At 42.3% G+C, this 57,671-nt stretch carries 53 protein-coding genes and 3 pseudogenes (2 of these 56 cut by a window edge); 43 read left to right on the top strand and 13 right to left on the bottom strand.

What is annotated here, in order from left to right:
• The 5 genes from AACQ38_RS09705 to AACQ38_RS09685 all read left to right on the top strand — a co-directional run.
• On the top strand, positions 1 to 89 hold the 3' portion of the coding sequence (locus AACQ38_RS09705) for a hypothetical protein (protein WP_011147317.1). The gene continues 541 nt to the left of window position 1, outside the view; 89 of the gene's 630 nt are visible here — the last part of the coding sequence; its start codon lies beyond the left edge, outside the window; it ends in the stop codon at positions 87 to 89.
• A gap of 221 nt (positions 90 to 310) precedes the next feature.
• Positions 311 to 493 carry a hypothetical protein gene (locus AACQ38_RS09700; protein ID WP_165577989.1) on the top strand — a complete coding sequence of 61 codons (183 nt, stop codon included), beginning with the start codon at positions 311 to 313 and terminating at the stop codon, positions 491 to 493.
• Between the two features lie 402 nt (positions 494 to 895).
• Positions 896 to 1,540 carry a hypothetical protein gene (locus AACQ38_RS09695; protein ID WP_165577988.1) on the top strand — a complete coding sequence of 215 codons (645 nt, stop codon included), beginning with the start codon at positions 896 to 898 and terminating at the stop codon, positions 1,538 to 1,540.
• A gap of 434 nt (positions 1,541 to 1,974) precedes the next feature.
• Entirely contained in the window at positions 1,975 to 2,625 is a 651-nt protein-coding gene (locus AACQ38_RS09690) for a hypothetical protein (protein WP_165577987.1), read from the top strand.
• Positions 2,626 to 3,360: 735 nt separating this feature from the next.
• Positions 3,361 to 4,008, top strand: a complete 648-nt coding sequence (locus AACQ38_RS09685; RefSeq protein ID WP_165577986.1) for a hypothetical protein — start codon at positions 3,361 to 3,363, stop codon at positions 4,006 to 4,008.
• 100 nt (positions 4,009 to 4,108) lie between these two features.
• On the opposite strand, the gene AACQ38_RS09680 is transcribed toward AACQ38_RS09685, so the two are convergent.
• The 3 genes from AACQ38_RS09680 to ackA form a co-directional block, all read right to left on the bottom strand.
• Entirely contained in the window at positions 4,109 to 4,288 is a 180-nt protein-coding gene (locus AACQ38_RS09680; RefSeq protein ID WP_242685552.1) for a type II toxin-antitoxin system HicB family antitoxin, read from the bottom strand.
• Positions 4,289 to 4,312: 24 nt separating this feature from the next.
• On the bottom strand, positions 4,313 to 6,439 hold the full coding sequence (gene pta / locus AACQ38_RS09675; protein WP_165578009.1) for a phosphate acetyltransferase: 2,127 nt from the start codon (positions 6,437 to 6,439) through the stop codon (positions 4,313 to 4,315).
• Positions 6,440 to 6,525: 86 nt separating this feature from the next.
• Entirely contained in the window at positions 6,526 to 7,728 is a 1,203-nt protein-coding gene (gene ackA / locus AACQ38_RS09670) for an acetate kinase (protein ID WP_165577985.1), read from the bottom strand.
• A 389-nt stretch (positions 7,729 to 8,117) separates the two neighbouring features.
• On the opposite strand from ackA, the gene yfbV reads away from it, so the two are divergent.
• Together yfbV and AACQ38_RS09660 are read left to right on the top strand one after the other, a co-directional pair.
• Positions 8,118 to 8,573 carry a terminus macrodomain insulation protein YfbV gene (gene yfbV / locus AACQ38_RS09665; RefSeq protein WP_011147311.1) on the top strand — a complete coding sequence of 152 codons (456 nt, stop codon included), beginning with the start codon at positions 8,118 to 8,120 and terminating at the stop codon, positions 8,571 to 8,573.
• Positions 8,574 to 8,750: 177 nt separating this feature from the next.
• Positions 8,751 to 10,583, top strand: coding sequence for an SLC13 family permease (locus AACQ38_RS09660; RefSeq protein ID WP_165577984.1), 1,833 nt, complete (start codon positions 8,751 to 8,753; stop codon positions 10,581 to 10,583).
• On the opposite strand, the gene yfbR is transcribed toward AACQ38_RS09660, so the two are convergent.
• The 3 genes from yfbR to AACQ38_RS09645 all read right to left on the bottom strand — a co-directional run bounded on the left by yfbR (position 10,580) and on the right by AACQ38_RS09645 (position 13,301).
• The gene (gene yfbR / locus AACQ38_RS09655) at positions 10,580 to 11,173 is read right to left on the bottom strand and encodes a 5'-deoxynucleotidase (protein ID WP_041380177.1); all 594 of its coding nucleotides are present in this window, start codon (positions 11,171 to 11,173) and stop codon (positions 10,580 to 10,582) included. The two genes, AACQ38_RS09660 and yfbR, sit on opposite strands and share 4 nt — an antisense overlap.
• 690 nt (positions 11,174 to 11,863) lie before the next feature.
• Positions 11,864 to 12,001: a hypothetical protein gene (locus tag AACQ38_RS09650; protein ID WP_158538175.1), complete on the bottom strand. Its 138-nt coding sequence runs from the start codon at positions 11,999 to 12,001 to the stop codon at positions 11,864 to 11,866.
• Between the two features lie 85 nt (positions 12,002 to 12,086).
• A complete protein-coding gene (locus tag AACQ38_RS09645; RefSeq protein WP_011147308.1) occupies positions 12,087 to 13,301 on the bottom strand; it encodes a pyridoxal phosphate-dependent aminotransferase in 1,215 nt (404 codons plus the stop codon).
• Between the two features lie 808 nt (positions 13,302 to 14,109).
• Here AACQ38_RS09645 and hexA point away from each other — a divergent pair.
• From hexA to nuoN, 14 genes are all read left to right on the top strand, one after another.
• Positions 14,110 to 15,039 (top strand): transcriptional regulator HexA, encoded by a 930-nt coding sequence (gene hexA / locus AACQ38_RS09640; protein ID WP_011147307.1) that lies wholly within the window; start codon positions 14,110 to 14,112, stop codon positions 15,037 to 15,039.
• A gap of 704 nt (positions 15,040 to 15,743) precedes the next feature.
• Positions 15,744 to 16,193: an NADH-quinone oxidoreductase subunit A gene (locus AACQ38_RS09635; protein ID WP_011147306.1), complete on the top strand. Its 450-nt coding sequence runs from the start codon at positions 15,744 to 15,746 to the stop codon at positions 16,191 to 16,193.
• A gap of 17 nt (positions 16,194 to 16,210) precedes the next feature.
• Positions 16,211 to 16,885: a NuoB/complex I 20 kDa subunit family protein gene (locus tag AACQ38_RS09630; protein ID WP_011147305.1), complete on the top strand. Its 675-nt coding sequence runs from the start codon at positions 16,211 to 16,213 to the stop codon at positions 16,883 to 16,885.
• 118 nt (positions 16,886 to 17,003) lie between these two features.
• A complete protein-coding gene (gene nuoC / locus AACQ38_RS09625) occupies positions 17,004 to 18,803 on the top strand; it encodes an NADH-quinone oxidoreductase subunit C/D (protein ID WP_011147304.1) in 1,800 nt (599 codons plus the stop codon).
• A 2-nt stretch (positions 18,804 to 18,805) separates the two neighbouring features.
• Positions 18,806 to 19,354, top strand: a complete 549-nt coding sequence (nuoE, locus tag AACQ38_RS09620; RefSeq protein ID WP_011147303.1) for an NADH-quinone oxidoreductase subunit NuoE — start codon at positions 18,806 to 18,808, stop codon at positions 19,352 to 19,354.
• The gene (gene nuoF / locus AACQ38_RS09615) at positions 19,351 to 20,715 is read left to right on the top strand and encodes an NADH-quinone oxidoreductase subunit NuoF (protein ID WP_011147302.1); all 1,365 of its coding nucleotides are present in this window, start codon (positions 19,351 to 19,353) and stop codon (positions 20,713 to 20,715) included. Before nuoE ends, nuoF begins: the two co-directional genes overlap by 4 nt.
• Before the next feature lie 75 nt (positions 20,716 to 20,790).
• Positions 20,791 to 23,517, top strand: coding sequence for an NADH-quinone oxidoreductase subunit NuoG (nuoG, locus tag AACQ38_RS09610; protein WP_110826466.1), 2,727 nt, complete (start codon positions 20,791 to 20,793; stop codon positions 23,515 to 23,517).
• Positions 23,514 to 24,491, top strand: coding sequence for an NADH-quinone oxidoreductase subunit NuoH (gene nuoH, locus AACQ38_RS09605; RefSeq protein ID WP_040152056.1), 978 nt, complete (start codon positions 23,514 to 23,516; stop codon positions 24,489 to 24,491). The genes nuoG and nuoH overlap by 4 nt, the downstream gene beginning before the upstream one ends.
• A 14-nt stretch (positions 24,492 to 24,505) precedes the next feature.
• Positions 24,506 to 25,048, top strand: coding sequence for an NADH-quinone oxidoreductase subunit NuoI (gene nuoI, locus AACQ38_RS09600; RefSeq protein WP_058588749.1), 543 nt, complete (start codon positions 24,506 to 24,508; stop codon positions 25,046 to 25,048).
• A gap of 12 nt (positions 25,049 to 25,060) precedes the next feature.
• Positions 25,061 to 25,606: an NADH-quinone oxidoreductase subunit J gene (nuoJ, locus tag AACQ38_RS09595; RefSeq protein ID WP_058588748.1), complete on the top strand. Its 546-nt coding sequence runs from the start codon at positions 25,061 to 25,063 to the stop codon at positions 25,604 to 25,606.
• Positions 25,603 to 25,905: an NADH-quinone oxidoreductase subunit NuoK gene (gene nuoK / locus AACQ38_RS09590; protein ID WP_011147297.1), complete on the top strand. Its 303-nt coding sequence runs from the start codon at positions 25,603 to 25,605 to the stop codon at positions 25,903 to 25,905. The genes nuoJ and nuoK overlap by 4 nt, the downstream gene beginning before the upstream one ends.
• Complete coding sequence (gene nuoL, locus AACQ38_RS09585) at positions 25,902 to 27,749, top strand: NADH-quinone oxidoreductase subunit L (protein ID WP_058588746.1); 1,848 nt, start codon at positions 25,902 to 25,904, stop codon at positions 27,747 to 27,749. Before nuoK ends, nuoL begins: the two co-directional genes overlap by 4 nt.
• A gap of 20 nt (positions 27,750 to 27,769) precedes the next feature.
• Complete coding sequence (gene nuoM, locus AACQ38_RS09580) at positions 27,770 to 29,290, top strand: NADH-quinone oxidoreductase subunit M (protein WP_011147295.1); 1,521 nt, start codon at positions 27,770 to 27,772, stop codon at positions 29,288 to 29,290.
• A gap of 6 nt (positions 29,291 to 29,296) precedes the next feature.
• Positions 29,297 to 30,754: an NADH-quinone oxidoreductase subunit NuoN gene (gene nuoN / locus AACQ38_RS09575; RefSeq protein ID WP_165577983.1), complete on the top strand. Its 1,458-nt coding sequence runs from the start codon at positions 29,297 to 29,299 to the stop codon at positions 30,752 to 30,754.
• A gap of 182 nt (positions 30,755 to 30,936) precedes the next feature.
• Here nuoN and AACQ38_RS09570 read toward each other — a convergent pair whose 3' ends face one another.
• On the bottom strand, positions 30,937 to 31,998 hold the full coding sequence (locus AACQ38_RS09570; RefSeq protein WP_011147293.1) for an alpha-xenorhabdolysin family binary toxin subunit B: 1,062 nt from the start codon (positions 31,996 to 31,998) through the stop codon (positions 30,937 to 30,939).
• A 46-nt stretch (positions 31,999 to 32,044) separates the two neighbouring features.
• Positions 32,045 to 33,271 carry an alpha-xenorhabdolysin family binary toxin subunit A gene (locus tag AACQ38_RS09565; RefSeq protein ID WP_165577982.1) on the bottom strand — a complete coding sequence of 409 codons (1,227 nt, stop codon included), beginning with the start codon at positions 33,269 to 33,271 and terminating at the stop codon, positions 32,045 to 32,047.
• Positions 33,272 to 34,323: 1,052 nt separating this feature from the next.
• Here AACQ38_RS09565 and menF point away from each other — a divergent pair.
• The 6 genes from menF to menE all read left to right on the top strand — a co-directional run bounded on the left by menF (position 34,324) and on the right by menE (position 41,433).
• Positions 34,324 to 35,643: an isochorismate synthase MenF gene (menF, locus tag AACQ38_RS09560; RefSeq protein ID WP_165578008.1), complete on the top strand. Its 1,320-nt coding sequence runs from the start codon at positions 34,324 to 34,326 to the stop codon at positions 35,641 to 35,643.
• A 104-nt stretch (positions 35,644 to 35,747) separates the two neighbouring features.
• Positions 35,748 to 37,442 carry a 2-succinyl-5-enolpyruvyl-6-hydroxy-3-cyclohexene-1-carboxylic-acid synthase gene (gene menD / locus AACQ38_RS09555; RefSeq protein ID WP_165577981.1) on the top strand — a complete coding sequence of 565 codons (1,695 nt, stop codon included), beginning with the start codon at positions 35,748 to 35,750 and terminating at the stop codon, positions 37,440 to 37,442.
• The gene (menH, locus tag AACQ38_RS09550) at positions 37,439 to 38,275 is read left to right on the top strand and encodes a 2-succinyl-6-hydroxy-2,4-cyclohexadiene-1-carboxylate synthase (protein WP_165578007.1); all 837 of its coding nucleotides are present in this window, start codon (positions 37,439 to 37,441) and stop codon (positions 38,273 to 38,275) included. The genes menD and menH overlap by 4 nt, the downstream gene beginning before the upstream one ends.
• Positions 38,217 to 39,074 carry a 1,4-dihydroxy-2-naphthoyl-CoA synthase gene (gene menB, locus AACQ38_RS09545; protein ID WP_113026103.1) on the top strand — a complete coding sequence of 286 codons (858 nt, stop codon included), beginning with the start codon at positions 38,217 to 38,219 and terminating at the stop codon, positions 39,072 to 39,074. Before menH ends, menB begins: the two co-directional genes overlap by 59 nt.
• Positions 39,074 to 40,045, top strand: a complete 972-nt coding sequence (menC, locus tag AACQ38_RS09540; RefSeq protein WP_165577980.1) for an o-succinylbenzoate synthase — start codon at positions 39,074 to 39,076, stop codon at positions 40,043 to 40,045. Before menB ends, menC begins: the two co-directional genes overlap by 1 nt.
• A complete protein-coding gene (menE, locus tag AACQ38_RS09535; protein ID WP_165577979.1) occupies positions 40,033 to 41,433 on the top strand; it encodes an o-succinylbenzoate--CoA ligase in 1,401 nt (466 codons plus the stop codon). The genes menC and menE overlap by 13 nt, the downstream gene beginning before the upstream one ends.
• Before the next feature lie 83 nt (positions 41,434 to 41,516).
• Here menE and AACQ38_RS09530 read toward each other — a convergent pair whose 3' ends face one another.
• The gene (locus AACQ38_RS09530) at positions 41,517 to 42,959 is read right to left on the bottom strand and encodes a catalase (RefSeq protein ID WP_165577978.1); all 1,443 of its coding nucleotides are present in this window, start codon (positions 42,957 to 42,959) and stop codon (positions 41,517 to 41,519) included.
• Positions 42,960 to 43,244: 285 nt separating this feature from the next.
• Here AACQ38_RS09530 and AACQ38_RS09525 point away from each other — a divergent pair, with 285 nt between their 5' ends.
• On the top strand, positions 43,245 to 43,787 hold the full coding sequence (locus AACQ38_RS09525) for a YfaZ family outer membrane protein (RefSeq protein ID WP_011147284.1): 543 nt from the start codon (positions 43,245 to 43,247) through the stop codon (positions 43,785 to 43,787).
• 46 nt (positions 43,788 to 43,833) lie between these two features.
• Here the strand turns inward: AACQ38_RS09525 and tyrP are convergent, their stop codons facing one another.
• The gene (tyrP, locus tag AACQ38_RS09520) at positions 43,834 to 45,039 is read right to left on the bottom strand and encodes a tyrosine transporter TyrP (protein WP_011147283.1); all 1,206 of its coding nucleotides are present in this window, start codon (positions 45,037 to 45,039) and stop codon (positions 43,834 to 43,836) included.
• A 523-nt stretch (positions 45,040 to 45,562) separates the two neighbouring features.
• Here tyrP and AACQ38_RS09515 point away from each other — a divergent pair.
• The 11 genes and pseudogenes from AACQ38_RS09515 to AACQ38_RS09465 all read left to right on the top strand — a co-directional run bounded on the left by AACQ38_RS09515 (position 45,563) and on the right by AACQ38_RS09465 (position 53,377).
• Positions 45,563 to 45,913, top strand: coding sequence for a nuclear transport factor 2 family protein (locus AACQ38_RS09515; protein ID WP_165577977.1), 351 nt, complete (start codon positions 45,563 to 45,565; stop codon positions 45,911 to 45,913).
• A gap of 241 nt (positions 45,914 to 46,154) precedes the next feature.
• A pseudogene (locus AACQ38_RS09510) lies at positions 46,155 to 47,630 on the top strand (DUF637 domain-containing protein); the annotation flags it as partial.
• A gap of 554 nt (positions 47,631 to 48,184) precedes the next feature.
• Entirely contained in the window at positions 48,185 to 48,541 is a 357-nt protein-coding gene (locus AACQ38_RS09505) for a hypothetical protein (protein ID WP_065389817.1), read from the top strand.
• 157 nt (positions 48,542 to 48,698) lie between these two features.
• Positions 48,699 to 49,205, top strand: coding sequence for a contact-dependent growth inhibition system immunity protein (locus tag AACQ38_RS09500; RefSeq protein ID WP_165577976.1), 507 nt, complete (start codon positions 48,699 to 48,701; stop codon positions 49,203 to 49,205).
• Between the two features lie 162 nt (positions 49,206 to 49,367).
• Positions 49,368 to 49,874 (top strand): contact-dependent growth inhibition system immunity protein, encoded by a 507-nt coding sequence (locus tag AACQ38_RS09495; RefSeq protein ID WP_165577975.1) that lies wholly within the window; start codon positions 49,368 to 49,370, stop codon positions 49,872 to 49,874.
• A 63-nt stretch (positions 49,875 to 49,937) separates the two neighbouring features.
• A pseudogene (locus AACQ38_RS09490) lies at positions 49,938 to 50,264 on the top strand (zinc ABC transporter substrate-binding protein).
• Between the two features lie 165 nt (positions 50,265 to 50,429).
• A complete protein-coding gene (locus tag AACQ38_RS09485) occupies positions 50,430 to 50,960 on the top strand; it encodes a hypothetical protein (RefSeq protein WP_165577974.1) in 531 nt (176 codons plus the stop codon).
• A gap of 205 nt (positions 50,961 to 51,165) precedes the next feature.
• Positions 51,166 to 51,531, top strand: a pseudogene (locus AACQ38_RS09480) (endonuclease toxin domain-containing protein); the annotation flags it as partial.
• The gene (locus AACQ38_RS09475; RefSeq protein ID WP_165577972.1) at positions 51,531 to 52,037 is read left to right on the top strand and encodes a contact-dependent growth inhibition system immunity protein; all 507 of its coding nucleotides are present in this window, start codon (positions 51,531 to 51,533) and stop codon (positions 52,035 to 52,037) included. The pseudogene AACQ38_RS09480 and the gene AACQ38_RS09475, both read left to right, overlap by 1 nt.
• 163 nt (positions 52,038 to 52,200) lie before the next feature.
• Entirely contained in the window at positions 52,201 to 52,707 is a 507-nt protein-coding gene (locus AACQ38_RS09470) for a contact-dependent growth inhibition system immunity protein (protein WP_165577971.1), read from the top strand.
• Between the two features lie 163 nt (positions 52,708 to 52,870).
• The gene (locus AACQ38_RS09465; protein WP_165577970.1) at positions 52,871 to 53,377 is read left to right on the top strand and encodes a contact-dependent growth inhibition system immunity protein; all 507 of its coding nucleotides are present in this window, start codon (positions 52,871 to 52,873) and stop codon (positions 53,375 to 53,377) included.
• Positions 53,378 to 53,618: 241 nt separating this feature from the next.
• Here AACQ38_RS09465 and AACQ38_RS09460 read toward each other — a convergent pair whose 3' ends face one another.
• Positions 53,619 to 54,632: a Gfo/Idh/MocA family protein gene (locus tag AACQ38_RS09460; protein WP_041380173.1), complete on the bottom strand. Its 1,014-nt coding sequence runs from the start codon at positions 54,630 to 54,632 to the stop codon at positions 53,619 to 53,621.
• Positions 54,633 to 54,961: 329 nt separating this feature from the next.
• On the opposite strand from AACQ38_RS09460, the gene AACQ38_RS09455 reads away from it, so the two are divergent.
• From AACQ38_RS09455 to AACQ38_RS09440, 4 genes are all read left to right on the top strand, one after another.
• On the top strand, positions 54,962 to 55,201 hold the full coding sequence (locus AACQ38_RS09455) for a FitA-like ribbon-helix-helix domain-containing protein (RefSeq protein WP_011147275.1): 240 nt from the start codon (positions 54,962 to 54,964) through the stop codon (positions 55,199 to 55,201).
• Positions 55,198 to 55,617, top strand: a complete 420-nt coding sequence (locus AACQ38_RS09450; RefSeq protein WP_011147274.1) for a type II toxin-antitoxin system VapC family toxin — start codon at positions 55,198 to 55,200, stop codon at positions 55,615 to 55,617. The genes AACQ38_RS09455 and AACQ38_RS09450 overlap by 4 nt, the downstream gene beginning before the upstream one ends.
• 159 nt (positions 55,618 to 55,776) lie before the next feature.
• Entirely contained in the window at positions 55,777 to 56,397 is a 621-nt protein-coding gene (locus AACQ38_RS09445; protein WP_041380171.1) for a hypothetical protein, read from the top strand.
• Positions 56,397 to 56,777, top strand: coding sequence for a type II toxin-antitoxin system YafO family toxin (locus AACQ38_RS09440; RefSeq protein WP_011147272.1), 381 nt, complete (start codon positions 56,397 to 56,399; stop codon positions 56,775 to 56,777). Before AACQ38_RS09445 ends, AACQ38_RS09440 begins: the two co-directional genes overlap by 1 nt.
• Positions 56,778 to 56,898: 121 nt before the next feature.
• Here the strand turns inward: AACQ38_RS09440 and yfaE are convergent, their stop codons facing one another.
• Both yfaE and nrdB read right to left on the bottom strand, forming a co-directional pair.
• The gene (yfaE, locus tag AACQ38_RS09435; protein ID WP_011147271.1) at positions 56,899 to 57,165 is read right to left on the bottom strand and encodes a class I ribonucleotide reductase maintenance protein YfaE; all 267 of its coding nucleotides are present in this window, start codon (positions 57,163 to 57,165) and stop codon (positions 56,899 to 56,901) included.
• Positions 57,165 to 57,671 carry the 3' portion of a class Ia ribonucleoside-diphosphate reductase subunit beta gene (gene nrdB, locus AACQ38_RS09430; RefSeq protein WP_011147270.1) on the bottom strand. The gene runs 624 nt beyond the window's last position, so only the last 507 of its 1,131 coding nucleotides appear in the window; the start codon falls outside the window, past its right edge; the stop codon is at positions 57,165 to 57,167. Before nrdB ends, yfaE begins: the two co-directional genes overlap by 1 nt.

Here is a 57,671-nt window from a genome sequence, read left to right as displayed (position 1 = left end):
AACTTGTAATAGGGAATGTATTTAATAAATGGTTGGAAAAGCCAGCCAAAATAGATCCCATCATTTCTTATGTATTATTAGCAAAATAGATTTCAGCTATAAATAATTTTTGTTGAAATATATTGCACCGAATGTTTATAACTTCGGTGCTTTTTACTGGTAATGGATTTTAAGTGAACTTATACTTATCCGTGTTACTTGTAAATAAAATAGACATTGATAATATTTTTTATGTAAAAATATACTTTACAGGCAAGATATTATCATGTGGTAAAAGAAAATTATAATTAGTAGATATTCTACAATAAGTATGAATAAAGATTTTATCTTTTTAAACTGTTTTGATGACTATACTCTATGGATTTCAAGATGGATCGCGACGGCAAGGGAGCGAATCCCCGGGAGCATAGATAACGATGTGACCGGGGTGAGGGAGTGCAGCCAACAAAGAAGCAACTTGAAAGATGACGGGTATATAATTGTAATTAGATAATGTCATTTATATTGATTTTGAATGGTAAATAGGTATTTATTTTATTTACATGATATTGTAATAAATAAAAAAGTATCTATTTCAAATGTTATTGAAATGATCTTTTTTTGTGTTTATCCGGTTTTTTATTTAATTATTATAGGGCTTGTTTTTTTTGATTTCATAATCTACCTTTATTTAATAAGGCTAATAACAAGAGAAACTGATTAAATGATATGATTTATATTGTAAAGTTATTTTGTTGTTGGTTTCTTATTTGTAGTGGAGTTTTATTTATAGTGGCATTGTACGTTAGGTCATTATGTGTCGGTAAAGATGATGACTGGATTTATTAATAACGGCTATGAAATATATCTTCGTTCTTTTGGGTATCAATACCATCGATAAAGTAAGGAGAGAAGTATGAGTTTTAATAAAAAAGCCTTTCTGATTGCCACTTTATTAGTTGTGAGCCACTTTAGTATGGCATGTAATACTGATCCAATGGTGGAACATATAATAAAAAGTTATGGCCTACAAGAGACTAAAGTGATGTCTATGTATAAAAATTGTGAATTGGATGTGGTGAATACCGGAAATAGAATTATATTAACTAATAATAAATCCAAAAATAGGAATGAACGTGCAGAGATAGCGATGTACTGGTATCGAGGAATGGGAATAGAAGAATTTAAGTTATTTGATAGTAATAAGTTTAAGAGTATTCCTTGTGTTAACGTGCCAAATCGCTTTTGCGGAATTTCTCCTGAATATACTTACGCCAAGAGCTACCCGATGAGAGAAGATAAAAAATTCGTTATAGAGTTTAGTACCGTAGAACCTGGCTGGCTATATAATGAATTTACCACTAAACATAACTGCGAAATTGATGTTGAATCAAGAGGAGAATCATATGGGTTGGGTGGAATAGGTGCATTGAAAAAAGATAAGTCAAATTGTCAGCCTAAAGGTTATAAGGTAGGAGATGAGTTTAATAACTGGCTATCGGAAAAGCCAGTTAAAATAGAGGCGATAATTGCTTATATACAATTACCCATATCAGATTAATCCTTAATATCTGTTATATAATCATGTTATTATCGGCTTTAAACTCTCTTTTTAGCACCGAATGCCTAGTTGGCTTTGGTGTTTTTTTTGATTATAGGCGGAACTCTATTAGGTGGAAAAGAAAATTTTCATTGTGAAATGTTTTTCAAAAGGCATATTGTCATATAACTATTTGTTTTTTCTCTTATTTGGTTACTGTGTTTTTTCATATATTCTAATCAAATATTTTTTAATTTAATTATATTGGAATTTGTTTTTGTTTTTTACAGTTAAATAATCTACCTTATTTGCGACAGATAATAACAATGAAGATTAATATATTGGTTAATTTGTTATATATTGTCTGTAATAGTGTTTTTAAATCAACATATAATGATGAAATCTATTTTCATTTAATTAGATATCAAAAAAACAAATAAAGCAAGGATAAAAATATGAGTTTTAATAGAAAGGTTTTACTTATTTCCCCGCTTTTATTAGCGATGAGTAGTGTTAGTATGGCATGTATGAAAGATCCGGAGAACATTAGAAATCAGGTAAAAGATGCAATAACTGCAAATGGATTGGCAAAAACCAAAGTCATGTCTTTATACACAAATTGTGTTCTTAGAGTTAAAGACAACACACCAAATAAACTTACGCTAAAGAGTAGTAAAACCTCAAATAGTGATAATGAGGCAGAAAAATCGATGTACTGGTATCGAGGAATGGAGATAAAGGAATATCAAACATTTGATAAGAATAGGAACGAGAAAATTTCTTGCGTTCAAGAAAACAGTTTCTGTGGAATTGCGCCTCAATTCACTTACTCACAAAGTTATTTAACGAATAAAAAACCAGGTGTTGTTATTGAATTTAAGACGGAAAAGGCTGGTTGGTTATATAATGACTTTACAACTAAAAATGGATGTAAGACTAAAGCTGAAGGTGGAGGAACATACGGGCTTGGTGTAACAGGAACATCGGCAAGTTGTAATTCTGCATATAAGCAACGCGGAATAGGAAATATATTTAATGGGTGGTTATCAAAGAATCAAGTACAAGCCCAGGTCGCGTATGTATTATTACAGAAAAAGAAAAAATAGGCTTCTCTGTGCTGAAACTATACCCTATGGATTTCAAGATGCATCGCGGCGGCAAGGGAGCGAATCCCCGGGAGCATAGATAACGATGTGACCGGGGTGAGTGAGTGCAGCCAACAAAGAAGCAACTTGAAAGATGACGGGTATATGCAATTATCAATCTTGAATATACGCAGATAACTATAAAGGTGAGGTGCCGCAGATATGCGGCATGATTAAATTGTTTTTTTTATTTAATTGTGTTCAGTTAGATAGCAGAAAAACTTTCATTGAAAAATATTTTACAATAGTGATAAATAATTATTTGATTTTTATGTATTTTATAATCGAGAATAATTGCAATCTTGTGAAAGTTATTTAGATTGTTATGATATAAAAAATCATTAGTTATTATGTTATATATAGAAAAGTGAATGTTGATAAGTTGCTTATTTTATATGTTATTGAAATTTTTCTATATTTGTTCTTATGTGTTTAAATAAGATATTATTTAGTTTAATGATTCTGTAATTTGTGTTTTTTGATTTAGTCATCTACTCTTAGTTAAGAAAGTAAATAATAACCAATTTAATTCAATGAGTTATATTGTAATGTTCTATTGTTATTAATTTATTATTTACGACTGAATTGTGATTTGAATTATTATTTATGCCGTAAATTAAATGTTAACTTAATAATAACGAAATTTATTTTTGTTCCATTTCGTGCTAAAACCATAAATCAAGTAAGGAAGGAAATATGAATTTGAATAAAAAGGTTTTCTTTATTTCTCCGTTTTTATTAGCTATGAGTAGTTTCAGTATGGCTTGTATGCAAGATACGGCGGAAATTAGGAATCAGGTAAAAAATGCAATAACTGCAAATGGATTGGCAAATACCAAAGTCATGTCTTTATATGAAAATTGTGTTCTTGGAATTGAAGTCAACACAAAAAATAAACTTACACTAAAGAGTAATAAAACTGTAAATAGTGATAATGAGATAAAAGAATCGATGTACTGGTATCGAGGAATGTATATAAATGAATATCAAGGATTTGATAGGAATAGGAATGAAAAAATTTCTTGTGTTCAAGACAACTCTTTCTGTGGAATTGCACCTAAATTCACTTACTCAAAAAGTTATCTATCCAATGATAAACCAGGTGTTGTGATTGAATTCAAAACAGAAAAGGACGGGTGGCTATTTAATGAATTCACAACTGAACATAAGTGTGAATATAAAGGGGAAGATGGAACATTATCGTATGGATTAGGTAAAAAAGGATCGAAGTGCAAGGCTCCTCCTCAATATAATACAGGAGTTGAATTTAATAAATGGTTATCAACGAATGAAATACAAGCTCAGGTTGCTTATGTATTATTATCGAAAAAGCTCAAAAAATAGGACTTAACATCTATTCTGTTACCATGCAATTATTAATCTTGAATTAACTCTAAAGGTGAGGTGCCGCAGATATGCGGCACAATTAAATTTCTGATTCATTTTACGTTAATAATTCAAAATGTACCTCAATAGCACTTTTAGCATCTTGCCAGACTTCTTCAAGTGTATCACCAGAAAAATAATAGCCGGGTACATCAGAAAACCAGCATCTTTCCGGGAATAAAAAGAAAATAAAAAGGCTGAATCCAGTGAAGTACAGGATGCAGCCTTTATCAGTCATTAATCTGCTACGGATAAGAAGCGGTTACGCTTCCCCTTGTGCTGATTGAATTGCGGTCAGTGCAACGGTGTAAACAATATCGTCTACCAAAGCGCCACGGGACAGGTCGTTCACCGGTTTACGCATACCTTGCAGCATTGGCCCGATAGAAACCAGATCCGCAGAACGTTGTACCGCTTTATAGGTGGTGTTACCGGTATTCAGATCAGGGAAGATGAACACGGTAGCTTGACCGGCAACCGGTGAGTTTGGTGCTTTGGATTTCGCTACGTCTGCCATGATCGCGGCGTCATATTGCAGTGGGCCATCAATGATCAGATCTGGACGTTTTTCCTGTGCTAAACGGGTTGCTTCACGCACTTTCTCAACATCACTACCTGCACCGGAGTTGCCGGTAGAGTAGGAGATCATGGCAACGCGCGGTTCGATACCAAATGCTTTGGCTGAATCTGCCGATTGAATAGCGATTTCAGACAGTTGTTCCGCAGTCGGATCTGGGTTGATTGCGCAGTCACCATAAACCAGAACCTGTTCTGGCAGCAGCATAAAGAATACGGATGATACCAGCGAGCTACCCGGTGCAGTTTTGATTAATTGCAATGGTGGACGGATGGTGTTTGCCGTGGTGTGTACCGCACCGGAAACCAAACCATCGACTTCGCCCTGTTCCAGCATCAACGTACCCAGAACAACGTTGTCTTCCAATTGTTCACGCGCAACGACTTCGGTCATGCCTTTGTTTTTGCGTAGCTCAACCAGACGTGGGACATAACGTTCACGTACAGCAACGGGATCGACAATTTCAATACCTGCACCCAGTTCTACCCCCTGAGCCGCGGCAACCCGACGGATCTCTTCTGGATCACCCAGCAGAACACATCGCGCGATACCGCGATCAGCACAGATAGATGCCGCTTTCACGGTACGAGGTTCGTCACCTTCCGGCAGAACAACGCGTTTGCCTGCTTTGCGTGCCAGTTCGGTTAATTGATAACGGAATGCAGGTGGAGAGAGGCGGTGTGGGCGCTCAGAGTTCGCTGTCAGGGAGTCGATCCACTCTTTGTTGATGTGGTGTGCGACGTAGTTTTGCAGTTTTTCGATGCGTTCATGGTCATCTGCCGGAACTTCCAGGCTGAAACTTTGCAGGTTCAGAGAAGTTTGCCAGGTGTTGGTATCAACCATAAAGACAGGTAGGCCAGTGTTGAAGGCACGTTCGCACAATTGCTTAATCGGCTCATCGATGGCATAACCGCCAGTCAGCAGGATTGCACCGATTTCAACCCCATTCATCGCCGCCAGACAGGCTGAAACCAGAACGTCTGGACGATCAGCCGAAGTGACCAGTAGAGAACCGGGACGGAAGTGCTCTAACATGTGTGGAATGCTGCGGGCACAGAAAGTCACAGATTTCACACGGCGGGTTTTGATTGCACCTTCGTTGATAATACGGGCGTTCAGGTGTTTTGCCATATCAATTGCGCGGGTTGCAATCAGGTCAAAACTCCACGGAATGCAACCCAGAATTGGCAATGGGCTATTTTTGAACAGCGTGTTCGGATCGATGTTGGATACGATGGCTTTTGAGGATTCGTCAAAGATTTCTGACAGATCCGGACGGGTACGGCCTTGATCATCAACCGGCGCATTCAGTTTATTGATAATAACGCCGGTAATGTTCTGGTTTTTGTTACCGCCAAATTCAGCACGAGCCAGTTCAACACGTTCTTTCAACTGTTCCGGGGAATCGTTACCTAGCGCCAATACGAATACGATTTCAGCGTTCAGGGTCTTGGCAATTTCATAGTTGAGAGATTGGGCGAATGAATGTTTACGGGTTGGAACCAGACCTTCAATCAGAATGACTTCTGCGTCTTTGGTATTTTCGTGGTAAAGGGCCACGATCTTTTCCATCAGCACATCTTTCTGATTGGTTGTCAGCAAAGATTCCACATGTGCCATGTCCAGCGGTTCAGCGGTCTTTATGCTGGAATTAGCGCGGATGATGGTGGTGGTTTGATCTTGGGCGGCACGGCAACGAGGCTGGGCGATAGGTTTGAAAACACTCAGGCTGACGCCTTTTTGTTCCATTGAGCGGATGACACCTAAACTAACACTGGTCAAGCCGACGCTGGTGCTAGTAGGGATTAACATAATTGTACGGGACACGGAAACCTCTTTACGGTTGCTCGTTGGTCAAAAATAGTACCGCCAGCAGTGGCTGGCGGTTGATAAAATTATTACGCGGTCAGGCGCGCTGCATCTTGAGCGATCACCAATTCTTCATTGGTTGGGATCACTAAAGCAGGACGGCTGTTGTCAGTAGTGATAGCACCGGATTTACCGAAGCGGGCCGCCAGGTTACGGTCGTGATCGTATTCGAAACCTAACAGGGCCAGTTTTTTCATCACCTGTTCACGAACCAGTGCGGAGTTTTCACCAATACCCCCGGTAAAGATAATGGCATCCAAGCGGCCTTCCATTAGTGCGGAATAAGCACCAACGTATTTAGCCAGACGGTGGCAGTAGACATCCATCGCGCGTTTAGCATCGGCTTTGGTTGCATAGTTATCTTCTATATAACGGCAATCACTGGTGACTTCGGTCAGACCGAGTAAGCCAGATTCTTTGGTCAACAGTTTGTTGATTTGTTCAACGCTCATGCCGAGTGAATCATGCAGATGGAAAATGATTGCTGGGTCGATGTCACCACTGCGGGTACCCATTACCAGACCTTCCAGTGGTGTCAATCCCATAGAGGTGTCAACACATTGACCATTAACGATAGCTGAGATAGAGCCACCATTACCCAAGTGGCAGACGATAACATTCAGCTCTTCAACCGGTTTGTTGAGCGTTTTTGCCGCTTCACGGGAAACGAAGAAGTGGCTGGTTCCATGAGCGCCATAGCGACGAATGCCGTGCTCTTTATACAGGTTGTATGGCAGGGCATAGAGGTAAGCCTCTTCTGGCATGGTCTGATGGAAAGCGGTATCGAATACAGCAACGTTTTTGTCAGCCAGGTGTGGGAACCCTTTTTTCGCTTCTTCAATGCCAATCAGGTGAGCAGGGTTGTGCAATGGTGCGAATGGAACCGCATCTTTGATCCCTTGAATCACTTCATCATTGATGGTAACGGATGCCGTGAATTTTTCACCGCCGTGAACAATGCGGTGGCCGATTGCGGCAATTTGATCAGAAAGTTCTGGTTTTTCGGCCAGAATCGTATTAACAATAAAGTTCAATGCTTCACTGTGGGCTGCACCAGCACCTAAAGCGGCTTCATGTTTTGTGCCATCCATTTTCCACTTAATGCGGGCTTCAGGCAGGTTAAAACATTCAGCTAGACCAGAAAGATATTCTTCACCGTTAGCAGGATCGATGATAGCAAATTTCAGAGAAGAGCTACCGCAATTGAGGACCAGTACCAGCTTACTTGACATGGAAGTACCTATATCGTGTTTGTCATTGAGTCTTACAGATAAGACATGTGATTAATAAAACGCCAATTACTCATCAGCGTAGAGCATATAGTGATGACATTAAATGATTAACATCATGCTAAGTGCAAAGAGCATGATGATAAGGTTTAAATTTTCAAAAAACCTTTTTTGCCTGCTCTGATGTTAAAAGATAGCGTGATTTGTTAACAAAATGAGCCTAAGTGCAGTAAAAAGTAAAATATGCTGCTTTACTGCTGTGTATAACATACAAGTGAATGTAGGATACCGATAGCGAGCAGCAAAGACAAAATATACCTAATCCTACAAAAAATATTTTATCAGTTACAATGTTTTTTTAAAAAATGTGTTTTTAATTGATTGAGGTCATGATGAGCGCAATACCTCCCACCAGTAATGGATGGCTGAGAAAGATGCAACTGGGACAACAATACATGAAAACTTGGCCGATTGAGAAACAGTTGGCACCCATGTTTCCTGAAAACCGGATTATTAAGGCTACCCGCTTTGGTATCCGGTTTATGCCGCCGTTGGCTATTTTTACTCTGACGTGGCAAATCGCACTGGGTGGTCAGCTTGGCCCAGCGGTGGCGACGGCACTGTTCGCCTGTAGTTTACCGATGCAAGGGTTATGGTGGTTGGGGAAACGGGCATCAACCCCGTTACCCGCGGCATTGCTGAAATGGTTTCATGAAATCCGTGATAAATTTGCCGCAGCAGGTATCACAATGGCGCCGGTGCAGCAAACGCCAACTTATCAATCTCTCGCAGAACTGCTGAAACGCGCATTTAAACAACTCGATCGTTCGTTTCTTGATGATATTTGAACCAGGAGAGAGCCGTTGCTAGATTATTGCAGTCAATGTACTGGAAAATCAGAGATGATGGTTCATGACGAAAAGTGGACACATTGTTGATCGCAACTGGAGATTTTCTCTTAATAAAATGGTCTACTAGCCAAGTTTTTGACACTAATATCTTCTTTTTTGTTGATAGAGGCCATTTTGAATAGCGAACTCTTGTGGGTATTGACCCTGCTGCTGATAGCTATTGTTCTTTTTACTACCAATAAACTGCGCATGGATATTGTTGCATTATTGGTGATTATCGCGTTTGTCATAAGTGGAACGTTGACGCTTGGTGAAGCGACCAGCGGTTTTAGTGATCCCAATGTGTTGTTGATAGCTGCCCTGTTTGTGATTGGTGAAGGATTGGTAAGAACTGGCGTTGCTTATCAAATGGGGGATTGGCTGGTAAGAGTTGCCGGGAACAGCGAAACCAAAATGTTGGCATTACTGATGATGACTGTTGCAGGGCTTGGTGCTTTTATGAGCTCTACGGGAGTGGTCGCGATTTTCATTCCAGTGGTGCTCAGTGTCGCGGTAAGGATGAAAATTTCGCCGGGGCGGTTGATGATGCCCTTGAGTTTTGCCGGGCTTATCAGTGGCATGATGACATTGGTAGCGACGCCTCCCAATATGGTGGTTAACAGTGAGTTGATACGGGAAGGGCTTCCCGGTTTCAAATTCTTCTCTATTACACCTATTGGTATCTTGATTCTGTTTGCCGGTATGGGTTATATGCTGATTGCTCGCCATTGGTTGGCAAATCATCAATCGGATAAAGGCCATGATAAATGGCATCGTCGTACTTTCCGTGACCTTATCCGCGACTATAAATTATCCGGTCGCGCGCGTCGCCTGGCGATCCGCTCAGGTTCCCCGCTGATAGGTCTTTCGCTTGATGAGTCAAATTTGCGTGCTCGCTACGGGGCTAATGTCGTTGGTATCGAGCGTTGGCGGCGTTTTCGGCGCGTTATGGTCAGTGCGATGGGCAATACAGAATTGAGAGAACGGGATGTGTTGCTGGTTGATATGTCAGACAGTGAGGTGGATCTGCGTCAATTTTGCAGTGAGCAATTATTAGAACCGATGGTGCTGCGCGGGGAGTATTTCTCTGAACAATCTCGTAACGTAGGTATGGCTGAAGTCTCTCTGATCCCGGAGTCGGATTTATTGGGTAAGTCACTGCGGGAAATAGGTTTTCGTACCTGCTATGGTTTGAATGTTGTTGGTATTCGACGTGATGGTGAATCGTTGTCGGGTAAACTGGTTGATGCGCCACTGCAACTTGGCGATATTTTGCTGGTTATTGGTGACTGGAAACTGATACGTGTCCTGCAAACCAAAATGCGCGATTTTATTGTCCTTAATCTGCCGGTTGAGATCGAAGAGGTGGCCCCGGCAACGTCTCAAGCGCCACATGCGCTTTTTAGTTTGGCGCTGATGGTAGCCATGATGCTTACCGATGAAATACCCAATGTGATTGCCGCATTGATAGCTTGCCTGTTGATGGGAAAATTCCGTTGTATCGATATGGAAAGTGCGTACCGCTCTATTCATTGGCCCAGTATTATCCTGATTGTCGGGATGATGCCATTTGCACTGGCATTACAAAAAACGGGTGGGATTGAGCTGATTGTCCGTGGCTTGATGGATATTGCGGGTGATATGGGGCCGAGGGTGATGCTGGTCTGTTTGTTTATACTTTGTGCCGTAATTGGTTTGTTTATTTCTAATACGGCAACGGCAGTATTAATGGCACCGATAGCTATTGCTGCTGCACGTGAAATGGCAGTATCTCCCATGCCATTTGCCATGATTATTGGTGTGGCAGCGTCCGCCGCATTTATGACCCCGGTTTCGTCCCCAGTGAATACGCTGGTGCTTGGCCCCGGTGGTTATAAGTTCTCCGATTTTGTCCGTTTGGGCGTGCCGTTCACTCTGTTGGTAATGGTGATAAGCGTGCTGGTTATCCCTTGGTTGTTTCCATTCTAATGTGGAATATCAAGACTAATTTCGTCCAATGACAGGCTGAATCCCGGTACAAAAACTTTCATAAAGTAATCCATCTCCTGGCTGTGACGATCAGCCAGGGTTTTTTCAAGTCGGGCTATCGCCAGATTGAATTCATGGTTACCTGCTGATAACTCTTCCAGACATTTGAGGTAAGCACACAGGGAATCGGCCTGTTTAATGATAAAAGTTTCTTCTGTTGTATGCTGACTGTCATCCAAGATTGGACGGAAATCCTCTTGCAGCTCAGTTGGCAGCATTTCCAGTAATTTTTTCTGCGCGATTTTTTCTATTTTTTTGTATTCCCGTGCGATATGTGGATTGTGATATTTGACCGGAGTGGGTAAATCTCCGGTAATAACTTCGCTGGCATCGTGATACATAGCCAGCAATGCAATGCGTTCAGCATTCACATTACCGCCAAATTTGCGGTTTTTGATAATGGCTAAGGCGTGTGCGACAAAGGCCACTTGTAAGCTATGTTCAGATACATTTTCTGTACGTACATTGCGCATCAGAGGCCAGCGGTTAATCAGTTTCAAACGGGAAAGGTGGGCAAAAAAGTGGCTCATAATCATCTCTTACAGTAAATATTGTTTTTATTGTGAGCGGTGGATGGGGGTAAAGTAAACCTTAAAATCGTTTCTTATTTTTATCCCTTGTTTTTATAGGGATTTTCATAGGGAAATCTGCCATTTATCTATGCCCAATGGATTTCAAGAGGGATCGCGGCGGCAAGGGAGCGAATCCCTGGGAGCATAGGTAACGATGTGACCGGGGTGAGTGAGTGCAGCCAACAAAGAGGTAACTTGAAAGATGACGGGTATTTAGACTATATAGCAAGATTGATATTATTAATTTTAATTTATTGTTAAATATAAATGTTATAACCGTAATAGATATCCTTTTTGCAGGAAGTTTATGTTTTTACTCCATTTTGCATACAATTTATATACAAAAATTTTATATAATTTACAATGACTTATTATTCATTCAGGTGCTCTCTTTTATTAAGTTTAATAAATACAATGTTTAATTCTTTTATATCTTGCTAATGCTTTATATAATCACTGCAAAAATCGCCTATAAAAATAAAAAAATTAGTCTGTGTTACCGGTAAAAAATGAAAATTTATTGACCTTGATTTTGCAGAGAGTGATTATTGGGTATCAATAAAGAGAGTTATGGAAGTGGTTATCAAGGATTTCTATCTGACAGGTGAGATTTTCACCCGTGAAGAAAAAGTGGGTAGGTGAGACTTATCAGAATAGAAGAAATAAACTTTTTTCTATTCTGATAGAACGCATGGTATGAATAATGTCCGTTATCAGTGATATTTTTCTATACCCGTTATCCTTCAAGTTGCCTCTTTGTTGGCTGCACTCACTTATCCCGGTCACATAGTTATCTATGCTCCCGGGGATTTACTCCCTTGCCGTCGCGATGCATCTTGAAATCCATAGGGTATATAAACGGCTCTTATTTTTACTGATGATATTTACCAATAAATCGGGCGAATTTCTGAATTGCCATCTCCAGTTCATCAAGCCTTGGTAGGGTCACAATGCGGAGATGGTCAGGTTCCGGCCAGTTAAATGCGGTTCCCTGCACTAACAAGACCTTCTCTTGTAATAAAAGGTCAAGCACCATCTTCTGGTCATCGTGAACATTAAAACGTTTTGCATCAATTTTTGGAAACATATATAAAGCGCCTTTAGGTTTCACGCAGGAAACGCCGGGGATTTGATTGATTAATTCCCATGCTCGGTTACGCTGCTCATACAAACGGCCACCAGGTAAAATGAATTCACTGATACTTTGGTAACCGCCTAAAGCAGTTTGAATAGCGTGTTGCATTGGCACATTGGCACATAAACGCATTGATGCCAGCATCTCCAAACCTTCAATATAGCTCTTAGCGTGTTTCTTCGGGCCGTTTAATACCATCCAGCCTTGACGAAAACCTGCAACCCGATATGTTTTAGATAATCCATTAAATGTTACCGTTAACAGATCAGGCGCGAGGGCGGCAATTGAATGATGCTCGGCATCGTCATATAAGATTTTGTCGTAAATCTCATCAGCAAAAATAATCAAATTGTGTTGCCGGGCTATTTCAACAACTTCCAATAACAGCTCTTTACTATATACAGCACCCGTTGGATTATTAGGGTTAATAATCACAATCCCACGTGTGCGGGGCGTAATTTTGTTGCGGATATCATTTAAGTCAGGAAACCAATCTGACCCTTCATCACACATATAATGCACGGCTTTGCCACTGGAAAGTGAAACTGCCGCAGTCCAGAGAGGATAATCAGGTGCAGGAACCAGCATTTCATCACCAGTATTCAGTAATGCTTGCATTGCCTGAACGATTAATTCAGAAACACCATTGCCGATATAAATATCTTCAACGGTTACGTCCATCATATTCCGGGCTTGATAATGTTGCATGATAGCTTTGCGTGCAGAATACAGACCTTTCGAATCTGAATAACCCTGTGCTGTTGGTAAGTTACGGATAACATCTACCAAGATTTCATCGGGTGCTTCAAAACCAAAGGGGGCTGGATTACCAATATTTAATTTGAGGACTTTATTGCCTTCTTCTTCAAGGCGTTTAGCTTCCTTGAGTACGGGGCCGCGGATATCATAACAAACATTATCCAATTTGCTGGATTTTTTAACTGCTAGCATAGAGAGTCTTACCTTATCTTGGTAAAAAAAGTCGCCTGGCATATAGCGTGTAACATTTAATGTACTCCTCCCTCTGAATGTTTTGAAGATGCATTGATATATTTGGTTAAAATGGTTGTTTTAGTAGGGGAGTGGTTATTTGAGTATCTTTTTATGTAAATTATGTTAGCGTTAAGTTCTTAATTTACTGTAAATATCAGATTTATAATCTGAATTGTTGTTGTTTTTTAGTGTGGAAATGGGGTGTTTTTAGTGTGATAACGGTATGATCGTGCCATTGTGGAGAGAAAGTGAGCATAGCTCAATTTGCCAATAAAAATTGTTGTGTTTGTATAATTTATTCTTATGTATAAGATTTGGCTTGAGTTGGCAATTCAGAACTATATATTTTAGAAAGATCAAACAATATTTTTGATCATTTCTGGAAACTAGTTGTAAATTTATCTGAATAGGATTATTAAACATTAGTGATATTGTAGATTTTTACTTTATATTTAGTTTTTCTGATATAACTTATGTTATTCTTTGACGTGAGTCAGAAAACAAAATAACCAAACTAGAAATTACATATAGGGTGTTGTAAATAGGGATTGTCCTCAATTTATTTAGGAATCCGAGTAACTTTTGCTAAGAAGAGGAGAAAATAAAACCCACAATGGGTTCAATAGGTAAAAAAACAGCAGTAAATCTTTGCCCTATTTAATAGAGTAGAGTACTGTCTAAGTGATGTTAATTTAATTTGATAGTGCTTACGTAAAAACACCAGGTTAGTTAGTAATTAAAATCAAAAAAAAGTGATGAATAAACAATGATAAATGCAAATCGTCCGATAATGAATCTCGATCTCGATCTGCTAAGAACTTTTGTTGCTGTTGCTGATTTAAATACTTTTGCAGCAGCAGCAGCAGCAGTATGCAGAACGCAATCGGCTGTAAGTCAGCAAATGCAACGTTTGGAGCAGTTGGTGGGCAGAGAGTTGTTTGCCCGTCATGGCCGCAATAAGCTTCTTACAGAGCATGGTCTTCAACTTCTTGGTTATGCAAGACAAATTCTGCGCGCTAACGATGATGCCAGCGCATCATTAACCTATAGCGATGCAGAAGGTGAACTAAGAATCGGTGCATCCGATGATACGGTGGATACACTGCTCCCTTTTTTGCTAAATCGCATCGCTTCCGTTTATCCACGGATGGCAATAGACGTCCGTATAAAGCGTACTCAGTTTATTGAAAGTATGCTGGATAACCATGAGATCGATTTGGCACTCACAACCGCAAAAATTAGTCATCATCCAAGGACTGTTCTGCGCTCAACACCGGTATTATGGCATTGTGCTCCTGATTTCCAGCTACAGGTAAATGAACCTGTGCCACTGGTTGTGATGGATGAAACCAATCCATTCCGTCAGTTGGCGTTGGATACGCTGGATGAGGTGGGAGTATCGTGGCGGATTGCTTATGAAGCGGCTTCTCTGTCGGCAGTTCGCACGGCAGTGAATGCAGAAGTTGGTATTACTGCCCGTCCTTTGGAAATGCAAAATGCTGATCTGCGTATTTTAGGGGAGAGTGAAGGGCTTCCTCGTTTACCTGAAACCCAGTTCTCTCTGTATAGACATAGTAATGAACAAAATGAATCTGTTCTGACGGTTTTTAGTGCGATAGAGAATAAGAAAACGCCATACACGATAACGAGTGTTTCTGAAGAACTTCCTGATGATGACGATATTATTGATGAGTAATATCTGAAACACTTCTCCTTGCTAATACCTCCATTATGGATGGAAGGAGGTATTAGCTCCTCGAATATATTTATAAGTAATCATCAACTAAATTCACCTTATTCTGTTGTTATCGTCATCATTAAATATACGGTAGCATTTTTCTTAACACCCCCTGATTTGGTTAACAAATTGTTATATTGTTAACAAGGTAATAATTTGCTGAATTGATGAAATAAGAATTTCTGTAGTGAACGGGAACTTTTCTCGTTGCTAATGGATAAAAAAATATAATTTCTTCAGATTTGAATGAATTATCATCAGCAGTAAAATTTTTTTCTGTCAAATTGTGTACTTGATCAAAGAAATACTCCCTATGTAGCAGTGGAAAGGCAGGTTTTTCCTGAGATAATGATGTAGTAAAAGCGAGTTATCGGTTAAACTAGCTTCCGCCACTGTTTGCGCCAGTTAACTGACACGTTTTAGCAGTGCGGTAGCACGATCCGTTAAGACTAAGTTTGTTATTTGTAAATAAATGTTAGATTAATTTTGTCAAAACAGACAAAATATTGTTGAGAGGAGTAAAAACCAAGAAGATTCACTCCATCAATCATTGATTAACAGTGTTTCAGATTTGGTTGTTACCCCTTCCCTTGAATCGATGTGGTGCAACACTGCCAGATAAAAGAGCAGACACTTTTGACACCACTTTTGATGAGTAAGCAATGAGTATGTCAACATCCACTGAACTCTTTGCCCATCACTGGGCATTCGCGGTATTTCTTTTAGGTGCTTTCGGTCTGTGTGCTTTGATGCTGTTAGGGGCATTTTTCTTGGGCGGGAGAGCGAAAGCCCGGGCAAAACATGTCCCTTATGAATCTGGTATTGATTCTGTCGGTAGTGCTCGTCTCCGTATGTCGGCCAAGTTCTATCTGGTCGCTATGTTCTTTGTCATCTTCGATGTTGAAGCGCTGTTTTTATATGCATGGTCAGTCTCTATCAAAGAGAGTGGCTGGTTAGGCTTTATCGAAGCAAGCATTTTCATTTTGGTGTTACTCGCAGGCTTGTTTTATCTGGTGCGTATTGGGGCGCTGAATTGGACGCCATCTCGTTCAAGCCGCCAGGTAAGTAAACCAAGTGTTGTGATTAACATTAACAATAGTCATCCGCAGTAATAGCGAGGCATTTAAAGATGGATTATACGCTCACCCGCATAGATCCGAACGGTGAGAATGACCGTTATCCCCTGCAAAAACAGGAAATTGTCGCAGACCCACTGGAGCAGCATGTTCACCGTAGTGTTTACATGGGCAAACTGGAGCATGCTCTGCATGATATGGTGAATTGGGGACGTAAAAACTCCCTGTGGCCCTACAACTTTGGTCTTTCCTGCTGTTATGTGGAAATGGCCACATCATTTACCGCTGTTCATGATGTCGCTCGTTTTGGCGCTGAAGTTTTACGTGCATCACCCCGCCAGGCGGATTTTATGGTGGTCGCTGGAACCTGTTTTACCAAAATGGCACCGGTTATTCAGCGCCTGTATGACCAGATGCTTGAGCCGAAATGGGTTATCTCTATGGGAGCCTGCGCCAACTCTGGTGGTATGTACGATATTTACTCGGTAGTTCAAGGTGTCGATAAGTTTATCCCTGTTGATGTTTATATTCCTGGCTGTCCTCCCCGTCCTGAAGCTTATATGCAAGCTTTGTTGTTGTTACAAGAGTCAATTGGCAAAGAGCGTCGTCCGTTGTCTTGGGTAGTGGGAGATCAAGGGGTTTACCGTGCCAATATGCAGTCAGAAAGAGAACGTAAGCACGGGGAACGTATCGCAGTGAAAAATCTGCGTACGCCAGACGAAGTTTAAGAATCTGTCTTTAGACAGTAGGCGTGACTCAAAGTAGCCTAATGAATGTAACCAGAGCAATGTGTTGCGATACTAATCCTGATCAAAACGAACACTGATCAAAGCGTTGTGGTGAAGAATGATGATAGATCAGATAGCGCAAGAAAGCGCCCGGCCTGCGTGGCAAACTCATGACCATCTTGATGATCCGGTCATGGGTGAGCTGCGTAACCACTTTGGCCCGGATGCCTTTACTGTTCAGCCAACCCGTACTGGTATACCCGTTGTTTGGGTGAAGCGTGAACAATTACTGGAAGTAATGACTTTCCTGAAGAAGCTGCCTAAACCTTATGTCATGCTATTCGATTTGCATGGCATGGATGAACGTCAGCGTACTCATCGCCAGGGTCTGCCAGCAGCAGATTTTTCTGTGTTTTATCACCTGCTTTCTATTGAGCGTAACCGCGATATCATGTTGAAGGTTGCCCTCAGTGAAAAAGAGCTGAATCTCCCGACGGCAACTCCTCTGTTCCCAAATGCCAATTGGTATGAACGTGAAACATGGGAAATGTTTGGCGTTGTCTTTAACGGCCATCCAAACCTGCGCCGCATTATGTTGCCACCGACTTGGGAAGGGCATCCGCTGCGGAAGGATTATCCTGCTCGTGCGACAGAATTTGATCCTTTCGAACTGACCAGACAGAAAGAAGATCTGGAAATGGAAGCGCTGACTTTCAAACCAGAAGAGTGGGGAATGAAGCGGGGTACCGAGAATGAGGACTTTATGTTCCTTAACCTTGGTCCTAACCATCCCTCTTCTCATGGGGCATTCCGTATCATTCTGCAACTGGATGGTGAAGAGATTGTCGATTGTGTCCCGGATATTGGTTATCACCATCGTGGCGCGGAGAAGATGGGAGAGCGCCAATCTTGGCACAGTTATATTCCCTATACAGACCGTATTGAATACTTAGGCGGTTGTGTTAACGAAATGCCTTATGTGCTGGCGGTGGAGAAACTGGCGGGAATTGAAGTGCCTGACCGGGTAAAAACCATTCGCGTTATGTTGTCGGAATTGTTCCGCATTAACAGCCACCTACTTTACATCTCGACCTTCATTCAGGATGTTGGCGGGATGACCCCGGTGTTCTTCGCCTTTACTGACCGTCAGAAAGTGTATGATCTGGTGGAGGCGATTACCGGTTTCCGTATGCACCCAGCGTGGTTCCGCATTGGCGGCGTTGCTCATGATTTGCCGCGTGGTTGGGATAGATTATTGCGCGATTTTCTCAACTGGATGCCCAAACGTCTTGATTCCTACGTGAAAGCGGCGCTGAAAAACAGCATCCTGAAAGGCCGAGCTATTGGGGTTGCTGCTTATAACTCCAAACAAGCTCTTGAATGGGGCACCACTGGAGCGGGTTTGCGGGCAACGGGTATTGCATTTGATGTGCGTAAATGGCGTCCATACTCCGGCTATGAAAATTTCGATTTCGACGTGCCGATTGGTAATAACGGCGACTGTTATGACCGCGTGATGTTGAAAGTGGAAGAAGTGCGTCAGAGCTTGCGAATCTTGAAACAGTGTCTGGACAATATGCCTGAAGGCCCATTTAAAGCAGATCATCCACTGACGACGCCACCACCGAAAGAACGGACTTTGCAGCATATTGAGACCATGATTAACCACTTTTTGCAAGTGTCATGGGGGCCGGTAATGCCAGCAAATGAATCTTTCCAAATGATTGAGGCCACTAAGGGCATCAACAGCTATTACCTCACCAGCGACGGCAGTACTGTGAGTTACCGTACCCGTGTCCGTACACCGAGTTATCCGCATTTGCAGCAGATCCCATCGGTAATTCGCGGTAGCTTAGTTTCTGACCTGATCGTGTATCTGGGCAGTATCGATTTTGTTATGTCTGATGTGGATCGCTAACTATGCAAAGTGAAATTAACGCGAGTGCTCAACAAGCGCGCCTTGATGTGGTTAACGTAACAGAGTCTCAGGCAAAAGCAGATTTTGTGCTGAGTACCGAAGAGCACGATGCTATTGAGCATGAAAAACACCACTACGAAGATCCGCGCGCCGCTTCGATAGAAGCATTGAAAATTGTACAGAAGCATCGTGGCTGGGTACCGGATGGTGCCATTTACGCGATTGCTGATGTGCTTGGTATTCCCGCTAGTGATGTGGAAGGTGTGGCAACATTCTACAGCCAGATTTATCGTCAACCTGTGGGCCGCCATATTATTCGTTATTGTGACAGCGTGGTTTGTCATATTACCGGTTATCAAGATGTCCAGGCTGCCATTGAAAAACATCTAAATATCTGTCCGGGACAGACGACGAAAGATGGGCGTTTTACACTGTTGCCAACCTGTTGTCTGGGTAACTGTGACAAAGGCCCGACCATGATGATCGATGACGATACGCACAGTTCTGTCAGACCTGAAGAGATTGAGAAGTTACTGGAGCAGTATCCATGACAGCATATTCAGGAATAAAAGAAATTATTCTTACTGAGGAAAACCATCCTCTTACTTGGCGATTGCGAGATGACAAACAACCGGTATGGTTGGATGAGTACCGTAGCAAAAGTGGTTATCGTGGTGCTGAAAAAGCACTGAAAAGCATGTCCCCAGATGAAGTGGTTTCTCTGGTAAAAGACGCCGGGCTGAAAGGCCGTGGCGGTGCAGGTTTCTCTACTGGTCTGAAGTGGAGCCTGATGCCAAAAGATGAAAGCATGAATATCCGTTATCTGCTATGTAACGCAGATGAAATGGAGCCGGGTACCTACAAAGATCGCTTGCTGATGGAACAACTTCCTCATTTGCTGGTGGAAGGAATGTTGATCAGTGCATTTGCCCTGAAAGCTTATCGTGGCTATATCTTCCTGCGTGGTGAATATGTGGAAGCGGCTGTGCATCTGCGTAAAGCCATCGAAGAAGCTAAAGCAGCGGGTTTGTTGGGTAAAAACATCATGGGCAGCGGCTTTGATTTTGAGTTGTTTGTTCATACCGGCGCGGGGCGTTATATCTGTGGTGAAGAGACCGCACTGATTAACTCACTGGAAGGTCGCCGAGCTAATCCTCGTTCAAAACCGCCATTTCCTGCCACTTCCGGCGCATGGGGTAAACCTACTTGTGTCAACAACGTTGAAACCTTGTGCAACGTTCCTTCAATTCTCGAATACGGCAAAGAGTGGTATATCGGCCTGAGTGCAGGCAAGAGTAAAGATGCCGGCACTAAACTGATGGGTTTCTCTGGTCGGGTGAAAAATCCGGGCTTGTGGGAGTTGCCATTTGGTACGACTGCCCGTGAAATTCTTGAAGATTATGCTGGTGGTATGCGTGACGGCTTGAAATTCAAAGCATGGCAGCCCGGTGGGGCAGGGACTGACTTCCTGACTGCTGAACATCTGGATCTGCCAATGGATTTCGAAAATATTGCTAAAGCGGGCAGCCGTTTGGGCACGGCCTTGGCAATGGCAGTTGACCATGAAATTAATATGGTTTCGTTGACGCGTAATCTTGAAGAATTCTTTGCCCGTGAATCTTGCGGTTGGTGTACTCCATGTCGTGACGGGTTGCCGTGGAGCGTAAAAATCCTGCGCGCAATAGAGCGTGGGGAAGGGCAACCCGGGGATATTGAAACATTGGAACAGCTCTGTCGTTTCCTTGGGCCAGGCAATACATTCTGTGCTCATGCACCAGGGGCCGTGGAACCACTACAGAGTGCCATCAAATATTTCCGTGATGAATTCGAAGCTGGAATTGTGACCAAAGACTATGGGAACACCCATTTCATTGCGGGTATCCAGTCAAACCTGTTAAAGCAGCGTTGGTAATGGGTTCTTCACGAAATTAGCAGAATTTTTGATTAACACTTGCTGAAAAGCAGGTCATTTGGAAGCATGCTGACTATGGCTACGATACATGTAGACGGCAAAAAATATGATGTAGACGGGGCTGATAACCTGTTACAAGCTTGCCTCTCTTTGGGGTTAGATATTCCTTATTTTTGCTGGCATCCAGCGCTTGGAAGCGTTGGCGCTTGCCGCCAGTGTGCGGTGAAGCAATATCAAAATGCGGATGATACGCGCGGTCGTCTGATCATGTCCTGTATGACTCCGGCAACGGATGGCACTTTTATCTCTATTGATGATGAAGAGGCTAAACAGTTCCGTGAGAGTGTGGTTGAGTGGTTGATGACTAACCATCCGCACGATTGCCCGGTATGTGAAGAAGGGGGCAACTGTCACTTACAGGATATGACCGTGATGACTGGTCATACATTCCGTAAATACCGTTTCACTAAGCGTACTCATAACAATCAGGAATTGGGGCCGTTTATTTCTCATGAAATGAACCGCTGTATTGCCTGTTATCGTTGTGTACGTTACTACAAAGATTATGCCGACGGCGCTGATTTTGGTGTTTATGGCGCTCACGATAACATCTATTTTGGTCGCCCTGAAAGTGGCACGCTGGAAAGCGAGTTCTCCGGTAACCTGGTAGAAATCTGTCCAACTGGGGTATTTACTGATAAAACCCATTCTGAACGTTATAACCGTAAATGGGATATGCAGTTTGCGCCAAGTATCTGTCAACAGTGCAGCATTGGCTGTAATACCAGCCCGGGGGAGCGTTATGGTGAATTACGCCGTATCGAGAACCGTTATAACGGGACGGTAAACCACTATTTTATGTGTGACCGTGGTCGTTTCGGTTACGGTTATGTCAACCGTAAAGATCGCCCTCGTCAGCCACGGCAATTGCGTGGTGATCATTGGATCTCGCTTAACGCTGAACAGGCCATGCAGGGTGGGGCGGATATTTTGCGTCAGGCCAAAAATGCCATCGGTATCGGTTCTCCACGCGCTAGTCTGGAAAGCAACTTTGCACTACGTGAACTGGTGGGCGCGGAAAACTTCTATAGTGGGATTGCTGCGGCTGAACAACAACGCCTTGATATGATGTTGGAAATTCTGCAACAGGGTGGTGTTTATACACCGTCGCTGCGTGAAATTGAAAGCTATGATGCGGTATTGATTTTAGGCGAAGATTTAACGCAAACCGGTGCTCGGATGGCATTGGCGGTTCGTCAGGCTGTGAAAGGTAAAGCCCGCGAAATGGCGGCTGCTCAGAAAGTTGCTGATTGGCAGATTGCCGCTGTGATGAATATTGGTCAGCGTGCCAAATATCCTCTGTTTGTGACCAACGTGGATGATACGCGTCTGGATGATATTGCAGCGTGGAATTATCGTGCGCCGGTTGATGATCAGGCTCGTTTTGGTTTTGCAGTCGCTCATGCATTGGATAACACGGCACCGGCAGTTGAGAATTTGCCTGACGAATTGAAAGCCAAAGTGGATATGGTTGCGCAAGCATTGATTGGCGCGAAGAAACCGTTAATTATCAGCGGCAGTAACGTTGGCAGTGATGCGATTATTCAAGCAGCCGCTAATATTGCTTGGGCACTGAAAGACCGGGGTTCAGATGTCGGTTTGTCGTTTGTTGCAATCTATGCGAATAGTATTGGATTGGCAATGATGGAGGCTCAACCACTGGATGTTGCGCTGCAACGGATAAGCAGTGGTAAATCTGATACGGCTATCGTGATGGAAAATGATCTCTATCGGCATGCCGCAGCAGATAAGGTAGACGATGCACTGAACAATCTGAAAAACCTGGTTGTGGTTGACCATCAACGCACTGCTATCATGGATAAAGCCCATTTGATTCTGCCAGCTTCCAGCTTTGCAGAAAGTGACGGTACGTTGGTGAATCAGGAGGGTCGGGCACAGCGTTATTTCCAAGTTTTCGAGCCCTCTTTCTACGACAAATCGGTGGTGATGCTGGAGAGTTGGCGTTGGTTGCACTCTTTGCATACAACTTACACTGAACGCCATTTGGATTGGACACAGCTTGACCATGTTATTGATGCCTGTGTTGAAACAATGCCACAGCTTAAAGGTATTGTTGATGCAGCGCCTGATTCTACATTCCGCATCCGCGGTCAGAAACTGGCACGTTCACCGCATCGTTACAGTGGTCGTACTGCTATGTTGGCGAATCTCAGCGTACATGAGCAACGTCAGCCGCAGGATGTGGATTCGCCATTTGCTTTCTCAATGGAAGGTAACAATAGCCCTGATGCCTATCGTCAGCAGGTGCCATTTGCATGGGCACCGGGTTGGAACTCACCACAGGCTTGGAACAAATTCCAGGCGGAGGTCGGTGGTCATCTGCGCTTTGGCGATCCTGGTGTGCGTCTGATTGAGACCACTGACGGCGGTTTGAACTATTTTGATCAGATTCCGACAGCCTTTACTGCACAAAATAACCAATGGACAGTGGCTCCTTACCATCACTTGTTTGGTAGTGAAGAGTTAACTCAACGTTCCGATGTGATTCAGGAACGTATGCCGGAGCCTTATGTGATGCTCAATAGCAAAGATGCGGATCAATTGGGTGTGAAAACGGGTTCTGTTCTGGAGTTTGATTGTTTTGGTCAGCAACTGCGTCTGGCGGTTCGTCTGAGTGAAAATCTTGCTCAAGGGCAGATCGGTTTGCCAATGGGAATGCCGGGTATTCCTCCGGTATTGGCAGGGGTTTCCGTGAATAATCTGCGGGAGGTTGCACAATGAGTTGGTTAACCCCCGAAATTATTGATGTGCTAATCGCTGTTCTGAAGGCAGTGGTGATCCTGGTCGTGGTGGTTGTCTGTGGGGCATTGATGAGCTTTGGTGAACGTCGTTTGCTCGGGCTGTTTCAAAACCGTTATGGGCCTAACCGCGTAGGTTGGGGCGGCTCGTTACAGATCGTCGCTGACATGATCAAAATGTTCTTCAAAGAGGACTGGGTCCCCCGTTTTGCGGACAGAATGATCTTTACCTTGGCACCGGTGATTGGTTTCGTTTCTCTGTTGCTGGCATTTGCCATTGTGCCGATCACGCCGACTTGGATGGCCGCTGATCTGAACATCGGCATCTTGTTCTTCATGATGATGGCGGGCTTGGCTGTCTATGCGGTGCTGTTTGCTGGATGGTCAAGTAACAACAAATACTCGTTACTGGGGGCAATGCGTGCTTCTGCGCAGACACTGAGTTACGAAGTGTTTATTGGACTCTCTTTTATGGGCGTTGTTGCGCAGGCAGATTCCTTCAATATGGTGGATATCGTCAATGCACAAGAGCATATGTGGAATGTCATTCCTCAGTTCTTTGGTTTCTTGACTTTTGCTATCGCGGGTGTGGCGGTGTGTCACCGTCATCCATTTGACCAGCCGGAAGCAGAACAGGAGCTGGCTGACGGTTATCATATTGAATATTCCGGTATGAAATTCGGTCTGTTCTTCGTTGGTGAATATATCGGTATTGTCACGGTTTCTGCCCTGATTGTGACAATGTTCTTTGGTGGCTGGCATGGTCCGTTCTTGCCGCCGTTTGTCTGGTTTGCGTTGAAAACGGCATTCTTCATGGTGATGTTCATCCTGATACGTGCCTCTTTACCACGTCCGCGTTATGACCAGGTGATGGCGTTTGGCTGGAAAGTCTGTCTACCGCTGACCTTACTTAACCTGCTGGCGACTGCGGCAGTGATTTTGTACAACGCTCAATAAGGGGGGAATGAACCATGACATTAAAAGAGTTAGTGGTTGGTTTTGCCACCCAGGTACGCAGTATTTGGATGATTGGCTTGCATGCCTTTCATAAGCGCGAAACCCAAATGTATCCAGAGGAACCGGTTTATCTGCCACCCCGTTACCGTGGCCGTATTGTGTTGACACGCGATCCGGACGGTGAAGAGCGTTGTGTTGCCTGTAACTTGTGTGCGGCAGTTTGCCCGGTGGGATGTATCTCACTGCAAAAAGCTGAACATAAAGATGGTCGTTGGTATCCAGAATTTTTCCGCATTAACTTCTCACGTTGTATTTTCTGTGGCTTATGTGAAGAAGCTTGCCCGACTACTGCGATCCAATTAACGCCTGATTTCGAAATGGGGGAATTTAAGCGTCAGGATTTGGTATATGAAAAAGAGGACCTGACGATTTCAGGTCCGGGTAAATATCCTGATTATAACTTTTACCGTAAGACAGGTATGGCAATTGACGGCAAATCAAAAGGTGAAGCCGACAATGAAGCGAAACCTATCGACGTTAAAAGCCTGTTGCCGTAAGGAGCGATATTCATGGAATTTACGTTTTATACCGCTGGGCTGATTGCAATATTGGCAACCATCAGGGTAATTACCCATACCAATCCGATACATGCGCTTTTGTATCTGATCGTTTCTCTGCTGGCGCTTTCAGCGGTGTTTTTCTCGCTGGGCGCTTATTTTGCCGGTGCACTAGAGATCATCGTTTACGCCGGGGCCATTATGGTGCTGTTCGTTTTCGTGGTGATGATGCTTAACCTTGGCAAATCTGTTGTTGAACAGGAGCGTGTTTGGTTGAAACCGCGGACGTGGATTGGTCCGGGAATACTGTCAACAGTGCTGCTTGTTGTGCTGGTGTATACCATTATCAATGTTTCTCATGGCGATATTGCTGACAATATCACGGGTGAAGTTGTCAGTGCCAAAGAAGTGGGTATCAGTTTGTTTGGTCCGTATGTATTGGCCGTTGAACTGGCTTCTTTGCTATTACTTGCCGGTATGGTGGTGGCGTATCACATAGGCCGTGAGCATAAACAGGGTGAAGTGCTCAGCAACCGAAATGCGGAGGAACAACCATGATACCTCTTCAACATGGACTGATTTTGGCGGCAATTCTATTTGTGTTGGGCCTGACCGGGCTCATCATCCGCCGTAATCTGTTGTTTATGTTAATTGGGCTCGAAGTGATGATTAATGCTGCGGCTCTGGCTTTTGTTGTGGTAGGCAGCTATTGGGGCCAGCCAGATGGTCAAGTGATGTTTATTTTGGCTATCAGCTTGGCAGCAGCAGAGGCGAGTATTGGCTTGGCGCTGTTATTGCAGCTCTATCGTCGTCGCCAGAATCTGAATATTGATACAGTCAGTGAGATGCGCGGATGAACTTACTCTATTTAACAATTCTGCTGCCACTGCTGGGATTTTTGCTGTTGGCATTTTCCCGTGGCCGCTGGTCTGAAAATATATCAGCTACCATCGGGATTAGTTCTGTTGGTTTGGCTGCGTTGGTTACCTTATGGGTAGCTATCGATTTCAACAGTCAGAATGGTGCGGGTGATCTGGTTTACAGTCAGAACCTGTGGAACTGGATGGAAGTTGGGAATTTCAGTATCCCGTTCACTCTGGTTCTTGATGGTTTATCGCTTACCATGTTGAGTGTAGTAACGGGTGTTGGTTTCCTGATCCATATGTATGCCTCGTGGTATATGCGTGGTGAAGAGGGTTATTCCCGTTTCTTCGCTTATACCAACCTGTTTATTGCCAGCATGGTGATACTGGTTCTGGCAGATAACATGATGCTGATGTATCTCGGTTGGGAAGGGGTAGGGCTGTGCAGTTATTTGCTGATTGGCTTCTACTATACCAATCCGGCGAATGGTGCCGCAGCAATGAAAGCCTTTGTCGTTACCCGTGTGGGTGATGTCTTCCTGGCTATCGGCATGTTCATTCTGTATGACAATCTGGGAACGTTGAACTTCCGCGAGTTGGCGATTTTAGCGCCGCAGCATCTGGAAGCTGGTTCTTCGGTGATTACCTGGGCGACTCTGATGTTATTGGGGGGAGCAGTAGGTAAATCAGCCCAGTTGCCGTTACAAACTTGGTTGGCCGATGCGATGGCCGGTCCAACGCCAGTTTCTGCGCTGATTCATGCTGCAACGATGGTAACCGCCGGGGTCTACTTAGTTGCACGTAGTCACGGCCTATTCTTGATGGCACCAGAAATCCTGCAACTGGTTGGCACGATCGGTGCTATCACGCTGGTGTTGGCAGGTTTTGCCGCGTTAGTACAAACCGATATTAAGCGTGTATTAGCTTACTCAACCATGAGCCAGATTGGTTACATGTTCCTGGCGTTGGGGGTTCAGGCGTGGGATGCAGCAATCTTCCACCTGATGACTCACGCTTTCTTTAAGGCGCTGTTGTTCCTGGCATCGGGTTCCGTCATCTTGGCCTGTCATCACGAGCAGAATATTTTCAAAATGGGAGGATTGCGTAAATCCATTCCGTTGGTTTATGCCTGCTTCTTGGTGGGTGGCGCGGCATTATCCGCGTTGCCAATTGTCACTGCGGGTTTCTACAGTAAAGATGAAATTCTGTGGGGAGCAATGTCACATGGTCATATCAACCTTATGTTGGCGGGGCTGGCGGGTGCATTTATGACCTCTTTGTATACCTTCCGCATGATTTTCATTGTATTCCACGGTGAGGCGAAAACAAAAGCCCATCCTGTTAAAGGTATTACCCATCACCTGCCGTTACTGGTATTGCTGGTGCTTTCCACCTTTGTGGGCGCACTGATTGTGCCACCCTTGGCGGGTGTGTTGCCGGGAAGCCATATAACGGATCACACTGGCAAAATGACCTTGGAAGTGGTTTCTGGTGTGATCGCTGTAGCGGGTATTTTGCTGGCAATGGCGCTGTATCTGGGTAAACGTCAGTTGGTGAATGGTGTGGCACAAAGTGCTCCGGGGCGTTTCTTCTCCGTATGGTGGTTTAATGCTTGGGGCTTTGATGTTCTCTATGACTGGGTATTTGTTAAGCCATTCAAGAACATTACACATGTATTGCGAAACGATCCGCTAAATTCACTGATGAATATTCCTGCGGTGTTATCACGCTGGAGTAACAAAGGTCTTAGCCTGAGTGAAAATGGACAGGTCCGTTGGTACGTTGCCTCTATGGGGTTGGGTGCAGTGCTGGTTTTAGCTCTGCTGCTACTGGTTTAATTTAAGGGATACATTGCGCCATGCTATTACCTTGGCTAATTCTTATGCCCTTCATCGGTGGCCTGTTGAGTTGGCAGGCTGAACGCTTCGGTACCCGTGTACCGCGTTGGATCGCGTTAATTTCGATGGGGTTGACTCTGGTGCTCTCTCTGCAACTGTGGTTGCAGGGGGGCTATACCTTGGCGAATCCGCAAGGGATCCCTCAATGGCAAGAAGAATTTGTTATGCCGTGGATCCCACGTTTTGGCATCAGTATTCACCTTGCTCTGGATGGCTTATCGCTGCTGATGGTGGTGTTGACTGCACTACTGGGGCTGATGGCTATTCTCTGTTCATGGACGGAAAATCAGCCATATCAGGGCTTTTTCCACTTGAACCTGCTGTGGATCTTGGGTGGTGTGATGGGGGTGTTCCTCGCTATCGACATGTTCCTGTTCTTCTTCTTCTGGGAAATGATGTTGGTGCCGATGTACTTCCTGATTGCACTGTGGGGGCACCGAGGCTCAGGCGGTAAGACTCGTATCACCGCGGCGACCAAGTTTTTCATTTACACCCAGGCGAGTGGCTTGGTGATGTTAATTGCGATTATGGCATTGGTATTGGTTCACTATAACGGGACAGGTGAGTGGACATTCAGCTATCAAAAACTGCTGAATACGCCAATGTCACATACCGTTCAATACTTGCTGATGCTCGGTTTCTTCATTGCTTTTGCTGTAAAAATGCCAGTTGTGCCTTTACATGGGTGGTTGCCTGATGCACACAGTCAGGCACCAACAGCGGGTTCTGTTGACTTGGCGGGGATCTTGCTGAAAACGGCGGGTTATGGTCTGTTGCGTTTCGGTTTGCCACTGTTCCCGGAAGCTTCTCATGAGTTCACACCGATTGCGATGTGGTTCGGTGTACTTGGGATCTTCTATGGCGCATGGATGGCATTCAGCCAGACAGATATCAAACGCTTGATTGCTTATACCAGTATCTCTCATATGGGGTTTGTGTTAATCGCGATCTATTCTGGCAGCCAGCTTGCTTACCAAGGGGCAATTATTCAGATGATTGCTCATGGTCTGTCAGCCGCAGGTATGTTTATTCTCTGTGGGCAACTTTACGAGCGCTTACATACCCGTGATATGAATCTTATGGGCGGCTTGTGGAAGCGTGTGCAGTTCCTGCCTGCGTTATCACTCTCTTTTGCTGTGGCGACACTGGGGATGCCGGGGACCGGTAACTTCGTCGGTGAATTTATGATCCTGTTTGGTAGTTTCAGTGAATTTCCGTTAATTATAACGATTTCTGTGTTTGGTCTGGTCTTCGCCTCTGTCTATGCCCTGTATATGATGCAGCGTGCTTACTACGGTGAATCAAAATCAGATGAACCACTAAGACGAATGGATATGCGAGAAGTATCCATTGTAATGGTGCTGTTGATATTACTGGTGGTGATGGGTTTCTACCCACAACCTATTCTTGATACTTCAGCGGCAGCGATGGATAACATCCAGACCTGGTATTCAGCTTCAATTTCAACTACAAGGCCGTAATTCGCCATGACAATAACTCCTCAACAACTGATCGCGCTGTTACCGCTGTTGATCGTCGGATTGACGGTAGTGGTTGTGATGCTGTCCATTGCGTGGCGACGCGATCACTTTATTAACACCACTCTGACCGTGATAGGTTTGAATCTGGCTCTGCTGTCTCTCTATTTTGTCGGACAGCAAGAAGCGATGGATGTCACTCCACTGGTTCATGTGGATCGCTATGCTATGCTCTATATCGGTCTCGTACTGGTTGCAAGCCTGGCAACGGCGACTTTCGCCTATTCCTGGCTAGAAAATTATCCAGATAACAAAGAAGAGTTCTATTTACTGGTGCTGATTGCGACAGTGGGCGGGATTCTTCTGGCTTGTGCAAACCACCTGGCATCATTGTTTATCGGTATTGAGTTATTAACTTTGCCGCTGTTTGGTTTGATTGGTTATGCATATCGTCAGAAACGCTCTCTGGAAGCGGCTATCAAGTACATGCTGCTGTCTGCGGCAGCCTCTTCTTTCATGCTGTTTGGTATCGCGTTGTTATATGCAGAATCAGGCGATCTCTCTTTTGCCGCACTGGGGCATCGTTTGTCTGACAGCTATATCTATCAACCTTTGATACTGTCAGGCTTGGGTATGCTGGTTGTTGGCCTTGGCTTCAAATTATCACTGGTACCTTTCCATCTCTGGACACCGGATGTTTATCAGGGAGCACCTGCTCCGGTCTCTACCTTTCTGGCAACAGCCAGTAAGATAGCGATTTTTGCAGTAGTGATACGTCTATTCGTTGAAGCACCAATGGCGGATAGTGAAGCACTGCGTACGGTATTAACCGTTATTGCAATTGCTTCTATGCTGTTCGGTAACTTGATGGCACTGACCCAGACAAATATCAAACGTCTGCTTGGTTACTCTTCTATTGCTCACTTGGGTTATCTGCTGGTGGCGCTGGTGGCGGTACAGAACCACCAGCTTTCAGAAGAAACGGTCGGTATCTATCTGGCAGGTTATCTGTTTAGCAGTATCGGTGCATTTGGCGTTGTTAGCCTCATGTCCAGCCCATATAAAGGGCCGGATGCAGATTCCCTCTACTCATACCGTGGCCTGTTTTGGCATAAACCTATTCTGTCTGCGGTGATGACGGTGATGATGTTGTCACTGGCGGGGATCCCAATGACGTTCGGTTTTATTGGTAAGTTCTACGTCATTGTGTTGGGTGTGAAAGCGGAACTGTGGTGGCTGACGGGTGCCGTAGTTGTGGGTAGTGCTATCGGCCTGTATTACTATCTACGGGTCATGGTCAGTTTGTATCTGCCTGCGCCGAAAGCGCTTAATCGTGACACACCAAGGAACTGGGCATCGACTGCCGGCGGGATGGTTGTTCTGATTTCCTCATTATTGGTATTGGCGCTAGGTATCTGGCCTCAACCGCTGATTGATGTAATACAGCAAGCGAAAATTATTCTCTAAATAGCCAGTCGGTTGTTACCCATTATTTGGAATATAAAAACCCGGTAAGATTATCCTTACCGGGTTATTGCAAGTTATTGATAACGATCTCTTTTCCCTGAACTGTACTTCATACCTGTTTTATTCGCTAATGGTACTAAATATCTTGTATTGCCTGATGAAGAGTTGGGAGCCAGCCGTATTTATTTCAGCAGAATCCCGCTGTATTGCGATTCCAGATTGTCAAGGTAGTTTAGCTGATCGTGTATGAGTTTAGTCAGGTTTTGCTGACGGGCTTGATCATCTATGGTCTCCTGTAATTGGTTGGCGAAGATGCTCCATACTTGCTCCAGTTTAGTTGCCTGGAGTAATAGAGTGGTACGTTCTTTGTCGATTTTATGCACATCTTCTATACTGGCAATCCGTTGTTCTGCGCCTTTTAATTGGGTTTTTAAGTCGTCGCTATCTTTAGTTAATTGAGCGATTTGTTGATCTAATTTGATCCTGGCATCAGCTAGCTCAACATATTTTAGTCCTGTGGAGATATTGCTCAGAATCTTTTTGGTGATTTCAATTCCTTGTTTGATCGCCTGTTTAATAAGTTCTTTTTTAGGGCTAGCCAGATTCAATTTGTCCAGTTCACTGGCATTGGGAATATAGTCCTTAAACATATCGGCCAGATTATATTGACGGATAATGTTTTGACTTTCGATGAGCTTGTCGCGATCTGGGATTAATTTGGCCTTATCCTGCCCTTTCTTCGTGATATCAGCTTGCAGTTCTTCTTTTCTTTCCTGCTCTTCTTTCAGACGCTCTTCCAGACGTTCTAAAATAACGACATTACGAACATCGGCAATTTTGCTGGTCATTATGTTGCTTTCTTCATGTAAGCTGGAAATGACATTTTTAACATCTTTGTTCAGATTGCGTACTTGCTCTAAACGTGCTTCCAACAGGGTATTTCGTGTCTCGTCATCCAATTCTGAATTTTCCAGAGCAGTATCAATTTCGATGATGGTCTGGAAATAGTCTTGAGGCGGGAGTTGTCTCAGGATAGTTTGTAGTTGAGGTACAGAGGCACGAGCGGCTTCGTCGATATCTCGACTGTATAAGCTTATCCGCAGAGTTTTTTCCTGGATGATTTCAATGCCTGATTTTTGCTGGTGCGTTAAACTCCAGATGTTTTTTACTGCTTGATTCAAAGTTTTTACACTAATTTCTGGATAAGTGATAGTTTTCTGAGGGAAAGTAATGACTTCAGTCATTTTAAGACTCCTTTTTTTCTATAATCCTATGTAATACGGGGAACGATTAGTTATAGCGATGTTTGTATTCTTTCAATGCTTCATCGAAAACCCTGACTAATTGTTTAGCGGAACCTTCCACCTCTTTCCAAGGGTTTATGACTTGCTGGAATTTAGTTATAAAAGAGGTCAAGTTGAGTGCATCGTTAATTTGGGTGAATTTATCTTTAGAAGCATTAATCTGGGTCAGCATGGATTGCCACATGTAATCCAAATGGTTCAGAGCCACTTCTGCATCCAATAAGCGGGTATCAATGTCGCTAAAATCAAGGGATAAACTAGTAATAGATTTTTGTAATGCGCGTTTACCTTTGATGCTCTCTTCCAGGCTGCGTACTTCTTCGATCAGCATGTTTTTACGTTTTCGTACTTCTTCTGCCTTGGAACCAAAAATGCCGCCAGTAATAGCGAGGCCGATCAGTCCCCCTACGATACCGGAGAAAGCCAAGCCTACGAATTTATCGTAGTCTTTCTTGAGTTGGACAATTTCCTCTTTTTTCTCCATGATCTTATCGTCCAGATCTCCGATGCTGACCGACATCTTATTGTCTTTCATCAGCTTTCGCTTATTTTCGACTTGTGGTTGTAAACCTAGCGCAATGCTGCCGTTTGACAATCTGCCGCCAATCAGCTTTAGCTTGAAATCGGATACTTCGGTTTTGACCTTTTCAGTTTTCTCACGCTGTTTTTCAATATCATTTTTCATGGTGTCAAGGATTTCCCCTAGAGCAGATGATACTTCTCTGTCTTCATGGGTGTAGGTGATCCGGGCGAGTTGTTTCTCCGATATTTCTCCTAATCTCCTTTTTATGCGTGTGATAATTGGCATTTCATTAATGATGCTAATGATATTCTCACCTGTTTCGGTGATTTGTTTACCAATAATTTCCAGGTCTATGCTCTGTTGCAGAATATCGTTTTCCACATCGCTCCAGCTAAACGAGTGAGTGCGGATTTCTTCAAACAAAGTGTGAATATCTTCTGGTTCTAATCCGGCGATATCGATCTTTTGATAACCCAAGTAACTCTTCACTTCCTCAAGATTAAAAGGGAGTGATAGACCTTTTTTAACATACAGTTTGATATTAATTAGGTCTTCTTTGGTAAATATTCCTCCGGGGCGTGCAACACCTTCTTGTTTACCAGTCAGTAATTGCAAGGTAGCCGAGGGAATATCTGTTTCGTTCAGTGTTTTTTCCGCTGGAAGTTGAGCTAATAACATATATTTCTCCATTAATGGTTCTTGCTTTATTGAAAAATTATTAAATACATCAAGGCACAACCGAACGTCATAATACTCATGTTGTTAAATTAACGTTGTGTTTTTTATTGAATAATCTGAATTAAAAATACATATATTTGCATGGTTAATTGTTGTAAAAATAGTTTAATTCATGAGTTTTATTAAATAATTGTCTGAATTTTTGTCAATCTTAAATTAAATTATTTATGATTTTGGTATATCTAATATATTAAATTAAATAGTATGAATTTTTATTATTTTAGTAATTAAATGTAAAAACAATCGTTTGCCTTTCTTTTTTATATAGTCTTAAATTTCATTCTTTAATTGATGCTAAGATTATAAATATAAAATATTTTAATGTTGTTTTTGTTAAAATCTTTTTAAAACAATTGGTTGTGTTGTTTTTGTGATGTGACGATTATATAATTTCTATATTATTAATTTAAAAGATAGGTAATATGGTTTTTTTTATCAAGAATAAGTTAGATGTTTTTTGTTTTGTCATTTATGGTATGTTTAAAAAATAGATGGAATAGCATCCTATTTTCCTTATGTCATTGAATAAAGTTTTTGTTATTTTTAGATCTATATTTTAATTAAAGTCTTAATTGTTTATCTGATGGTTTAAATTAACAAATAAGAAGGATTTTTTTATAATTATATTTAGTTATTATAGAAGTGACATCTGTTTTTTATAGGGTGATTTTTTTAGAATAATAAATGTTTATTCCGATGTTTATAATAACGGTATTTATTTAGTAAATTTTCCGTAGTAAGTAAAAGAGTCGTTTTTTTATAAATTGCATCGTGAAAATTGATTATGCTAATGAACTTAATATTTGTTATCGGAATGGCTGGGTCTCTGATTTAGCCTGTTTCAGTATTGAGATAAGAGCATATCGCTAACGGAATCGAACAAGCAGCCAACAAAGAGGCAACTTGAAGGATAACGGGTATAACTACATAAATAATCAGGGCTTTAATTATTATTAATGCCCCGTATAATCCTACTTTCTATCATGTCTTTTGAGGCAGAAGTGGTGAATCAAATTGCTAATGTTGTCGCTGATGTATGCAAGACACTGAATAATAAACAAGTTAGCGAAGTTGGTATCCAACAGATTTCATTTCCTCTGCCAGCAGGTTGCAGCACTTACTGGCTGGAATGGCTGGCAGCGCAGTCTCATTATCCGCAGTTCTATTGGCATCACAGAGAGGGCCATGAAGAAGTCGCCGCTTGTGGGCAAATTCATCTTTTCAGTGATATTGCTTTAGCCGAAAATTTTTTGCAGAGAAACCGTCAGTTTCCACGGATACGGATCTGGGGGCTGAATGCCTGGGATCGGATTCAACCAGCCCGTATTACGCAATCCGATGCAGGGGAAGCGGGTTATCTGTTTTTGCCCCGCATCGAATTACGCCGCTACCGTGACGAAAGCTGGCTGTATTTAAATATAGCTGGCCGGCAGGATATGAAGAGTGCACAGAAATTTCTGCAACAATTAGTTCCGCATCAGGAATTCTCTGCATTACAGGCGGTGGTAGTGAACGCGGAGAATGTGCCGGAACGCGCCCGCTGGTGTGATTTGATTGAGCAGGCTTTGGACACTATCACCCATCGTAAGATGGAGAAGGTGGTGATGGCGCGTAAGACACAACTCGAACTGAGTGAATCTTTAGCTGCTGCACAGTTTATGGCAGCGAGTCGCCAGATAAATCACTGTTGTTATCATTTTATGCTAGCTTTTAATCAGCATGAGGCATTTTTGGCGTCTTCACCAGAACGGCTTTACCTCCGTAAGCAGACTCAGCTTTATACAGAGGCGCTGGCGGGGACGGTTGACAATTCTGATGATGCTCAGCAAGCCGAAAAATTGGGGCAATGGTTGCTAGGTGATAAAAAAAATCAGCATGAAAACCTGCTAGTTGTTGATGATATTTGCCAGCGTCTTCAAGGTGCTGTGGTTTCTGTCGATGTTGCTCCGCCAGAGGTGATTCGTTTGCGAAAGGTTCAGCATTTGCGCCGCCGAATTCAGGGAAAACTAAAGAGTGCCAGTGATAGTGATTGTTTGCATCGTTTACAACCAACGGCTGCGGTTGCTGGATTACCTCGTGAAGCGGCGCGTGATTTTATTCGTGATAGCGAGTTATTCAGTCGTGATTGGTATGCAGGGTCCGCAGGATATCTTTCCTGTGAACAGAGTGAGTTTGCAGTTTCACTACGTTGCGCACAAATTAACAACAATTTACTTTCACTGTATGCCGGTGCGGGGATTGTGATGGGGTCTGATCCACAACAGGAGTGGATAGAGATAGAGAATAAAGCTGCCGGGCTGCGCACTTTACTGAAAGGTGAATAGTTAAATCTCCGATTTAATGGCAATTCATTGAACTAGGATAAAGAAATAATTATTTGCGCCGTTAGGCTAATAGTCAGCTTTTATAGAAATTCTTTGAGTAAACTATGTCAAACAGCGCATTTAACCGCCGCTGGGCGGAACTTTTATTGGAAGCACTTACTCGCCACGGATTACGTCATGTTTGCATTGCGCCCGGTTCACGCTCCACGCCTTTGACAATCGCTGCCGCGGCAAATAACAAACTGATTTGTCATACTCATTTTGACGAACGCGGATTAGGGCATCTGGCACTGGGATTATCCAAAGCAAGCAGAGAGCCGGTTGCTGTTATCGTTACTTCTGGAACCGCGGTGGCAAATCTCTATCCTTCATTAATTGAAGCCAGTTTAACCGGTGAACGAGTGGTTTTCCTTACGGCTGATCGGCCACCAGAATTGATGGATTGTGGTGCAAATCAGGCTATTCGTCAAAATGGTATTTTTGCTTCTCATCCATGCCAAACAATTTCTTTGCCAAGACCGACCGTAGATATACCGGCAAGCTGGCTGGCTTCTGTCATAGATCATAGTATGGCGAATTTGCAACATGGAGCCGTGCATATTAATTGCCCATTTGCCGAACCATTATATGGTAATGAAGAGCCTGCTTATGATGAGTGGCAGCAGCAGTTAGGTGATTGGTGGAAAAGTAAAACACCTTGGTTGAGCCAGCCAGTCGCTAAGGTTGTGGCAGAAGTACCGGATTGGGACTGCTGGCAACAGAAAAAAGGCGTTGTATTGGCTGGTAGAATGAGTGCCGAAGAGGGAGTTAATGTTGCTAAATGGGCAAAGGCATTGGGCTGGCCGCTGATTGGCAATGCGCTTTCACAAACTGGGCAGCCACTGCCTTGTGCCGATTTATGGTTGGATAATCCTCATGTGCAGGAGATTTTAGCGCAAGCGCAACTGGTAGTGCAGTTTGGCTCCAGCCTGATAGGGAAACGCTTGTTACAGTGGCAAGCGAAATGCCAGCCGCAGGAGTTTTGGATTATTGATCCGATGCCCGGTCGGCTTGATCCTACCAATCATCGTGGCAAAAAATTGACCTGTCATATTGCTGACTGGTTACTGGCTCATCCGGCACAGCCGTGCATACCGTGGGCACAATCGTGTACATTGTGGGCAGAAGAGCTCATCGTTTGGTCAGAAAAAGCCGTTAACTGCGTCAGAACTGAATTGGCTGGGAAATTCGGTGAAGCAACGGTGGCCTATCGATTGCGTGAATTACTGCCTGAACGTGGGCAGTTGTTTGTCGGTAACAGCCTGATTATTCGTTTGATCGATACACTGGGACAATTACCGGCGGGGTATCCAGTTTACAGTAACCGGGGCGCTAGCGGCATTGATGGGTTAATTTCCACTGCGGCAGGTGTACAACGGGCAACGGCAAAGCCCACTTTGGCTGTGATCGGGGATTTATCGGCGCTTTATGATCTCAATAGCTTGGCTCTGTTGCGTCATCCTTCCGCTCCAATGGTATTAATTGTGGTAAATAATAACGGCGGGCAGATTTTCTCTTTACTACCCACACAGGAAGAAGCAAGGCAGCGTTTTTACTGTATGCCTCAATACGTTAATTTTGATCATGCTGCGGCGATGTTCGGCTTGAAATATGCCAGCCCACAAAATTGGATGGAATTGCAACAAAGTATTAAACAGGCATGGCAACAAAATGAAACCACACTGATTGAGCTAAAAGTGCCGGATAGAGAAGGGGCTGAGTGTTTGCAACAACTGTTAAAACAGGTGGCTATGTTGTGAGTCTGGCTTGTCGCAAGTTCAACGGTTACAACGACCGCCCTTGGCTGGTTTGGTTGCATGGATTATTGGGCTGTGGTGATGAATGGTTGCCATTAGTGAATCTGTGTGCTCAGCATCCCTCATTGGTCATCGATCTGCCCGGTCACGGTGATTCCACTGACGTGCGGGTAAAAGATCTTCTGGAAATGAGTTGTCTTTTATCTGAAACATTAGCAGAACAGAGAATTAGTCAATACTGGCTGATTGGCTACTCCTTGGGTGGACGCATTGCTATGCATCATGCTTGTTATGGTGATATTCGGGGATTATGTGGGTTACTGATTGAAGGAGGAAATCCTGGGTTATTTTCCCAACAGGAGCGGAATAATCGTCTTGAACACGATAGAAATTGGGCCGGACGTTTTCGTTCTCAGCCGATTGAACAGGTTTTATCTGATTGGTATCAACAGCCGGTTTTTTCTGATCTATTACCTGAACAGCGTCAGCAACTGATCAAAGTACGCCGTCATAATAATGGCGATGGTGTGGCTAATATGCTGGAAAATACCTCACTTGGACATCAACCTTGGTTAGTGCCGGTATTGCAACAATTGACGTTACCTTTTGTTTATCTGTGTGGCGAAAATGATAAGAAATTCCAACATTTGGCAAAACGTTGCGCTTTGCCGCTGCAAACCATTCCACGTGTTGGGCATAATGCTCACCGGGCGAACGCAGTGGCGTTTGCCGCGGTAGTAAACCATTTTTTATCACTCTTTAATAAGGAATACGAATATGATTTACCCGAGCGAAGAAGAACTTTATTCCCCAATTGTATGGCAGGACTGCTCTGAAGGGTTTGAAGATATTTTTTATCACAAATCCACCGATGGTATGGCTAAAATCACCATCAATCGCCCGCAAGTACGTAACGCATTCCGTCCATTGACGGTTAAAGAGATGATGCAGGCGTTGGATAATGCCCGTTATGATGACAATATCGGTGTGATTATCCTGACGGGTATGGGTGAAAAAGCTTTTTGTGCTGGTGGTGATCAAAAAGTCCGTGGTGATCATGGTGGTTATAAGGATGACAACGGCATGCATCATCTGAATGTCTTGGATTTCCAGCGCCAAATTCGCACTTGTCCAAAACCCGTTGTTGCTATGGTTGCTGGATATGCGATTGGTGGTGGTCATGTACTGCATTTGGTATGTGATCTGACCATTGCGGCTGATAATGCTATTTTCGGTCAGACCGGGCCTAAAGTGGGCTCTTTTGACGGTGGTTGGGGGGCATCTTACATGGCGCGGATTGTTGGTCAGAAAAAGGCCCGTGAAATCTGGTTTTTGTGTCGTCAATATGATGCTAAACAAGCGTTGGAAATGGGGCTGGTTAATACAGTTGTGCCTTATGCGGATCTGGAAAAAGAGACCGTTCGCTGGTGTCGTGAGATGCTGAAAAATAGCCCAATGGCCTTGCGTTGCTTAAAAGCAGCTCTAAATGCGGATTGTGATGGTCAATCTGGCTTGCAAGAGCTGGCAGGTAACGCCACCATGCTTTTCTATATGACAGAAGAAGGTCAGGAGGGACGTAATGCATTTGTTGAGAAACGGCATCCTGATTTCAGTAAATTTAAACGTAACCCATAATGCGTACTGCAACTTTATACCGGTTCAGATTGCCAATGGAGGCCGGTGTTATCCTGCGATATCAGCGGCTTAAAACTCGTGATGGTTTTTTGGTTCACTTACAGGAAAATGGTCAACAGGGATGGGGTGAAATTGCACCATTGCCGGAATTCAGCAAAGAAACAGTTGAACAGGCAGGTGAAGCCGCGGTGGCATGGCTTAGACAGTGGCATCTTGGCGCTGAACCTGATGAAAGTGAATTACCTTCTGTTGCATTTGGGATTAGCTGTGCATTAGCTGAATTACAGGGTAACTTACCGGAAGAGGCTGATTACCGGAAAGCGCCCCTGTGCAATGGTGATCCTGATGAACTGATTGTTCGTCTCAATAACATGAGTGGACAAAAAGTTGCCAAAGTGAAAATCGGGCTGTACGAAGCGGTACGTGACGGCATGGTCGTTAATGTTCTGCTGGAAGCGGTACCGGATCTATCTTTGCGGCTGGATGCTAACCGTAGTTGGAGCCGCGCTAAAGCGGACAGTTTCGCTAAGTATGTCAATCCTGATTACCGCAACCGAATTGCCTTTTTGGAAGAGCCTTGTCAAACCCGGGAACAATCGCTCGCTTTTGCCCGTGATACCGGGATCGCCATTGCATGGGATGAAAGCGTTCGTGATGAAGGTTTTAACGTAGAGGCACAAGCAGGGGTGACGGCTATTGTGATCAAACCCACTCTGATAGGAAGCCTTGCCCGTTGTTGTCAGTTGATTTCAGCCGCGCACAATGTGGGATTGGAGGCGGTGATCAGCTCCAGTATTGAAACCAGCTTCGGTTTGACTCAGCTTGCCCGTATTGCTCATTGGCTGACGCCAGCGACTATTCCTGGACTGGATACGCTGGAATTGATTCAGTCTCAGTTGGTGCGCCGTTGGCCGGGTAGCACGATGCCAGTAACAAGATTGGACGAGTTAGCAATCGCATGGCGCAGTTAAATCCATTTTCCCTGTGGCCGTGGCGCTACTGGGCAGCGTTTAGCCCTGAAAATATTGCTGTCAAGTTGCGTGATCGGTCCCTAACTTGGCATCAATTAGTTATCTCTTTGGATACCATAGCGGCCAATTTTCGCCAACAGGGGGTAGTTGAAGGTAGTGGCGTAATGTTGCGAGGAAAGAACAGCGAAGAGATGTTGTTTTGTTATCTTGCGGCTTTACAGTGTGGTGCGCGAGTATTGCCACTAAATCCTCAATTGCCTGAAATGCTCTTGGCTGAATTACTGCCACATTTGAATATCGATTTTGTGGCTGATTTCTGTAGTGATAATTTGTCTGTCATAGATGCCAAATCGCTTAATTGGCAAAGTGAACCACTAAATTCTGCTGATAATTCGGTGGAATGGGATGCTATGCGCCCAGCCAGTATGATACTGACCTCCGGCTCTTCTGGATTGCCTAAAGCGGCTGTTCACTCAATTCATGCTCATCTTGCCAGCGCGCAAGATCTACTTTCAGTAATTGAATTTCAGCAACGAGATAGCTGGTTGCTCTCATTGCCGTTGTTTCATGTATCGGGTCAAGGGATCATTTGGCGCTGGCTAATCAAAGGGGCTTCTTTAGTGCTCAGAAATACCCATCTGTTAGATCACGCTTTAGCCGATTGCACCCATGCGTCATTGGTTCCGACTCAGCTTTGGCGGTTACTGGAACAGTCACAAAATCAGTCCCTGAATTTGAAACAAGTGCTGTTGGGTGGAGCAATGATCCCCATTGAATTGACTCAAAGGGCGGAGCAGCAAGGTATTTGCTGTTGGTGTAGCTATGGTTTGACCGAATTGGCTTCAACAGTATGCATTAAACGGGCAGACGATCTTCCCGGTGTCGGTAACCCTTTACCGGGCAAAGAAATTCGGCTGATAAATGAGGAAATTCAGATTCGTTCTGGCAGCCTTGCCAATGGATATTGGCTGGATGGTAAATTACAACCGTTAGCTGATCGTGATGGCTGGTTTCATACCCGTGATCGAGGCGTGATACAAAATGATGAGTTGCGGATACTTGGCCGGATGGATAATCAATTTTTCAGCGGTGGAGAAGGGATTCAGCCGGAAGAGATTGAACGGGTGATTAACACCTACCCGCAGGTTGCACAAAACTTTATTGTTCCCGTACCCGACCCTGAATTTGGTTATCGTCCTGTCGCGGTCATAGATAGTCACTCCACTGAAGTTATCGACTTATTACCGGAATGGTTGATTGATAAACTGGCTGCTTTTCAGCGCCCGGTCGCTTACTATTTGTTACCTCAAAAGTTTAAAAATAGCGGCATTAAAATTTCCCGTCAGCAAATCAAAAAATGGGTGTTGGATTTGCCAAGTTTATATTGAGTTATTTTGATTTTTTTTCGTACTGCCCATTATTTATCGTGTAATAATGGGCAGAGATGGTTAAAAGACAGTGTTGTTAGTCATTACCCTTTGATTTTTTTCAGCGCATTTTCAACACCAGCGCCATATTCTGGATGAACTTTTCTAAATAGCTCAACCTGACGGCGTTGAGTATCTTCATGTGCTTGTGACAGTTCACTGGCAATACGGTCAAACATACGTTGATGCTCTTTACTGTTTATTAGCATAAACAGTTTACGAGGTTGACTGAAATAATCTTCATCTTGACGATGGTTCCAGTGATCGGCATCTCCTTCTAAAGACAATGATGGGTGTTTGAATTCAGGTTGTTCCTGGAACAATCCTGCATTGTTTGGTTCATAAGTCACGGTGTTTCCGCTGTTACCATCGACACGCATTGCCCCATCACGGTGGTAATTATGGAACGGACAACGAGGTGTATTGACCGGAATTTGATGGTGGTTAACGCCAAGACGGTAACGTTGAGCATCACCATAAGAGAACAGACGGCCTTGTAACATCTTATCAGGGGAGAAACTGATACCTGGCACGACATTAGCAGGGTTGAAAGCAGCCTGTTCAACATCTGAGAAATAGTTATCAGGGTTACGGTTTAGCTCGAAATAACCGACATCAATCATCGGGTAGTCGCCGTGAGGCCATACTTTGGTCAAATCGAACGGGTTGTACGATAACAGATTAGCCTCTTTCTCTGGCATGATTTGGACTTTTAATTTCCAGCGTGGATAATCGCATTGCTCAATTGCGGTAAACAAATCACGCTGAGAACTTTCACGATCTTTACCCACCAGCGCTTCTGCCTCTTCGTCCATCAGATTTTTAATGCCTTGCTGACAACGGAAATGGAATTTCACCCAGAAACGTTCATTATCTGCGTTGATAAAGCTGAAAGTATGGCTACCAAAACCGTGCATATGGCGGAAAGACTTAGGTACACCACGGTCACTGAAATCAATCGTTAATTGGTGCAGTGATTCAGGTTGATGAGAGAAAAAATCCCACTTATAGGCAGGATTACGTAAGTTAGTGTGGGGATCGCGTTTAACAACATGGTTAAGATCCGGGAACTTCAGTGGATCACGGAGATAGAATATCGGGGTATTGTTGCCGACTAAATCCCAGTTTCCTTCTTCCGTATAGAACTTGAGCGCAAAACCACGAATATCACGTTCAGCATCTGCTGCGCCGCGTTCACCGGCGACAGTTGAGAAACGGGCAAACATCTCGGTTTTTTTGCCTATTTCAGAAAAAATCTTAGCGCGAGTGTACTTAGTAATATCGTGAGTAACCACAAAGACACCATGAGCTCCAGAACCTTTGGCATGCATACGGCGCTCTGGGATCACTTCACGATCAAAATGGGCAAGCTTTTCTAAGAACCAAACATCTTGTAACAACATAGGACCACGTTGACCCGCAGTCATGACATTATTGTTGTCAACGACAGGGGTACCAGCATTCGTTGTAAGTCCTCTCTTTTTCATCACACTTCTCCTGTTTTACATGAAAAAAAACAGCGGAATCGCTGATTAAGAAAAACATTCTGGTCAAATGGCGAAATGCAAATATTGTGTTTTTTTATAATTTATTTATTATTTTCTTGTTTATTGTTTAGAATAAAACTATTTACATAATCAATTATTAAGCAAATGAAATGAAAAATTCACACATATTTAGTAAGTATAGATGATTCATTTCTTTTTGTTGTCTATCGGTTTAGTTGTATTTACGTAAGATGTTTAACATTAAGTAAATAAAGAGGAAATATAATGAAGGTTTATCTTGCCGTGGTAGCGACCAGTTTGTTGTTCATTGCTGAGTCAGCGAATGCAATTTCCGTGAATGTTCAGGCGGGTCGCCATTTCACCCATACTTCTGCGGCAATTGGTGATAACAGTGCCGGATTATCCTTGAATGGCAACTGGGCACGCAGTGATCATAACGGGCAGTTGGGAAGTTTGGGAACCGCATTTAGCCTGCCTGTTGGTCCATTGACGGCCAGCATAGGGGGTAAGGCTCTCTATTTATCCCCTAAAGATGGGAAAAATGGTGAGGCATTAGCCGCAGGTGTAGGTTTGAGTTGGACTATTATGCCCGCTTTAGCGCTGTACGGTGAAGCTTACGGTGCGCCATCCAGATTAACTTCGGGTATTGATTCTTATGTTGAGGCTGCGGGTGGCTTACGTTTTACCGTATTTAAACCGTTGACGGTGGATGCTGGTTATCGGGTTATGAACATGAGAGGGAAAGAGGGAAATAGGGATAACAAACTGGCTGATGGATTTTATATCGGTGCTGGTTTGAATTTCTAATTTACTTTTGCGTTTTGTCCGCACCATTGCTGATGCGGACAGTTAATTAACCTACTTCTGGCAGTAAACCACTGACAATACCTATCTGGATGGTAATGACCGTAATTCCGCAAAGAAATACCAGAATTAGAACGGGTTTTCCGCCTTTTACCCGATAGGCTTTTTGTTCAATTTGACGGCTGCGCCAAGCCAGCATGGAAGGCAGTAACAGGGCGAGAATGGACAGTGCGACTGCGGCGAAAGTTAACGCCATGACGAAGTTTGGATAGTACAAGGAGCAAAGTAGTGGTGGAACAAAAGTCATGATGCCGGTTTGCAGGCGGCCTGTCGCATTATTACGGCGTTTGAACAGATCTGCCATATAGTCAAACAAACCTAAGGAGACCCCAAGAAATGAGGTTGCCAGTGCCAAATCAGCAAACAGACGGACAGCAAGCTCTACACGAGGCGTCGCGACAACTTCTCTCACCGCTTTTAACAGTCCATTCAGCCCTGATTGCTCCGCTAAGATGCCGACAAAAGTATGGGAAGAGATGGCACCCAGAGTGGCTAATTGCCATAAGATATAGGCAGTCAGTGGGATAGCACTGCCGATAACAAATATTTTGCGTAACTTACGGGTATCACCTCCCATATAATTGACGATACTTGGCACACTGCCGTGAAAACCAAAAGAGGTGAATACCACGGGAATAGCTGATAATACCAAACCTTGTTCCAAAGGCATTGACATCAAGTTAGTGCTTTTGATGTGGGGCATCATGACGGTCAGCATAATAACCAGAAAGATGATTTTTGCCGTAAATAGCAGGCGGTTAATCATATCGACAGATTGAGTACTGATAGTGACAACACAACCCGCGACAAGAGTGAAAATCAGCACACCGTATGAAACAGGAATAGGTTTATCCAGCCATGAAGAGAGGCTGCCTGACAGCAACTCACCTGCACCACTGATATAAGCGGTTGTCAGAGCATACATGAGGAAAAGCATACTGAAACCGGTGAGCCATTGGCCTCCTCGCCCAAGATAACGTTTTGCCAGCGTTCCCAGGCCCGTATCGGCCGGGCTGTATTGATAAACTTCCACCAACAATAAAGCGGTATAGCTCATCAAAACCCAAAGAGTGATTAACATCACGAAGGTTGTTCCAAAACCGACACCGGCTGCTGCCAGCGGCATCGCCAGCATTCCTGCGCCAATTGTCGTGCCCGCTACGATAAAAATACTGCCAAGAGTACGATTCTTCACGCTTTCCCCTAGTTTTTGAACTGATTGAAATCGTTATGAAAAGGCAGGCTAAAGGATTAACTTATTCATGTCAAACTACAGTTACACTTAGTGTAAATAAATAATTACAATTGTGTTTTTGCATGATCGTAAATGATGTATTTCATTAAATATAAAAAGTTACTTATTCTATTAAGTATTTAAAAAACCAGACTTTATTCACACTTAAATAAGAAAGTTTTTTATTTTCATCTAGATTGCTAATTAAAATAAGACGTTATTCATTATCTTAACAATTAACGTATGGTGAAATAAAAATTATCAATGGAAAACATATTTGTTTGTCATATCGTCGCCATATTCAATTTGAAGGCATTGAAAGTCTTTCCCAATCAGTGCGGGAAAAGCTAATACAGCCCGTTGCTTAACTTTGCCAGATATTAATGAACTGGTGCGTAGAGTATCGAATGCCTCGTTATTTCAAGTTTAAAATGTCACCTTTTGGTGCAAATCAGAGTTTCTATATCTGTGCAGGAGGATATATATGCTGCTTGAAACAATAACATCTTTGGAATGCAGTCTTCACGACGTCCGGCGGCATGACAGAACATGGCTTGAGGAAATCCTTCATCCTGATTTTCTCGAAATAACTCGCTCAGGTCACTTAGTCGGTCGTAGTGAAACGATTGACGCCCTGATAGCTGAAAATAGCACTAATTGCATTGTAAGCTCCGACTTCCGGCTGACAATAGTGGGAGAAATGTGCGTTATTTTACTTTACAGAACTCACAACCAGGACGGTAGTCATGTTGCACTGAGGTCATCAACTTGGGTATTTTCTGATGAACATAATTGGCAGCTGATTTTTCATCAAGGTACATCGTGTGGCTTATAGGCTAGGGTATGCCAAAGTCAGTGCTGTCGCTCAAGGATTCAACATAACCTAGCAAGCGACCATAAGCAAAAAAGACTTAATTCTTTATGCAGGGCGAGAGCATGAAAGGCTATATTTTGAACAAGTCACTTAAATAAAGCACTATCTAATACTTGAACAGCGTTGAATTGAGTGTTTTTTATTTATATCTAGATTGTATTATGTGCAATTTAAGTTCAAAAAACGTTTGTGCTCTCGCCCTGAGTGGTATAGAAAAAAGAAAACCATTAAACGTACCCGTCATGATGTCACTAATAAAGTCACTGAATTTACTGCGGGTGGTGATATTAACCTGTTAAGCCGGGATGATAGCACTTACGAAGCCAGTAAAATTGCGACTAATAAAAACGCCAAACTGACCAGCACTCACGGTAAAGTTAATTTTAAAGCAGTAAAAAATACCGCTTTTGAACAGACTATTACCTATTCCAAAGGCTTTTATATTAAGCAAAGGGATAAAGGTTATACCGAAACCCAATGGGTATTACCGCAGATTTTCACTGGTGGAAAACTGACAGTGGAAGCAGCCAACGGTGTTAGTGCTGATATTAAAGCTAAAAATGGTCAGTCATTGCAAAATGTATTAGCCGTATTGGGAAATACGCCAGAAACAGCTTGGTTGAAAGGGCTTCGAGAAAATAAAGATATCCAGTGGAATGTGGTCAAAGACGCTTATGACAGTTGGGATCACAAGAGCCAGCATTTGAATCCAGTGGTTTCTGCGGTAATTGCGATTGCAGCGGCGGCGGCAACCGCAGGCAGTTCTTTAGCGGCATCTGTCGCATCTTATGCGGGTAATAGCGTTGCGGGTGGGGCGTTAACTGCGGGTATGTCATCACTGGCGGCACAGGCGGCGGTTGCTATTGTGGATAATCAGGGGGACATATCCAAAGCGCTAAAAGTATTAGGTAGCAGTGATGCGGTTAAATCAACAATTACCTCAATGGCGATTGGTGGCGCATTGGCCGGATTTGATTCCTACATGGGATGGGATAAAGCGGCTGATGGTACCAAATTAGATCCCACAAAAGCGAAATTACCCCAAATCAGCAATGGTGATTGGAATAAAGTCGTCCAACGGGTCGCTGGTCAATCCATTATTAGTTCCAGCCTGAATACCACCATTAACGGCGGGAGCTTTAAAGATAATTTGACTACGGCTCTGTTGGCTAATATTGGCAGCCAGATTAATGCGGAAGGTGCCAGATTAATTGGTGACAACGGCGAAGTGCTTGGAGTGCCGGGTAAAACGTTAAGCCATGCAGTTGTCGCAGGGATAAGCGCTGAAATTGGCAGAGGAAATGTTAAAGGCGCAATGGCAGGGGCTTTGGCTGCGGAATTGGCTGGTTCTATTATGGATAATAGCTTGTTTGAGCCTAAATTTCGTGATGAATCAGAACGTCAGTTAAATAAGCTAATAAAGGCTATGTCTGATAATGAATCTAATGCCCAGCTAGCAAAAGTTTTTGGTTCAGTAGCGGGAGCAATAGTAACAGGAACGCCGGATGGTGCTTACAGTGGTGCAAATGCATCTGAGATAGTTTTTCGTTATAACTATATTGATCATCAGCTTACTCAGTTAGCGTTAGAAAACCAAAAAGATATGTTGGCTGCAATGGAAGGTGATAAAGAGGCTTTAATTCGTGTGGAAGCTCGTCAACAAGCTGCGTTAGCAGTTATGGATTACATCCCTGTCATTGGCGCAACGAAAGGATTTTATGATGCAGAGAAATTGGAAGATTATCTTCTTGCTACTCTCAGTGTTATTCCTAGTGGAAAATTAGCAACGAATTTGACGGTAGCGATAAAAAAAGCAGTGAAAGCCAAAGATCCTGCTGAAAGTAGAAAAATTATTAATAAAGCTAATGATTATATCAAGTCATCAGCAAAAGAAACATATGGCATCGTTCAATCAAGGATAAATCTTATGGGCGGTAATAAAAAAGCAGGTTGGGAACATGTGATTCATCGACATTTTTCTGGAAAAGATAATGCAAGCCAATTTAGTATTAGTCAAGATGAATTGAAAAGGATCTTATCTGATAAGAAGGTTGTTCAATCTCCTATCACACGAACTATTCAAAGTAATGATGGTATTCGTTATGAACGCGTAGTGATTACAGAAAAAATGATAGGAATTGACAAGTTTAGTAATAACAAATCTACTAATATTATAACTATCTTAACTGATAAACATGGTAACCTAATTACAACGACTCCGGGGAGAATAAAATGAAATTGATAGATTCGTTAATAGAAAAAGAGTATCGTCAACAGTTGCTTCAATCAAGAAAATCGTTGTTTGCTGGTGATAACCCTGAGTTACTTTCACTTTTGTATGAAGTGAGACCAGAGACTAAAAGTGCATTTGTATTAGAATGGGTACCAGAACAAGGTGAAGATTTGTATACTGTTCTATTGGATAAAGAGCTAATTGTGACAGTAGAAATATCCAGAATTAATTCAGAGAAATTAATTTTAGGAGAGATATCTTTGGCACAATATGAAAAAACGCTTAGGTATAAGAAAAATAAACTACAATTAGCTGTAGCACTTGATATCATAAGTAATGAGATTAAGAGTGAGTAAATTAATAAATCGAGTAAAAGTAACTGCCAATATTGGTGGTTACTTATATTTATATGCATATACTATTGGAGCTTAAAAATTAAGAACCTCGAACTAACTGTACAATTGCTTATGGTGCGGACAAGAATGTAAACGTTAAAATTACAGTGGTGAAGTAATGAACACAGATTTTAAACAAGGGTTACATGCAAGAGTTAAATTTAATGGTGATTTCTATTCAGTACAAACCTATTCAGGCAATGGTTTATTGGGAGCAGATCCCTCAGGAAGTAACTATTTATTACAGCCAATTGTATCTGATCAAGAGTTGGGAAAGGCTGTGCTTGATGCTTTATCAAAAAGCAGAGTAATCCCTCTGGATAAGTACGGGGATTATTTTGATCATGATGTAAATGCTGAACAGTATAAAAATTGGATCACCGAGATGATGGGATCTTATAATTACCGTTCAAAACGGCAGTTATTTAAGAAAATGTTAAGCTGTGGTATCTGTATGCTTGATGGTCAAATAACGATCCGACCATCCCGCCATGAAAAATTGGAGGGTTGGTCTGAAGATGGTATTTCTGAAGCTGATTATGTCATTATTCCGGCAAACAGTTCTCCTGAGGAAGTTGGCGCAGCATTACGGCTGGCTTTTTCGCGTTGTAGAAGTTATGTTTGACGATAAATAAGCGATTGTTTTTACACTAATTGATCAATATCTTTGATTTATAGAGTTAATTAAGGTGGACACGTAGTAGTTATTATGTGTCCGCTAATTATTTCGAAAAGATTCAAATAGTTATTAAATAAGCCTTACTGCTAAAATTACGGTGGTGAAGTAATGAACATAGATTTTGATCAAGGATTGAATGCAGGTGTTAAGTTTAATGGTGATTTTTATTCAATACAAACCTATTCAGGCAACGGTTTATTAGGGGTAGATCCCTTAGGAAGCGAATACCTATTACAGCCAGTTGCATCTGATCAAGAGTTGGGAAAGGCTGTGCTTGATGCTTTATCAAAAAGTAGGATAATCCCACTTGATGAGTATGGGGATTATTTTGATCATGATGCAAATGACAAACAGTATAAAAACTGGATCACAGAGATGATGGGATCTTATGGTTATCGCTCAAAACGTCAGTTATTCAAGAAGATGAACAGTTGCAATATTCGCTTGTTAGATGGTGTGATAACTATTATGCCCTACGGTCACAAAAAACTTGAGCTTTGGACAGGGCAGGGTATTGTCGAATCTGATTATGTCATTATTCCGGCAAACAGTTCTCCTGAGGAAGTTGGCGCAGCATTACGGCTGGCTTTTTCGCGTTGTAGGAGTTATGTTTGACGATAAATAAGCGGTTGTTTTTACACTAATTGATCAATATCTTTGATATTAATAAGGTATAAGATGAACAAAAATGACATATATATAAAGATGCTAGCATTAGCATTACCTTATATAAGAAACATACAAACTCATAGTAAAAAAGTGAAAGGAAGGGATATTTCATGTTATTTTGAAGCAGAATTAATTCATAACTTGTACCATTCTATTCTTGATGAAAATTTTCAAGAGCATGATATTTATTTCTTAAATCATCAGGCCAAATATTATTATGAGAATTGTAATGAAATTATTTAACCAAATTATAATCAGCATTTATATTGTATTAAGGATTTATTTGCTATGATCCCTGATAATTTAAAAGAGAAATTAATCTGGTTGGGGCCATGAGTGGAGTTACCATTATGATTGATATAAATTATATTTATATTCGTCACTGATAAATATAAAATAACTGTGGTTCTCTACTTCACATAGATAAAATGGAGATTTATGTTCCAGGATAAGGAAGAGGTTTATTTTTCCGGTATTGAAATATTAATTGGGTAAATGATGATGAAAATAGTAAAATTAGAAAATATTCAGGAAGTAATCATTAATATTGATGGTTACACACCTATTGATATCCAATTAGTTGATAATATAAACGAAACTCCTTTATATTGGAGAGTTGGTGATGATAAGAAGAGTTTATTAGAGTTTGCTATTTTGCCTAGTAATGGCAGAATTGCAGCGATTACTTTGGTTATAATTAATCCAGAGTTTATTCAATATGTAGATGATTATCTTATTGAATCATATGAAAGTAAATGTGGTTTTCCTATAGTTGATGTGAATATATGGAGATTTACTGAAAATAATGATTTTAATCATCGTTTTATCGATGAATTCAATTGTGTGATTAAAGCATTGATTTATCAAGAATCTATAATGTTGGTCATAAAAGAGAAATGTATGTTATCCAGTTGGATTAAATGTAGCAACTCTTTGTGGTTGGGATTGGACGATGATGAAAATATTGTAAGTGTTCTAATAAGAGGATTATCAAAAGAAGATATCAATAATTTCTTTAATTCTATTAGTTAGTGTATATCAAGCTAATTTTATCTTGGATTGATATGCGATATTGCTATGTAGTAAAAATGGGTAACATCGGTTTCCATACCGATGTTACCAAATATATATATTTTTATTACCTTAGATAGTCTTTGTGTTGTATTAGGAAATTTTTTACTGCTTACTGGATCTATCCAATGGAGTCTTGCGATTGAAATAGTATGGGTATCCTTTTGAGGACTTTGTTGCTACCCAGATGCCTAAAGGTTCTCGGTTGCCAAAGAATTTCAAGACTTTTGATTTTTATGATATCGGAACACGTACAGCCGTTAGTGTTAAAACTATAGATACACGCACACCAGCCCGGATAAAGGATCCCAAGCAGATATATACGTCAATGAAAGGGAATATTGATTCAGTGGCGGGTTTTAATAAACACAAAAAAGGAGAGTTTGAAATCACATCTTCGATGATTTCACAGCGTGAAGTTCAGGTTGCTGTACCAAAAGCTACAACAGTAGACCAATGGGAGCAAATTAATCGCGCGATAGCTTATGGCGTAGAAAAAAATGTTAATGTCAAAATTGTGGTGGTGAAATAATGAATATGAATTTTAAACAAGGGTTAAATGCAAGCGCTATGTTCAACGGGGATTTTTATTCTGTTAAAACTTATTCAGGCAATGGTTTATTGAGAGCGGATCCCTTAGGTAGCAAACATTTACTACAGCCAATTGTATCTGATCAAGAATTAGGAAAGGCTGCACTTGATGCTTTATCAAAAAGCAGAGTAATCCCACTTGATGAATGTGAGGATTATTTTGATCATGATGCAAGTGATGAGCAGTATAAAAATTGGATAACGGAGATGATGAAATCTTATGGCTATCGTTCAAAACGCCGATTATTTAAGAAAATGTTGAGTTGTAGTATTTGCATGCTTGATGGTGAGATAACGATACAACCATCTAGCCATGAAAAATTGGAAGGTTGGTCTGGAGATGGTATTTCTGAAGCTGATTATGTCGTGATTCCGGCAGACAGTTCCCCTGAGGAAGTTGGTGCGGCACTACGGCTGGCTTTTTCACGTTGCAGAAGTTATGTTTGACGATAAGGTAACAGTTTGTTTTTGCATTGATTATTCATGATTTTTGATTTAGAGAGTTAATTAAGGTGGACACGTAGTAGTTATTATGTGTCCACTAATTATCTCGAAAAGATTCAAATAGTTATTAAATAAGCCTTACTGCTAAAATTACGGTGGTGAAATAATGAATGCAGATTTTAAACAAGGGTTAAATGCAAGCGCTATGTTCAACGGGGATTTTTATTCTGTTAAAACTTATTCAGGCAATGGTTTATTGAGAGCGGATCCCTTAGGTAGCAAACATTTACTACAGCCAATTGTATCTGATCAAGAATTAGGAAAGGCTGTACTTGATGCCTTATCAAAAAGCAGAGTAATCCCATTTGATGAATGTGAGGATTATTTTGATCATGATGCAAGTGATGAGCAGTATAAAAATTGGATAACGGAGATGATGAAATCTTATGGCTATCGTTCAAAACGCCGATTATTTAAGAAAATGTTGAGTTGTAGTATTTGCATGCTTGATGGTGAGATAACGATACAACCATCTAGCCATGAAAAATTGGAAGGTTGGTCTGGAGATGGTATTTCTGAAGCTGATTATGTCGTGATTCCGGCAGACAGTTCCCCTGAGGAAGTTGGTGCGGCACTACGGCTGGCTTTTTCACGTTGCAGAAGTTATGTTTGACGATAAGGTAACAGTTTGTTTTTGCATTGATTATTCATGATTTTTGATTTAGAGAGTTAATTAAGGTGGACACGTAGTAGTTATTATGTGTCCACTAATTATCTCGAAAAGATTCAAATAGTTATTAAATAAGCCTTACTGCTAAAATTACGGTGGTGAAATAATGAATGCAGATTTTAAACAAGGGTTAAATGCAAGCGCTATGTTCAACGGGGATTTTTATTCTGTTAAAACTTATTCAGGCAATGGTTTATTGAGAGCGGATCCCTTAGGTAGCAAACATTTACTACAGCCAATTGTATCTGATCAAGAATTAGGAAAGGCTGTACTTGATGCCTTATCAAAAAGCAGAGTAATCCCATTTGATGAATGTGAGGATTATTTTGATCATGATGCAAGTGATGAGCAGTATAAAAATTGGATAACGGAGATGATGAAATCTTATGGCTATCGTTCAAAACGCCGATTATTTAAGAAAATGTTGAGTTGTAGTATTTGCATGCTTGATGGTGAGATAACGATACAACCATCTAGCCATGAAAAATTGGAAGGTTGGTCTGGAGATGGTATTTCTGAAGCTGATTATGTCATTATTCCGGCAAACAGTTCTCCTGAGGAAGTTGGTGCGGCATTACGATTGGCTTTTTCACGTTGTAGGAGTTATGTTTGATTAAAGAACCTAAGTTTTATTTCGTAACTGATCATAGCGATATCCATTATATAAAATCATCAGTAAACAGAATATATGGCATTGTTCTGTTAAGAATAAATCTTATGAATAGTAAAACTGTTTTAGTTGATAAAAATGGTAATAAAAAGAAGTTAATAAAGTCTTTTAAGTCATTTATTAACTTCCGATGTTTTCAATAAGATCATATATATTTGTTTTTTATTTCCCTCTAAAAACTAATTTATTCATTTTTATATTGTAAATAATTATTAATTCTATAGTCTTTTAATACTTGGTCTATTACCCAACTGGTTCGTGAGCCTGATTCTCCTGTTGATGGGCAAAATCCTTTTCCTTGTAATTCATTAATTATTGTATTAATCAATGGCATTTCTATATGCTTTGGATTATCAATATTAAATTGGTGTAATTTATTATTTTCGTCATAATATGAAATGGCTGAATTTCCAAATGTAGAGAAAGATATTTTTCCTTTAGTACCAATTATTTCAACATTATCTCCTCTAGAGTTCGACACAAAATTCCATATACCCACACCTTGAATATTATTTTCAAACATAAATGACATTGATACACAATCTTCAGCGGGATAAGCATTCCCTTGTGAATTTGCATGTCCTTTGACAGAAATAATCTTTCCCAAAAGAAAGTCTAATATATCAAGAGTATGACATGCTAAATCAACAAATAACCCACCACCGGAAATTTTTGGATTAACAACCCAAGGTAAATGATGAGGATCTTGGTAACATTTCTCTATCTCTCTGTAAAGTATACAACTTACAATTCTTGGTGTTCCTATCGCACCTGACTCAATTAATTCTTTGATCTTTAAAAATCTTGGTAATGCTCTCCTATAATAAGCCACAAATAAGGGAACATTTTGGGATTTACAAATCGCGATCATCTCATTACATTCTTCGAATGTTAATGCCATAGGTTTTTCTACATATATTGCTTTACCAGCTTTAGCCGCTAAAATGGTATATTCTTTATGTGTAGAGGGAGGTGTTGCAATATATACTGCATCAATGTCTTTGTCATTAATAAGTGAATTAGCGTCAGAATACCATTTAGGGACATTATGTCTCTTAGCAAAATCCTCTGCTAAATTAGCGTTGCGCCGCATTACTGCAACTAATTCAGAATTATCTAATTTATAAAAGGCAGGGCCACTTTTTACTTCAGTAACATCACCGCAACCAATAATGCCCCATTTTATTGTTTTTTTCATTTTATTTTCCCAATATGTTTATATCGAATTCTTTCTTAATAAAATCTTGGTGGAGATTATAATAGAATTCTGATTTATCCCATTTTTTTCGTTCCAATATATGATTATATAACATGTTTTTTACTTCTGAATCAAATGTTAATGCCATAGGTTTTTCTACATATATTGCTTTGCCAGCTTTACCTGATTTAGCCGCTGATTTCTTTCCAACTCTTTGCTAATGGGTTTTGATTGAATGCAATTAGCTCTCTTTCTATCCCACATGCTTGCAGCCATGATTGCAATAATATATATTGATTGCAATGCATGCTAAATGAGGAAATGAATCTATGCCATCCATTACTGTCAGAAATGTACCGGACGAAGTGCATCGTGCCTTGCGGGTACGCGCAGCCACACATGGCCGTAGTGCTGAGGCCGAAATCCGGTTTATTCTGGAAAACGCCGTACAACCGGAGGGGCGCATCAAGCTGGGTTCCTTGCTGGCAAAAATCGGCCGCGAGGCGGAGGGCGTCGATCTTGAGATCGAGCGTGATAAGACACCTGCTGAGCCGATGAGTTTTGAATGATACTGCTAGATACGAACGTGGTTTCCGAGCCACTGCGGCTCAGCGGCCACCCCGCTGTGGTTGCCTGGATAGATGAACAGAATGTCGAGACGCTTTACTTGGCAGCGATCAGCTTGGCTGAGCTTCGCTTTGGGGTTGCAGCGCTGTCCAATGGTAAGCGCAAAGATACCCTGCATAGAAACCTAGAGCGGAGTGTTGTTCCTTTATTTACCGGTCGTATCTTGCCATTCGATGCGGCCGCTTCGGAAGCTTATGCCGAGATCATGGCGCGAGCGAAGAGCGAGGGGAAAGCCATTGGGAAGGCTGACGGGTATATTGCGGCTATTGCAGCGGCGAATGGGCTGATTGTTGCAACCCGCGACATATCACCTTTTGAAGCTGCCGGGCTTACTGTTATCAACCCTTGGAAGGGCTAATAACAACTATACCCGTCATCTTTCAAGTTGCTTCTTTGTTGGCTGCACTTGCTCACCCCGGTCACATAGTTATCTATGCTCCCGGGGATTCACTCCCTTGCCGCCGCGATGCATCTTGAAATCAATAGGGTATATATCAACATTGAAGGTGGTAAGGATATGAAGAGGCAAGTGAAAACAATGGCTCTCCCAGCGATGACAGCGGCGTTATTGGCGTCTCTGGCTCCTGTTCCGGCTAAAAGTACCGTTCTACCGATGACGGTTGTTGAAATACAAAAATCAGCAGGTTTGATATCTACATTGACATTTAACCTGAAAGATGAACAAGTTTTTCTGCCTTTGTCAGAAGCAACTGCTTACTTGCAAAGTCTGAATGAGTACACACGAAAGTCGTTATCTGAAGCTATCGCTCATCGTATTGCTAAGGGGAGTGGTGGATTGTTTTCAAATTCAGTACGTATAAGAAAATTGGCCAATGACAACATTGAATATTGCATGAGGATAAAAGAAGCAGTACGTATCGTTCTGTCACCTGATAATCTGAGTAAGAATTTTCCAGATCCGTCTGAGCGAGAAATATTTCGGGTGAATATTGTAAAGTTTGGTCGAGCAATAGCGAACTCTGAATATACTGCGTGTGATATTCTTTCGGCTATTGAACAAAGCCTGCCTCCGACAAAGACGTATCATCCTGATAATTTACCTACTTCTAGAGAAGTTAAATTGATGATATTAGCAGAACATAAAAACCTTGGTCTGTCAGAGCCGGAATTTTTATAATGGGAGTCAGTGTTACTGTTCATAAAGATGTTGAGTTTCATGATGTTGCAATAGTTTATGCAAAGTTGTTAGAGCATTGGAAAAGGACGGCGTTATTACCTTCTGTATTTGGCCGGGATGGTCAATGGGAACATAATAGCAGAACCTTAGATTCAAATATCTATAAATTGCATATTAGAATGCCAGATGAAATACCGTGGGAAAAATATAAGCCACAGATTGATCGATGTTCGGATAATTATTTAGTGTATGTGCAGCATTGGATGGATAGTAAGAGTTTTCAGGTGATAAGTATTATGAGCCCGAAGGCTCACGAATTAGCAAAAACGTCATTTCTTACAGAGCTTGAGCGTAGGGTTGAGGAGTTCCATTCCATCTAAATTACTATATAACCTGTTGTTAATAAATTAAAAGCCCTTATAAATTTGGGGATTCTTTGTCCATGCGATCAAGGTGTGGATATTCGTATTCATTATTGAGTGTTAGTTTTTAAAATAAATACTAAAGCTCAATCTCAATATCACTAAGCGGATGACAGCAGCAGGGTAAAATTTCGCCTTCATTAACAAAAGCCAGAGGTTTGCGTCGATAGCCGACTTTGCCTTTTATCAATTTGACACGACAGGAACCGCAATAACCTTCGCGGCATTGGTATTCAGCTTGAACTCTACCTTGTTCCAATGCCTCTAGCAGACTGTTATGCAGTTCGGGAGAGCTGTAGATATGATAACCCTGCATACCATGCAGGGTTACTTTATAGCTTGTCATCAGAGTTCAAAATCACTCAGGTCGTCAGGGTTAACTTCAGCATCAATCTGACCAACCAGATAGGAACTGACTTCAACTTCTTGCGGCGCGACTTGAACGTTATCAGACACCAGCCAGGCGTTAATCCACGGAATCGGGTTAGAACGCGTTTCAAATGGCAGTTTCAACCCGACAGCTTGCATACGGATGTTAGTAATGTACTCAACATATTGGCACAGAATATCTTTGTTCAAGCCAATCATCGAGCCTTCGCTGAACAGGTAATCTGCCCACTCTTTTTCTTGTTCCGCCGCCTGAACAAACAGGTCGTAGCACTGTTGTTCACACTCTTTGGCGATTTCTGCCATTTCTGGGTCGTCTTGACCAGAGCGCAACAGATTTAGCATATGTTGTGTGCCAGTCAGATGTAGTGCTTCGTCACGGGCGATCAATTTGATGATTTTTGCATTACCTTCCATCAATTCGCGTTCAGCAAAGGCAAATGAACAGGCAAAACTGACGTAAAA

The organism is Photorhabdus sp. RW14-46, assembly GCF_963887965.1.
GTDB classification, from domain to species: domain Bacteria; phylum Pseudomonadota; class Gammaproteobacteria; order Enterobacterales; family Enterobacteriaceae; genus Photorhabdus; species Photorhabdus laumondii.
The sequence above is the reverse complement of the archived record's forward strand: the minus strand, read 5'-3'. Positions and strand labels throughout refer to the sequence as shown.

Excerpts from the sequence above, each read along its gene's own strand:
- AACQ38_RS09450 (WP_011147274.1), top strand. The coding sequence starts at position 55,198 with ATGATACTGCTAGATACGAACGTGGTTTCCGAGCCACTGCGGCTCAGC.
- nuoK (WP_011147297.1), top strand. The coding sequence starts at position 25,603 with ATGATACCTCTTCAACATGGACTGATTTTGGCGGCAATTCTATTTGTG.
- AACQ38_RS09680 (WP_242685552.1), bottom strand. The coding sequence starts at position 4,288 with ATGACTGATAAAGGCTGCATCCTGTACTTCACTGGATTCAGCCTTTTT.
- AACQ38_RS09530 (WP_165577978.1), bottom strand. The coding sequence starts at position 42,959 with ATGAAAAAGAGAGGACTTACAACGAATGCTGGTACCCCTGTCGTTGAC.
- menB (WP_113026103.1), top strand. The coding sequence starts at position 38,217 with ATGATTTACCCGAGCGAAGAAGAACTTTATTCCCCAATTGTATGGCAG.
- AACQ38_RS09445 (WP_041380171.1), top strand. The coding sequence starts at position 55,777 with ATGAAGAGGCAAGTGAAAACAATGGCTCTCCCAGCGATGACAGCGGCG.
- nuoM (WP_011147295.1), top strand. The coding sequence starts at position 27,770 with ATGCTATTACCTTGGCTAATTCTTATGCCCTTCATCGGTGGCCTGTTG.
- nuoF (WP_011147302.1), top strand. The coding sequence starts at position 19,351 with ATGACAGCATATTCAGGAATAAAAGAAATTATTCTTACTGAGGAAAAC.
- nuoG (WP_110826466.1), top strand. The coding sequence starts at position 20,791 with ATGGCTACGATACATGTAGACGGCAAAAAATATGATGTAGACGGGGCT.
- AACQ38_RS09465 (WP_165577970.1), top strand. The coding sequence starts at position 52,871 with ATGAATGCAGATTTTAAACAAGGGTTAAATGCAAGCGCTATGTTCAAC.
- nuoJ (WP_058588748.1), top strand. The coding sequence starts at position 25,061 with ATGGAATTTACGTTTTATACCGCTGGGCTGATTGCAATATTGGCAACC.
- menE (WP_165577979.1), top strand. The coding sequence starts at position 40,033 with ATGGCGCAGTTAAATCCATTTTCCCTGTGGCCGTGGCGCTACTGGGCA.
- AACQ38_RS09695 (WP_165577988.1), top strand. The coding sequence starts at position 896 with ATGAGTTTTAATAAAAAAGCCTTTCTGATTGCCACTTTATTAGTTGTG.
- yfbV (WP_011147311.1), top strand. The coding sequence starts at position 8,118 with ATGAGCGCAATACCTCCCACCAGTAATGGATGGCTGAGAAAGATGCAA.
- yfbR (WP_041380177.1), bottom strand. The coding sequence starts at position 11,173 with ATGAGCCACTTTTTTGCCCACCTTTCCCGTTTGAAACTGATTAACCGC.
- AACQ38_RS09470 (WP_165577971.1), top strand. The coding sequence starts at position 52,201 with ATGAATGCAGATTTTAAACAAGGGTTAAATGCAAGCGCTATGTTCAAC.
- AACQ38_RS09505 (WP_065389817.1), top strand. The coding sequence starts at position 48,185 with ATGAAATTGATAGATTCGTTAATAGAAAAAGAGTATCGTCAACAGTTG.
- menD (WP_165577981.1), top strand. The coding sequence starts at position 35,748 with ATGTCAAACAGCGCATTTAACCGCCGCTGGGCGGAACTTTTATTGGAA.
- AACQ38_RS09455 (WP_011147275.1), top strand. The coding sequence starts at position 54,962 with ATGCCATCCATTACTGTCAGAAATGTACCGGACGAAGTGCATCGTGCC.
- AACQ38_RS09525 (WP_011147284.1), top strand. The coding sequence starts at position 43,245 with ATGAAGGTTTATCTTGCCGTGGTAGCGACCAGTTTGTTGTTCATTGCT.
- nuoL (WP_058588746.1), top strand. The coding sequence starts at position 25,902 with ATGAACTTACTCTATTTAACAATTCTGCTGCCACTGCTGGGATTTTTG.
- AACQ38_RS09460 (WP_041380173.1), bottom strand. The coding sequence starts at position 54,632 with ATGAAAAAAACAATAAAATGGGGCATTATTGGTTGCGGTGATGTTACT.
- AACQ38_RS09570 (WP_011147293.1), bottom strand. The coding sequence starts at position 31,998 with ATGACTGAAGTCATTACTTTCCCTCAGAAAACTATCACTTATCCAGAA.
- hexA (WP_011147307.1), top strand. The coding sequence starts at position 14,110 with ATGATAAATGCAAATCGTCCGATAATGAATCTCGATCTCGATCTGCTA.
- nuoC (WP_011147304.1), top strand. The coding sequence starts at position 17,004 with ATGATGATAGATCAGATAGCGCAAGAAAGCGCCCGGCCTGCGTGGCAA.
- AACQ38_RS09500 (WP_165577976.1), top strand. The coding sequence starts at position 48,699 with ATGAACACAGATTTTAAACAAGGGTTACATGCAAGAGTTAAATTTAAT.
- AACQ38_RS09565 (WP_165577982.1), bottom strand. The coding sequence starts at position 33,271 with ATGGAGAAATATATGTTATTAGCTCAACTTCCAGCGGAAAAAACACTG.
- AACQ38_RS09440 (WP_011147272.1), top strand. The coding sequence starts at position 56,397 with ATGGGAGTCAGTGTTACTGTTCATAAAGATGTTGAGTTTCATGATGTT.
- AACQ38_RS09685 (WP_165577986.1), top strand. The coding sequence starts at position 3,361 with ATGAATTTGAATAAAAAGGTTTTCTTTATTTCTCCGTTTTTATTAGCT.
- ackA (WP_165577985.1), bottom strand. The coding sequence starts at position 7,728 with ATGTCAAGTAAGCTGGTACTGGTCCTCAATTGCGGTAGCTCTTCTCTG.
- AACQ38_RS09635 (WP_011147306.1), top strand. The coding sequence starts at position 15,744 with ATGAGTATGTCAACATCCACTGAACTCTTTGCCCATCACTGGGCATTC.
- AACQ38_RS09495 (WP_165577975.1), top strand. The coding sequence starts at position 49,368 with ATGAACATAGATTTTGATCAAGGATTGAATGCAGGTGTTAAGTTTAAT.
- AACQ38_RS09475 (WP_165577972.1), top strand. The coding sequence starts at position 51,531 with ATGAATATGAATTTTAAACAAGGGTTAAATGCAAGCGCTATGTTCAAC.
- AACQ38_RS09700 (WP_165577989.1), top strand. The coding sequence starts at position 311 with ATGAATAAAGATTTTATCTTTTTAAACTGTTTTGATGACTATACTCTA.
- AACQ38_RS09485 (WP_165577974.1), top strand. The coding sequence starts at position 50,430 with ATGAAAATAGTAAAATTAGAAAATATTCAGGAAGTAATCATTAATATT.
- nuoN (WP_165577983.1), top strand. The coding sequence starts at position 29,297 with ATGACAATAACTCCTCAACAACTGATCGCGCTGTTACCGCTGTTGATC.
- AACQ38_RS09515 (WP_165577977.1), top strand. The coding sequence starts at position 45,563 with ATGCTGCTTGAAACAATAACATCTTTGGAATGCAGTCTTCACGACGTC.
- pta (WP_165578009.1), bottom strand. The coding sequence starts at position 6,439 with ATGTTAATCCCTACTAGCACCAGCGTCGGCTTGACCAGTGTTAGTTTA.
- nuoH (WP_040152056.1), top strand. The coding sequence starts at position 23,514 with ATGAGTTGGTTAACCCCCGAAATTATTGATGTGCTAATCGCTGTTCTG.
- menC (WP_165577980.1), top strand. The coding sequence starts at position 39,074 with ATGCGTACTGCAACTTTATACCGGTTCAGATTGCCAATGGAGGCCGGT.
- AACQ38_RS09690 (WP_165577987.1), top strand. The coding sequence starts at position 1,975 with ATGAGTTTTAATAGAAAGGTTTTACTTATTTCCCCGCTTTTATTAGCG.
- nuoE (WP_011147303.1), top strand. The coding sequence starts at position 18,806 with ATGCAAAGTGAAATTAACGCGAGTGCTCAACAAGCGCGCCTTGATGTG.
- nuoI (WP_058588749.1), top strand. The coding sequence starts at position 24,506 with ATGACATTAAAAGAGTTAGTGGTTGGTTTTGCCACCCAGGTACGCAGT.
- yfaE (WP_011147271.1), bottom strand. The coding sequence starts at position 57,165 with ATGACAAGCTATAAAGTAACCCTGCATGGTATGCAGGGTTATCATATC.
- AACQ38_RS09630 (WP_011147305.1), top strand. The coding sequence starts at position 16,211 with ATGGATTATACGCTCACCCGCATAGATCCGAACGGTGAGAATGACCGT.
- AACQ38_RS09645 (WP_011147308.1), bottom strand. The coding sequence starts at position 13,301 with ATGCTAGCAGTTAAAAAATCCAGCAAATTGGATAATGTTTGTTATGAT.